Origin of the sequence: Streptomyces chrestomyceticus JCM 4735, assembly GCF_003865135.1 — a bacterium.
GTDB lineage: Bacteria > Actinomycetota > Actinomycetes > Streptomycetales > Streptomycetaceae > Streptomyces > Streptomyces chrestomyceticus.
The window spans coordinates 3,780,910-3,837,821 of record NZ_BHZC01000001.1 but is presented as its reverse complement, the minus strand read 5'-3'; the positions used below and the strand labels follow the sequence as shown (position 1 = coordinate 3,837,821).

The window sequence follows — 56,912 nt, the reverse complement described above, 5'->3', positions numbered from 1 at the left end:
GGCCGAACAGACCCGCCGGTGCTGGCGCAGCGGCTTCGTACGGCTGGCCTCGCCCCTGGCGGAGGAGCCCGTACCGCTCGGCGTGGGCTGGCTCTTCCAGGACGTCACGGACGCCAAGCGCACGGAACAGGAGAGCGCCCTGCTGCGCTTCCGCGCCCAGCAGTTGCACCGGGCGGGCCGGGCCGCGGGGGAGTGCGAGGACCCGACGGAGGCGGCGGCGGTCCACCTGGACTTCGCCCTCGCGGGGTTCGCCGATCACGGGCTGGTCGATGTGGTGCGGGGCGGGAGCGGCGAGGACGGCGGCGCCGGTGAGGGGGACGGCGGCGTGGCGGGCGGCGGCGGTGCGGCGGGCGGCGGCCTCCCTCCGGAGAGCGCGCCCGTCCTGGTACGGGCCATCGCCTCACCCGCCGGCGCGCCCGGCCCCTCCGAGGCGGTCCCGCCGACCGGGATTCCGGTGGCCTACGGGGCGGGCCACCCGGCCGCGCAGGCGCTGGAACGGTGCGGCTCGGTACGGGCCGGAGCGGGCCCGGCCGTCGCGGAAGGCTGGGCCGCGGCCCGCAAGTGGCCGGACGGCACCGTGCACGGGCTGTGCGTGGTGCTGCGCAGCCGGGGGCGGACGCTGGGCGTGGTGACGTTCCTGCGCGGGCCCTCGCGGCGCCCCTTCGACCGCGCGGACGCGGCGTACGCGGAGGACGTGGCCTCCAGGATCGCCGCGGCGCTGGATCTGGCGGGAGAGGTGGCGGGAGGGGCGGAGGGGGCCTGAGGGGGCCGAGGAGGCTTAGAGGGTGGGTCGGGCCGGTGGAGCCGGTGGTGACCGTCGTCCCCGCACCCCGGCCGTACCCCGGCCGTACGCGCCCCCGTAACGCGGCTCCGTACCCCGTTCCCGTACGCCGTCCCCTACGCCGCCCCCGTGCCCCGTCCGCTACTGCCGGTAGTAGATCCGGTCCGCGTACTCCCGCATCACCCGGCCGTTCCAGTCGTGGCCGCCGTCCACGTTCCCGGAGCGCAGCAGCGGCGGGTCGATGCCGCGGTCGGCCAGGACGCCGGCGGCCGTCGCGACGACGGCCTGCATGACCGCGCTGGTGACGACCGTCGAGGCCGGGGCGAACGGCGCCTCGATGCCCGGCAGCGTCAACTCCGCGTCGCCCACCGGGATCTTGCTGTCCAGGACGATGTCGCAGTGGTCCCGCAGGTACGTGCCGGAGACGTGCCGCGACCTGGTCTCCTCCGCGTACGCCACCGACGTCAGCCCGATGACCTTGAGGCCCAGCGCCCGCGCGTTCATGGCCATCTCGACCGGCAGCGAGTTGCGGCCGGAGAGCGAGATGACGATCAGCACGTCACCGGCCTCCAGCGGGCTGGTGTCCAGGACCGCCCCGGCCAGCCCGTCCACCCGCTCCAGCGCGCTGCCGAGCGTCGCGGGCCGTACGTCGACGCCGACGACGCCCGGGACGGTCAGCAGGTTCATGAGGGCGAGGCCGCCGGCCCGGTAGACCGTGTCCTGCGCGGCGAGGGAGGAGTGCCCGGCGCCGAAGGCGAAGATCCGGCCGCCGGCCTCGACGGTGTCGGCGATGAGCGTCCCGGCGGCGCCGATCCGCTCGTCCTCCTCGTCGCGCACCCGGCGCAGCAGGTCGATCGCGGCGTCGAAGTACTGCCCGGCCAACCGGTTGCTCTCGCCCATCGCCGCGGGGCCCCTCTCGTCGGTACTCATCGGTCTTGTACGTTGGTCCTCGTACGTTTGTCCTACGTTCTGACGCATCCGGCAGTACGAGCCGGCCGGGGTGCCGCGTGCCGACCCTGGCGGGACGGCCGTGGCGCGGATCACGTTGCGGTCTGGACCAGTGCCCTGTCAATACGGTGTGCGCCACCGCTCGCGACCGGACGGACACCTTCCGGCCGCCGGGACGTCGCCCGGTTGCCGTCTCGCCGCAGGGCGGGCGCCGCCGTACCGGGGTCCCGGGAGGGTCCGGCCGGAGCGGACGCGGATCCGTTGTCAGTGGGATGCGTCAGAATTGAGTTCAGGGCCACCGCACGACACATCAAGGGGCACGCATGTCCGGACTGATCGACACCACGGAGATGTATCTCCGCACCATCCTTGAGCTGGAAGAGGAAGGTGTGGTCCCGATGCGCGCCCGGATCGCGGAGCGGCTCGAACAGAGCGGCCCGACGGTCAGCCAGACCGTGGCGCGCATGGAGCGGGACGGCCTGCTCACGGTCGCGGGCGACCGCCACCTGGAGCTGACCGAGGAGGGCCGCCGGCTGGCGACCCGCGTCATGCGCAAGCACCGGCTCGCCGAGTGTCTGCTCGTCGACGTCATCGGGCTGGAGTGGGAGCAGGTGCACGCCGAGGCGTGCCGCTGGGAGCACGTGATGAGCGAGGCGGTCGAGCGCCGCGTCGTGGAACTGCTCCGGCATCCGACGGAGTCGCCGTACGGCAACCCGATCCCGGGTCTGGAGGAGCTGGGCGAGAAGGCCGAGGCCGACCCGTTCCTGGACGCCGGCATGGTGAGCCTGATGGACCTGGAGGCCGGCGCGGACGGCAAGACGGTCGTGGTGCGCCGGATCGGCGAGCCCATCCAGGCCGACGCCCAGCTCATGTACACGCTGCGGCGGGCCGGTGTGCAGCCGGGCGCGGTGGTCAGCGTGACCGAGTCCGCCACGGGCGTCCTGGTCGGCAGCAGCGGCGAGGCGGCAGAGCTGGAATCCGAGATCGCCGCGCACGTCTTCGTCGCCAAGCGCTGATCTCCGCCCGCCCCGCTCCGCCCGCCTGACCTGGCCCGATGGCCGCTCCGGAGTACTGCTCAACCGCTGTACGACCGGACGGAGTTGGCGGAACGCGAGCGGAGCGGCCGGTGGCGTGTCACGCTGGCGCTGAGCGTGTGCGCGAAGGCTTGCCGAGGGCCGCGTGGCGATGCCGTACGGCCCCGGCAGGCGTGCGCGCACGCCACGACAGGGGGCTCATGACGTGTGGCGCCGGTGACCCGGGGCGAGGCGGCTGGACGACGCGCAGGGCGTGACCGCACCTGCCGCCGCGAACCCGGGTCGGGGAGGGGGCTCGGGTGAGGAGCAGTCCGCCGCGACCCCCGGACCGGCCTCGGGCGACGCGCCCGGCCGCGAAGAGCTCGGTCTCGGAGCGTTCGGCCCCGGAGCGCCCGGTCTTGGCGTACCCGGTCTGGGAGCGCTCGATCTGGGAGTGCTCGGTCTCGGCGTATCCGATCTCGAAGCGTCCGGTCTCGGAGTGCCTGGCCGCGGAGCGTTCGATCTCGGAGCGCTCGGCCCCGGAGTGCCCGATCTGGGGGTGCTCGATCTCGGAGCGTCCGGGCGAGGGGTGTACGGCTGCGGGGTGTGCGGCCCGGGGGTGCCCGGCTTCGGGGTGCTCGATCGCCGAGCGCGTGAAAAGGCCGATGTGTGCGGCGACTTCGGGAAGTTGCGCGGGTGAGGGCGGCGCTTCCGAGCGCTTCGGATCGGCCGGGGGTGTGCGGTCCGATCGGCCCGCCCGGCAGCGGCCGACCCGGCAGCGGCCGGCCTGGCGGTGGTCCGCCCGGCAGCGGCAGGTTCGGCGGCGGCCTGTTCGGCAGGGATCTGTCCGGCAGCGGTCCGCCCGACAGGGGTTCGCCCAGCAGTCGGACACCTGGCAGTGCGTCACCACGCGGCGGCCCGTTCGCCAACGCGTCATCTCTTGGCGCTCCGCCCGGCAATGCGTCACCTCGGGGCGCTCCGCCCGGCAGTGGGTCACCTGGCAGTGGTCCGCCCGTCGGCGCCGTGGCGGCCGTGGTCCCGTCAACGACCAGGGCCCCGGCGCTGCGAGCAGCCGGGGCCCCGCCTCCCCACGTCCCCCCGCCAAGACCCGGAGCCCCGAGCTCCCAGGGTCTTCCCCCGTGGGCCCCCTTCCCGGTGGGGCCCGCCTCCCGCTACGTGTCTCCCCTCGGCGAGGACCGGCAATCCTTGGGTGTGGTCACCCGAACGAGGGTTATTGGGCGCAGAAACAGCCTATTCGAATAGGGGTTCGATAGTGTGGAGCTGCTCAAGGACCGGATGGGGGTGCCAGGGCCCATGGTGCGGCGCATCGACGTGACGGGGGCCGGCGGTGTCCGGCTCGCCGCCTGGGAGTTCACCGACCCGCCGAAGACCGGCCGGGGCGGGGAGGAAGGGGAGCACGGTCCTGGTGTGCTGCTCCTGCACGGCCTGATGGGGCGCGCGTCGCACTGGGCCGAGACCGCCCGCTGGCTCGGTTCCCGCTGCCGCGCCGTCGGCCTGGACCAGCGCGGTCACGGCCGCAGCGAGAAGCCCCAGGACGGCCCGTACGACCGCGAGACGTACATCGCCGACGGCATCGCCGCCGTCGAGCAGCTCGGCCTGGCGCCCGCCGTCCTGATCGGCCACTCCATGGGCGCCCTGACGGCCTGGCAGATGGCCGCCCGCCGGCCCGACCTGGTGAGCGCGCTGGTCGTCTGCGACATGCGGGCCTCCGCCCTGGGCGCGGCCTCGCAGCAGGAGTGGGCGGACTGGTTCCGCTCCTGGCCGGTACCGTTCGCCACCCTCGCGGACGTACGCAAGTGGTTCGGCGAGGACGACCCGACCCTGGAACGGCCCAAGCCCGCCCGCGGCGACTTCTTCGCCGAGATCATGGCCGAACGCGCGGACGGCTGGCGCCCGGTCTTCTCCCGCCACCAGATGCTCACCGCCCGCGAGACCTGGGTCCATGACGCCCATTGGGAGGACCTCGCCCTGGTGCGGTGCCCCACGCTCGTGGTCCGCGGCCTGGACGGCGAACTGGGCCGCGCCGAGGCCCAGGAGATGGTCCGCGTCCTCCCGCACGGGGTGTACGCCGAGATCCCGGACGCCGGGCACTGGCTCCCCTGGGAAGCCCCCGAGGAGTGGCGAGGCGTCCTGGGCCCCTTCCTGGAGTCCGTCCTCCCGTCCTGACCACCACTGCCGCTGCTACTGCCACTGCCACCCGCCACTTGCTTCCGTCACCGCAACCCGCAACCCGCAACCGCCGCCCGCACCCGTGCCCTTACCCACCCCCGTTCCCGTACCCCCTCTCGTACTCGATCCGGCTTCCGCGCTCGGTCCCGCTCCCCTTCCGCACCCACTTCCGCCTCCGCCGTCACACCGGCCCCATATTTCGTGCCGGGCCCGCCGGGGCCTCGGTAGTGTCGATGACCATGCGCCTTCTTGTGCTTGGTGGAACGTCCTTCGTGGGCCGCGCGATTGTCGAGGACGCCCTGCGTACCGGTGCCGAGGTGACCCTGTTCGGCCGGGGCCGCACCAACCCGGACCTGTTCCCCGGCCTGGCTCGGCTCGTCGGCGACCGCGACACCGGCGACTACACCGCGTTGGGCGACAGGAGTTGGGACGCGGTCGTGGACGTCAGCGGCTACGTCCCGCGGCACGTGGGGCAGGCGATGGACGCCCTGGGCGACTGCGTCGGCCGGTACCTGTTCATCTCCAGCCACGCCGTCTACGAACGCACGGGCGTGGCCCCGGGCAGCGACGAGGACACCCCGCGCCGCCCGCCCGTCCGCGACACCGAGGAGCTGAGCGAAGCCACGTACGGCCCGCTCAAAGTGGCCTGCGAGGACGATGTGACCGCCCGGTACGGGCCGCGGGCGACGATCGTGCGGCCGGGAAAGGTGGCCGGTCCGCACGACTCGATGGACACGTTCACGTACTGGGTACGCCGCGCCGCGCGCGGCGGCCGGGTGGCGCTGCCGGGCGACCCCGCGCAGCCGGTGCAGGTCGTCGACTCGCGCGACCTGGCCCGTCTGGTGGTGCAGTTGCTCACCGACGACCGCCCCGGCGTCTTCCACGCGGTGGGCCCGGCCGAGCCGACGACACTCGGCGGGCTGATCGAGACCTGCGCGCGAGTGGCGGGTACCAAGATCGAACTCGTGTCGGTGTCTCCCGAAGGCGCGCCCCCGATGTTCCCCCTGGTCCGCGCGAATTGGGCCACCCAGCAGCGCAGCGCGGCGCGTGCCCGGCAGGCGGGCATGCCCGCGACGCCACTGGAGGTGACGGCGGCCGACGTTCTGGCCTGGGACCGCGCCCGTGGCGAGCCCCCGCTCCGCCTCGGCTACACCCCCGAAGAAGAACAAGCCGCGCTGGCCGCCCTGCCCTCGACTCCGCCCGCTCCGCCCACGACCTGAACGAGGTCCGGGCAGGGTGGCACCCGCGCCGGTACGGGTACCGGTACCGGGCCCTGAGCGCGATCCCGTCCCGCGCCCAGGCCCGATCCAGTCTCGTCCCGGTGCCGGTGCCGGTGCCGGTGCCGGTGTCCGTGCCCGAAGAGCCAACAGTCGACAGCGAACAGTCAACAGCGAACAGTCAACAGCTACAGGCCCGTACGGCCACCGACGCGTGCGCCGGTTGGCCGGCAGCTCTCCGCACGGTCCGCCCCTCAGGCGGCGCCTCGCACCCGCATGGTGGACTTCGCCTCTTCGTAAACCCGGCGGGCGTACCCCTCGCACCCCAGGCAGTTGCTGCTCACACCCAGTACGACGGCGCCCTCCGGCACCACCACCGCGATCTTGTGGACCCGGATGTCATGGAGGCCATCCGGGCTCAACCGGTAGTGCATCTCTTCGGCCGGCTGCCCGGCGGCCGTCGTCGCCTCCATACGCCCACCGTGCATGTACTCGCCGTAGTTGCCCAGGTCCGCCCCCTCGTGGAGGCGCAGCGATCCGAGGGGGTCACCGCTTCCCATGTCGATGGCGTCGACCCGCAGCGTCACTTTGCGCTTTTCCTCCTTCAGTGTGAGATCGCAAAGGGCGTCGAAGCCCAGCGGCTCCCGGCTCGGACCAGGCGGCGTCGCTTTCCAGAAACCGCGCACTTCGAACGTCACCGGCATCTCGCACACCGATCCGGAACCGCCCAGCGTGGCCACGGGCTCGGGCTCCTCCCGCGCGGAGCCCACGGCCGCCCCCGCCAGCAGGACCACGACGAACCCCGAGCACGCAGCCCGGCGTATGCGGCATCGCAGCAGGGCCCTTTCCCTCCCGCTCCGCCGCCCCCCGGCCGCCTTCCACGACGCATCGAACGCTCGATACAGCGGGAGACACGTGACGAGGACGTACAGGGTGAAGAGGGTGATGGGGAGCAGCCCGACCGGGCGGAGCAGGCTTGCCGGGTCGGCGGTTGCCCGCTGCCAGTTGCCGATCCAGTTCGCGGTGGCGTCGGCGAGCATCACGCCGCAGGCCACCCAGGGGCCTGCGCGGTGTAGGCGTATCACCAGGAGGACGGTCAGGGGGTCGAGGACCACCAGGCTGATGAAGAACACCTGGAGTGGCACTTGGGGGAAGGCCGCGTAGGCGTGGATGCCGCCGCGTGCCAGGTCGATGAGGTGGGCGCAGGTCCCTTGGGTGAAGGCGAACGCGTAGGTGGCGGCGACCCACCGTGCCCATACCGGCAGTGCGCTCCAGCGTTGCCCGAGTCGGGGGCGGGTCATCGTGCGAGGTCCAGTTCGCGTTGGACGTGGGTGGTCAGGGAGGTGTCGGTCAGCAGGGAGCCGTAGCCGGTGGCTGACCACAGGCTGTGCTCGGGCGGTACGTCGAAGTACGGGACGGGGCGGCCGGCTCGCTCGTCGGTGAGCGTGTCCGGTTCCCGGCGAGCCCGGAGGGCCCGTACGCAGGTCGCGCAGGCGCCTACCTGGAAGCGCTCGCCGTCGTCGGACGGGCGCCAGGGTATGCGCCGGATCGCCGGGCCGTGCAGCGGGTGGAAGAAGCACAGGGGGAGTGGTGCCTTCGACCCGTCGAGGGCTGCGCAGCCCTCATGGACGAGGGCGAACACGCCTGCCAGGTCGGGGACTCCGCGCGCCTGCCGCAAAAGGGCCTCGGCCGTGGCGCAGGATTCGCGGGCCCGTTCCGTGGCCGCCGGAGCAGCCCCGTTGCGTTGCGTGTACCCGGCCAGGCGGGCGACTTCCTCAGCGGCACGCTCCCGTATCCCGGCCTCGTCGGCGCGGCGCGCGGCGGCGAAGACCGCTCGCGGTATCGCCAACGGCTGGGCGAGGTCCCGTAGTCGGGAGCGGCGCCGGAGCAGGAGACCGACCGCCGCGATGAGCAGGAGCGGCCCGGCGGCGAGGAAGAGGAAGCGGAGCGGGGAAGGAGCTGTGGTGGTGGAAGGGGAGGACAGGGCGGTGTGGAGGGCCGCTGTCGTGATCGCGGTCGTGCTTCCGGTCAGCCACATGCTTCCCCACCCCCGTTCACCGGCCGCGCCGGTGGATGCGTCGGCGTGCGTGCCGGCGATCGTGTCGTCGTGGCGATCATTTCGTCGCCGCGTTCCACGACGGTACCGGCCCGGCAATTGCCGTGGGGAAGCCTGTGGATAACTCCGGACGGGCGGGCTGCGTCGGCGCCGACAGCGCCGCCGCCGACGCAGCCCCGAGCCTCACCCCTTGCTGACCGCGCCCAGGATCTCCGGCAGGCGGCGCGCCACCAGCGGTGCCGCCACCCGCATCCCCAGGAGCGCGATGCCGACCCCGTACGCCGCTCCCACCGGCAGCAGCAGCCACAGCAGGCTGTGCAGGTCCGCCACGTGCAGCCAGATCAGCAGCCCGATCACCGGAGCGGCCAGTACGGCGCTCACCAGCATGCCGCCGAACAGGCTGAACCAGGCGATGGCGCCCTGGCCGGGAGCGACGTTCTTGTTGCTCTCGGCGGGGATCGAGTACGGGAACAGTGCCGAGGCCATCGCACCCGTCGCCACCAGGGCCCCGAGCAGCGCCAGCGCCAGCCCGTAGACGTCGAAGAACGCGGACCACGGCCCCAGGAAGGCCGCCGAGCCGATCACGACCAGCGTCACGAACGGCACACCTACCAGGGCCAGGCCCAGCCCGCGCGCCCGCAGTTCCAGGAAGGCGTCGCGGGGCGTGGAGATCGTCGAGGCGACCATCCAGAACGCCGAGGTGTCCTGCCCGAACTGGTTGTACATCTGCATGCCCAGCAGGGCCGGCGCCGAGAGCGCCGTGTAGATGCTGCCGCCGCCCTGGATGGCGGAGATGAACGGGACGAGCAGGCCCACGGCGAACGCCATGGCCCACGACATCTTGGACTTCGGGTCGCGCCACGCGTAGCGCAGCATCCGCAGGATGACGGTGCCCGAACGGCTCTCCGGGAGCAGCCGCTGCAGGCCGCCGCCCGAGGAGCGCTGCTTGCGCGCGGTGTCCTTCTCGACGGCCTGGAGGGTCGAGGAGTCGGGCGAGGTCATCAGGGTGGTCAGGGTGCGCTGCCACCACCACAGCAGCAGGCCGAGCGCCAGCGCGGCCAGCGCCAGGCCCAGGACGGCACGCCCGTACGCGCCTTCGCTCGCCGCGCGGACCGCGTCGACGGCCGAGGCGGGCGGCACCCAGCGCAGGATGTCGGAGACGGGTTCCAGGGCGGACAGCCCGGCGCCCGAGCCGAACAGTTTCTGCGCGCCGACGTTCACGCCCTGCGCGCCGATGGCGACGAACAGGCCGCTCAGTACGGCGAGGTCGCGCCCCCGGCGGCTGGTCAGCAGCCGTACGTTGGCGGTGGCCACGGCGCGCGCCAGCGCCACGCACACCAGGACGACCAGGACGACGGCGAGGACGCCGACGACCGCGGCGCCCGCGGTCTGCGCCAGCATGATCGCCGAGCCGACGGCCAGCGCCAGGGTGAAGACCGGGCCGATGCCGACCAGCGACGTGATCAGCAGCGAGACGATGAGCGGCCGGGGCCGTAGCGGCAGCATGACCAGCCGGGTCGGGTCGAGGGTCTCGTCGCCCGAGGGGAAGAACAGTGGCATCGCCGCCCAGCCCAGCGTGAGCACCGCGGCCAGCAGGACGCCGAGCGCGCCCGCGTGGTCGACGCCGCGCAGGGCGATCAGGCCGAGCAGTACGCCGGCCGCGCACAGCAGGGACAAGACCAGCGACGCCACATAGGCGACGGTCCGGCCGGACGACTGGCGCAGGCCGTTGCGCAGCAGGGACAGCTTGAGGCGGACGAAGACCGGCGTGAGCGACGCGGCCGGGGCCGCGTGCGGAGCGCCGGGCGGCGTCCCGGTGGGTGCCGTGGAGGTGGAGGGGACGCTCATCGGGCGGCCCCGCCGCCCAGCCAGTCCAGGTCCTGCCCGGCCGTGCGGCCGTTGGCGCCGACCAGTTCGAGGAAGGCGTCCTGGAGGGACGGCGCGTCGCCCCGCACCTCGGCGGTGGGGCCGTCGGCCCGGATACGCCCGCCGGCCATCACCGCCACCCAGTCGCACAGCGACTCGACCAGCTCCATCACATGGCTGGAGAAGACGACGGTGGCCCCGGAGGAGGTGTAGCGCTCCAGTACGCCGCGGATGGTCTGCGCGGACACCGGGTCGACGCCCTCGAACGGCTCGTCCAGGAAGAGCACCTCCGGGTTGTGCAGCAGCGCGGCCGCCAGCCCGATCTTCTTGCGCATACCGGTCGAGTAGTCGACGACGAGCTTGTTCTGCGCGCCGGCCAGGTCCAGTACCTGAAGCAACTGGTCGGCGCGCTTGTCGACCTCCGCACCGGGCAGCCCCCGCAGCCGCCCGATGTAGGCCAGGAGTTCGCGGCCGGACAGCCGCTCGAACAGGCGCAGCCCTTCGGGCAGTACGCCGATCCGGGACTTCACCGCGACCGGGTCGTGCCACACGTCGTGGCCGCCGATCTCCACCTGCCCGGCGTCCGGGCGCAGCAGGCCGGTCACCATCGAGAGGGTGGTGGTCTTGCCCGCGCCGTTCGGTCCGACCAGGCCGATGAACCGGCCCGCCGGCAGGGTGAGGTCGATCCCCGCCACGGCGATCTGTTCGCCGTACTTCTTCCACAGCCCCTGGATGCGCACGGCGGGCGGAACCGTGCCGTCCGCCCGGTCGGGCGGGCCGTCCGGTGGAGTGAGCGTTTCTGCCGTCTGGTCGCTGTTCTCCGGTTCGTTGGCCACCGGCCTGCCCTTCGACGTCCCCGCGGGGGCTGGTCGTGCCCCCGTCCGTTCATCACACGATACGTGCGGGTGTGCGACGGAACCGGTGCGTCTGCGTGCGAGGCGGCGGGAGGGGCGCGCGGTGCTGCGAAGGGGCGTGCGCGGTGGGGCGGGCGCCCGGCGCACACGCGCGGTGCACGGGGGCGGGACGGCGGCGCGGCGGGTACGGCAGGCGCGCCCCGTACGGCCCCGCCGCCCCGTCCTCACCGTCCGCGCGCCGCCGCGGCCTCCCGCCCGCAGGCGTACGCCAAAGGGCTGATCAGTTCGTCCGCGTCCGGCAGCCACCGGTTGGCGGCGGTGGGCTCACGCACCCACTGCACCGCCCCGTGCGCCCCCACCCGCGTCGGCGGCGCGGCGACGTAGTCGCCCTCGCCGCGCGCGACCAGGTCCAGCGAAGCGGGCGGCCAGCCCAGGTGCCGCACCAGGTCGGGCACCTTGATCGCGGCGCCGGGGAGGACGAAGAAGAGCATCCGGCGGCCCGGGGTGCGGGTCACCGGGCCGAGCGGCAGGTCCATCCGCTCCATCCGGGCCAGGGCCAGGCAGCCGGCCGTCTCGGGTACGTCCAGCGCCTCGAACGTACGGCCCGTCGGCAGCAGGATCGAGGCGCGCGGATTCCTGCTCCACAGGCGGCGGGCGGCCGTCGCGCTGCCCGTGGCGTGCCCGGCCCAGCCCGGGACGGCGGGGTGCGCGCCGGGCGCGGCGCAGTCGGCCGCGCCGCACGAGCAGCGCGGCACTTCGCCCTCGTCCTCCAGCCATGCGCCGGGCAAGACGTCCCAATGCCGCTCTTCCGCGTAACGCACCGCAGTTTCGATCAACAGCTCGCCACGCTGCTCGGGGACCTGAGAGGCTCCTGTGACTCCGATGGTGTCTTCCACGTGGTGGACAACTTTCCCCGTCACCAAGGGTTACGGCCGACACGTGCACCACCCCGGCGCATCGTTCCCGCACGTGGGGCGCATGGATGCATGGCCGGGGGCGCGTGCGGGGCAGCGCCGGGAGAACGGGTAGCCACCTGCGTGACGGGCGGAGAGGCCGCCCGGCGGCAAGGCCGCGGCACAGCCGGCACGGACCCCGGAGCGAACGCCGGGACCGTACGGCGCGGCGGCGCCGCGAGCAGGACGCGGGTACCGCCACGGCGTACCCCGGTTCGGCCGATTCCCCGGCACACCGTCCCACCGAAGTCCGAAGTCCGCAGAGTGAAGCCCGAAGTCCGAGAGCCGGAGTTCGAGATGCGGACTTCGAACAGAGCGAAGTCCGCAGAGTGAAGTTCGAAAGCCGGAACCCGAACACCGAACGCCGGGCACCGGAGTTCGAACACCGAAGACCGGAGCAGCAGGAGCCGAGACCGTGACGCAGTACCCGGGAGCGGAGCGAGAGGACAAGCCGGACACCGCAATCCGGCGGAGCGATCCGCCGGCCGGCCGGTCCGATCGCCGCCACCCGGAAATGTCAAGGCTTCGACGGACATGACGCACATCCGAGATATCCCGTATATCCGGCATATGTGTGGGGAATTGGTCCACGGGTACGGCGTTCGCTGGTGAACGCGCAGCAGTAATCAGGGGGTGCAGTATGGCCGCCAGGCCACTCGTCGCGCGGCAGCCGAACGAACGGCTGCAGGCGCTCATCCAGGAAGCCGCCTGCTCCAACGCCGGACTCGCCCGCCGCGTCAACATGTGCGGCGCCGAGCACGGCCTGGACCTGCGCTACGACAAGACCTCCGTCGCCCGCTGGCTGCGCGGCCAGCAGCCGCGCGGCCGGGCCCCCGCCATCATCGCGGAGGCGCTGGGCCGCAAACTCGGGCGGACGGTCACCATCGACGAGATCGGGATGGCCGACGGCAAGAACCTCGCGTCCGGTGTGGGCCTGCAGTTCTCGCCCACCGTCCTCGGCGCCATCGAGCAGGTCTGCGAGCTGTGGCGCAGCGACGTCGGCCGGCGCGACTTCCTCAGCGGCTCCACCGTGGCCGCCTCGGCGCTGGTCGAACCGAGCCGGGACTGGCTCATCACCAGCGCCGACCCGCAGGTCGCGCGCAACGCCGGGGCGCGGGTGGGCATCTCGGACGTCGAAGCCGTACGGGCCATGACCACGGCCCTGGGCGAGCTGGACCACCGCTACGGCAGTGGCCACGTCCGGCCGGTCGTCGTCCACTACCTCAACAGCGTCGTCTCCGGGCTGCTGGCCGGCTCGTACCGGGAATCGGTCGGCCGCGAACTGTTCGCGTCGGTCGCCCGGCTGACGGAGCTGGGCGGCTACATGGCCGTCGACACCGGCCAGCCAGGACTGGCGCAGCGCTACTACATCCAGGCACTGCGCCTTGCACAGGCGGCCGGTGACCGCGGCTATGGCGGGTACGTGCTCGCCGCCAGCATGAGCCACCTCGCCGCCTCGCTCGGCAACCCACGGGAGATCGCGCAGCTCGCGAAGGCCGCGCAGGAAGGAGCGCGGGGACACGTCACGCCGCGCGCGGAGGCGATGTTCTTCGCGGCGGAGGCGCGCGGGCACGCGCTGATGGGGGACGCGCGGGCCTTCCAGGTCGTGGCGGGCCGGGCGGTGGGCGCCATGGAACGCGCCGCAGGTTCTTCCGGCACCGGCGACGACCCGGTGTGGATCTCGCACTTCGACGAGGCGTACCTGGCCGACGAACTCGCGCACTGTCATCGCGACTTGGGGCAGGCGAGCGCGGCGCGCCAGCGCGCTCAGGAAGCGGTGGACGGGCACCCCGAAGGGCGGGCGCGGCGCCGCGCCATCGGGCTGGTGCTGCTGGCCAGCGCGCAGGTGCAGCAGCGCGAGATCGAGCAGGCGTGCCACACGGGCACCCAGGCCGTCGAGTTGCTGAGCGGGCTGCGGTCGAACCGCGGCGCGGAGTATCTGGAGGACTTCCAGCTACGGCTGGAGCCGTACCGGGACGAGCCGGTGGTGCGGGAGTTCGGTGCCCGGCTGGAATTGCGGGCAGCCGCGTAGCGGATTCGCGGCCCGCGGCAGCCGGGGGAGGGCTGGTCGGCGCCCGGGCCGCCTCGTCCTTCGCCGCCGGGCGGACCGCGCAGGGTCCGCCCGGCGGGCCCTCCCGTGCCGCCACAGGGGCCTCAGGAGGGCCTGGAAGGCCCTTGTGGGGCGTTACGGGTGGGTGGTGACCAGGGGACATGGTCGAACGTGACGGCGACCCGGTAGCGTGAGCCGACGCTTCCGTAAGTCAGCAGATCGTAGGAGTCCCGGTGACGCAGAGCGGACAGGGCAACGACCCGCACTATCCTGCGGGCGAGCCCGCGCGAGAGGGCGTTGTGCTGCCCGCTCACGGCGATCCGTGGGTCCCTGGCCAGCAGGCCGCACCGCCCGCGGGCCAGCCTTGGGGGCAGCCCTGGGGGCCCGGGCAGCAGCAGGTGCCGGGTGGGCAGCCGGTTCAGGGGCAGCCGGTTCAGGGGCCGCCAGTTCAAGGGCAGGCGGTCCAGGGCCAGCCGGTGCAGGGTCAGCCGGGGCAGGGGCAGTCGTACGGCGGTCAGCAGATGCCCGGTCAGCCGCACGGCCAGCAGCAGCCGCAGTACGGGCAGCAGCAGGGAACGCCGTACGGTCAGCAGCCGCCGCACGCCCAGCAGCAGCCGTACGGCCAGGAGCCCTTCGCCCAGTACCCGCCTGCCCAGCCGATGCCTCCGGCGCCCCAGGCTCCTCCAGTTCCTCCGGCGGGGCCGCCCGCGCAGCCGCCGCAGCAGCCGCCGTTCCAGCAGCAGCCCCCGGCCGCCGCGCCCATGCCTCCGCAGGGCCAGCCCCCGCAGAACCTCGGGCAGCAGCCGGTCCAGGGCCGTGCCCCGGACATGGAAGCGACCGCGCTGATATCCCCGATATCCGCGATGTCCCCGTTCGACCCGCAGTCCGGTGGCCAGCCCGGCCAGCCGAGCCAGCCCGGTCAGCCGAACCGGCCGGGTCAGCCCGGCCAGCCCGGTCAGTCCGGCCAGCTCGTCCCCGCGACGCCGCAGGCCGGTGCGCCGATGCCGCCCGCCGCCGGTGACCCGGAGTCGACCGCGCTGCTGCGCCCCATCGGCGCACAGCAGGCACAGCAGGCACAGCAGACGCAGCAGGCCCCGACGGGCGGTGGCACGCAGGGCGGGCAACCCGGCCCGATGCCCGGTGCCGCGCCGATGCCGCCTGCGGCCGGTGGTCCCGCGGGCGGGCGCCCCGAGACGCCCGGTGAGTCCACCCGTACGCTGCGCGCGATCAAGCCGAACGGCCCGCGGCCCGACGCGGCCCCGTCCGCCCAGTCCGTCCAGTCCGCCCAGTCCGCTCCGCCCGGCGCCGACCCCGAGGCCACCCAGTTCATCCCGCCGATCGGCGCCGGCACCCCGCCGCCCGGCGCGCCCTTCGGCGCACACCCCGGAGCGCCGGGAAACCCGAGCGCCCCCGGCGACCGCGCGACCCCGGCCGAGTTCGAGGGCCTCTTCCGTTCCGGCCCGGGCGCCGCCGCCCCGGCCGGAACGCCGGGCGGTGTCCCGGACGCCACCGCGCAGTTGCCCCGCTTCGACGAGCCGGACCAGCAGCCCCCGTACGGTCAGCAGTCCTTCGGCGGCCGCCCGCCGTTCGACCAGTACGCGCCGCAGGGGGACCACGGCCCGGACGGCGGCGGACGGCGTCGGCGCTTCGCGCCCGCCGCGGTCATCGGTGTCGCCGTGGTGGCCCTGGCGGGTGCCGGGCTCGGCGTCGGCTGGGCGCTCAGCGGGGGCGGTGAGGACGGTTCCGCCAAGAAGAAGCAGGAGTCCGGCGGTGCGTCCGGCGCCACGAAGGACGAGGGGGGCGGCAAGGACGCCAAGCAGCCGTCGCCGTCCGCCGATCCGGTGGCGGCGCAGGCGAAGGGCCTCGACGCGCTCCTGAAGGACAGCAACAACAGCCGTGACGCCGTGATCGGCGCGGTCAAGAGCATCAAGTCGTGCGACAACCTCGACGCGGCGGCCAAGGATCTCCGGGATGCCGCCCAGCAGCGCAACGACCTGGTGAGCCGGCTGGCCAAGCTTCCCGTCGACAAGCTGCCCGGCAGCGGCGAGCTGACCGCCGCGCTCAACGAGGCGTGGAAGTCCTCCGCCTCGGCCGACAACCACTACGCGGCCTGGGCCGGGCAGGTGAAGGGCAAGAAGGGCTGCCCCAAGGGCAAGGCCCGGGGCGGCAAGGAGCCCGCCAAGGGCAACGCGGACAGCGGCCGGGCCACGAAGGCCAAGCAGCAGGCGGCGAAGCTGTGGAACCCGATCGCGCAGAAGTACGGCCTGACGGAGCGCCGCCCGGAACAGCTCTGACGGGCGGGGCCCCGGCCTGTCAGCGGCCGGCACGAGGCCGGCCGCCCCTCACAACTTCCCCGACCTCCTCTCCAGAAACAGCAGCCACGCCAGATACACGCCCCCGCCCACCCCCGTGATCACGCCCACCGGCAGGATGCCCGTACCGGACACGCGCTGCGCCGCCCAGTCGGCGAGGGTGACCAGGACGGCGCCCATCCAGGCGGCGGGCAGCACGTTCGGGCCCGGTGAGCGGGTGAGGCGGCGGGCCAACTGGGGAGCGGCGAGGGCGACGAACGGGATCGGTCCGGCGGCGGCGACGGCGAGTGCCGTCAGACCGGTGCCGGTGGCCAGGAGGGCCAGGCGGCTGCGTTCGGGGGCGACGCCGAGTGCGGCCGCGGTGTCGTCGCCCATCTCCAGCAGGGAGAGCCGCCGGGCCAGCGCCAGGACGGCGGGTGCCAGGGCGGCGACCCCGAGTGCGGCCACGGTCACGTCGGGCCAGCCGCGGCCGTTGAGGCTGCCGATCATCCAGGTGGCGGCTTCGGCGGCCTTGCCGATGTCGGCCCGTACGTACAGGTAGCTGGTGAGCGACCCGAGGACCGCCGAGCCGCCGATGCCGACGAGCACCAGGCGGTAGCCGTGCACGCCGCGCTTCCAGGCCAGCAGGTAGACGGCGGCGGCGGTGGCCAGTCCACCGAGTACGGCGCCGAGGGCGATTTGCGCGGTCCCGGCCTCCAGCAGGATGACGGAGACGAGGGCGCCGGCCGACGCGCCGCTGCCGAAGCCGATGACGTCGGGGCTGCCGAGCGGGTTGCGGGCCAGCGACTGGAAGACCGCGCCGCTCATGCCCATGGCGAAGCCGGCCAGCAGCCCGTCCAGCACTCGGGGCAGCCGCAGGTCGACCACGACGAAGTCCGCGCCGGGCGGCCCGTCCCCGAAGAGGGTGGCGACGACCTCGGCGGGGCTGAGGCGGTAGCTGCCCATGCCCAGCGACAGGACGGCCACCAGCATGCCGGTCAGCGCCAGTGCCGCGCAGACCAGCAGGGCACGGCGGCCCAGCCTCAGGGACAGCCCGCCGCGCGTGCGCAGGACGGCGGGGCGGGGCGCCGTGCGGCGCGCGCTGGACGTGCGTACGGCGGTCACAACTGGGCCACCTTCCGGCGGCGGACGAGGTGGATGAAGAGCAGGCCGCCGAAGAACGCGGTGACGACTCCGACCTCGATCTCGGTCGGCGGCACCAGCACCCGGCCGATGATGTCCGACCCCAGGAGCAGGACCGGCGCGAAGACGGCGCAGTACGGGAACAGCCACCGGTTGTCGGGGCCGCAGAAGGCCCGTACGGCGTGCGGGATCATCAGGCCGATGAAGCCGATCGGCCCGCACACGGCGGTCGCGGCGCCGGACAGCAGGGTGATGGCCACGATGGACAGCACCCGGGTGCGGCCCAGCCGGGCGCCGAGGGAGCGGGCGGTGTCCTCGCCCAGGGCGACCGCGTTCAGCGGGCGGGCCACCGCCAGCGCGAGGACGGCACCGGCCAGCAGGAACGGCAGCGCGGTCGGCAGCAGGTCGCCGCGGCGGCCGGTGAGGGTGCCGATGGACCAGTGCCGCATGGTCTCCAGGGCGCTCAGGTCCGTCAGTTGGAGGCCGTTGACGTAGCCGAAGAGGGCGGCGTTGACGGCGGTGCCCGCCAGGGCCAGCCGTACGGGGGTGGCCGCCCGGCTGCCGCCGAGCGCGTTGACCAGGACGGCCGCCACTCCGGCGCCGGCCAGCGCGAACCACAGGTAGCCGGTGAAGGAGGTGACGCCCAGCACGCTGATCGCGGTGACCACGGCGGCCGAGGCACCCGCGTTGACGCCGAGGAGGCCGGGGTCGGCCAGCGGGTTGCGGGTGAGGGACTGCATCACGGCGCCGGCCAGGCCGAGGGCGGCGCCCGCCGCGACACCGAGTGCGGTACGGGGCAGCCGCAGTTCCCGCACGATCCGGTCGTCGGCGGTGCCGGTCGACTCGAACAGGGCGTGCCACACCTGGTCGAGGGGGATGGCCTTGGCGCCCACGGCGATGCTCACGAGGACGACGACGGCCAGCAGCGCCAGGCCCAGCAGCAGCCCGCCGGCCCGCAGTACGGGGCGTCCGGTGGGCGGGGCGGGCTTGGCTTCCGGGGCGGGTGCGCCGGTGCGCCCGGCGGTCGCCGCCGTCGTCATGCCGCGCTGCCTTCCCGATCAACGCCCCGATCAGCGTCCCGATCAACGCCCTGATCAGCGTCCCGATCGGCGCCCCTGACCGCCGCCCGATGACGTACACACTCCTCGTACGAAGGCAGCAGCCCCCGCCCCTCGGCCTCCTCCAGAGTGGGCGCGGCCGCGTCCTTGGCGGACAGCAGCGGAGTGACCCCTGCGGGCCATTCGATGCCCAGTGCAGGGTCCAGCGGATGGACGCCGTGTTCGCGCCGCGGCTGGTAGCCGGTGGAGCAGAGGTAGACCACGGTGGCGTCGTCGGACAGGGCCATGAAGGCGTGGCCGAGCCCTTCGGAGAGGTAGACCGCGCTCAGCCCGTCCTCGTCCAGCGGTACGGCCTCCCACGCGCGGTAGGTGGGGGAGCCGGTCCGCAGGTCCACCACCACGTCCAGGACGGCGCCGCGTACGCAGGTGACGTACTTGGCCTGGCCGGGCGGCACCTCGCTGAAGTGCACCCCGCGCAGCACGCCGCGCCGGGAGACGGAGCAGTTGGCCTGCGCCAGTACCGGGGCGCGCCCGGTGGCGCCGGTGAACTCCGGCTGGGTGAACCATTCGTGGAAGGATCCCCGGTCGTCCCGGTGGACGAGGGGTTCGCGGGCCCAGGCTCCTTCTATGCTCAGCGGGCGCATGAGACGGCTCCTTCCAGGGCGGCGGTCACCCGGGTGAACTCGGCGGCGAGCGCTTCGCGCCAGTGCCGGGGTGCGGGCAGCCCGGCGGCGGCCCAGCGGTCGTGGCCCAGCACGCTCCAGGCGGGTCGGCGGGCGGGCCGGTTCAGGGTGGTGCTGTCGGTGGGCCGGACGTGGTCCGGGTCGGCGCCGGCCAGCCGGAAGACTTCGCGGGCCAGTCCGTACCAGGTGGTCGTGCCGCCGGTGGTGGCGTGGAAGACGCCGGGGCGGATGGGCCCGCGCCCCAGGGCGAGGAGCCGTCCGGCGACGTCGCGGGCCGGGGTGGGCTGGCCGGTCTGATCGTCGACGACGTCCACGGTGGCGCCGCGTACGGCGCGTTCGGCCATGGTGCGGACGAAGTTGCGGCCGTGGGCGCCGTACAGCCAGGCGGTGCGGACGACGGTGCCGGTGTGCGGCAGTTCGGCCAGGACGGCCTGTTCGCCCGCGAGCTTGCTGCGGCCGTAGGCGGTACGGGGGCCGGTCGGCGCGCCTTCGGTGTACGGGGTGGTGGCGTCGCCGGAGAAGACGTAGTCGGTGGAGACGTGCAGCAGCCGGGTGCCGGTGGCGGCGCAGGCGCGGGCCAGGCCGCGCACGGCGTCCGCGTTGATGCGGTGTGCCTGCTCCTCGTGGGTCTCGGCGCCGTCCACGTCCGTGTAAGCGGCGCAGTTGACGACCACGGCCGGGCGGACGCGGCGCAGGGCGGACTCCACGGCGCGGGTGTCGGTGAGGTCCAGGGTCCGGCGGTCCAGGGGGAGCGCGCATGCGCCGTCGGCGGCCAGCATGCGGGACACCTCGCGGCCGAGCATGCCGCTCGCGCCGGTGATCAGCCAGCGGTTCACCGGGCGGCACCTCCCGCGGCGGCGGTGGCGGTGCCCTCGGCCGGCGGCGCCCACCGTTCGGGATGTTCGCGGTACCAGGCGACGGTCTCGGCGAGCCCGTCCTCGAAGGCGTGCTGCGGTACGTAGCCGAGTTCGGTACGGATCTTCGTCCAGTCCACGGAGTAGCGCCGGTCGTGGCCCTTGCGGTCGGTGACGTGGTCGACCCGGTCCCAGTCGGCGCCGCAGGCGGCGAGGAGGCGTTCGGTGAGGTCCTTGTTGCTGAGTTCGGTGCCGCCGCCGATGTTGTAGACCTCGCCGGGCCGGCCGCCTTCCAGGACGAGCCGCAGGGCCCGGCAGTGGTCGTCGACATGCAGCCAGTCGCGGACGTTGAGCCCGTCGCCGTACAGCGGGACGCGCCCGCCCGCCAGCAGGCGGCTGACGAACAGCGGGATGACCTTCTCGGGGTGCTGGTAGGGGCCGTAGTTGTTGGAGCAGCGGGTCACCGAGATGTCGAGGCCGTGCGTGCGGTGGTGGGCGAGGGCGAGCAGGTCGGAGCCGGCCTTGCTGGCGGAGTACGGGGAGTTGGGTGCCAGGGGCTCGTCCTCGGTCCAGGAGCCTTCCGCGATCGAGCCGTACACCTCGTCGGTGGAGACGTGCACGAAGCGGGCGATGCGGTGGCGTACCGCGGATTCCAGGAGGACCTGGGTACCGAGGACGTTGGTGGAGGCGAAGTCGGTGCCGCCCGCGATGGAGCGGTCCACGTGCGACTCGGCGGCGAAGTGCACCACCGCGTCGTGGTCGGCCAGCAGGTCGTCCACCAGCGGCCGGTCGCGGATGTCGCCGTGCACGAAGGTGTAGCGCGGGTCGTCCGCCACGGGCCGGAGGTTGGCGCGGTCCCCCGCGTAGGTCAGGGCGTCCAGCACGGTGACGACATGCGGTCCGGTGCCGCCGCCGGGGCCTTCGGGGGTGAGCAGGGTGCGGACGAAGTGGGAGCCGATGAAGCCGGCTCCGCCGGTGACGAGGATTCTCAAGGCGTCAGTCCAAGACAGGGAAACGGGGACGGGGGCATGCGGGGGCTCGGGGCTCAGGGCGCTATCTGCACCTGGCTGTGGTCGCCGAGCACCAGACGGTGCGCGCGGGGCGCGCGGGCGGCGCCGCTCATCCGGACCATGCGGCCGATCAGCGAGCCCTCGATCCGGCCGGCGTTCTCGATGCGGGAGTCGCCCAGGACGATGGAGAACTCCACCTCGCTGCCGCTGATCAGGCACCCGTCGGCGACGGAGGTGGAGGGGCCGATGTAGGAGTCGCGCACGACGCTGCCCGCGCCGATGACGGCCGGTCCCACGATCCGGGACCGTACGACGCTGGCCCCGGCCTCGATACGGACCCGGCCGACCAGTTCGCTGGCGTCGTCCACGTCGCCGAGGACGGCGGGCGGCAGGCCCTCCAGCACGGTGCGGTTGACCTCCAGCATGTCGGTGGCGTTGCCGGTGTCCTTCCAGTAGCCGGAGATGACCGTGGACTGGACGGTGCGGCCGGCGTCGACCAGCCACTGGAGGGCGTCGGTGATCTCCAGTTCGCCGCGAGCCGAGGGCTCGATGGCCCGTACGGCGTCGTGCACGCCCGGCGTGAAGAGGTAGACGCCGACCAGCGCCAGGTCGCTGCGCGGGTCGCTGGGCTTCTCCTCCAGGCGTACGACGTGCCCTTCGGGGCTGAGTTCGGCGACGCCGAAGGCGCTGGGGTCGGGGACCTTGGTGAGCAGGATGCGGGCCTCGGGGCGGGTCTCCCGGAACTCGTCGACGAGTTCGGCGATGCCGCCGACCACGAAGTTGTCGCCGAGGTACATCACGAAGTCGTCGTCGCCGAGCCAGTCGCGGGCGATCAGGACGGCGTGCGCCAGGCCGAGGGGCTGTTCCTGGGGGAGGTAGGTGACGCGGGCGCCGAAGCGGGAGCCGTCGCCCACGGCCGTACGGATCTCCTCGGCGGTGTCCCCGACGATGATGCCGATGTCGGTGACGCCCGCCGCGACCAGGGATTCGATGCCGTAGAAGAGCACCGGCTTGTTGGCGACGGGGACGAGCTGCTTGGCGGCGGTGTGGGTGATGGGCCGCAGTCTGCTGCCGGTGCCTCCGGAGAGGACAAGTGCCTTCATGAGCGGGTCATCCTTGGGTGAGGGGGGCGGGTTCGGCGGCGGTGGAGTGGTGGCGCCACAGTCGGGCGTACGCGCCGTCGGCGTCGAGGAGCTCCTGGTGGGAGCCCTGCTCGGCGATCCGTCCGGCGTCCAGGACGACGATCCGGTCGGCGCGCGCGGCGGTGGCCAGGCGGTGCGCGACCAGGACGGTGGTGCGGCCGTCGGCCAGCCGGTCCCCGGCGTCCAGCACCGTGCGTTCGGTGGCCGGGTCGAGGGCGGCGGTGGCCTCGTCGAGCAGCAGCAGGCCGGGGTCGACGAGGTGGGCGCGGGCCAGGGCGACGAGCTGGCGCTGGCCCGCGGACAGGCGCTGTCCGCGTTCGCCGACGGACTGGCGGAAGCCGTACGGCTGGGCGGCGACCGCGGGCAGCGCGCCCACGGCGCGTACGGCCGCCTCGACCTCCTGGTCGGTGGCGTCGGGCCGTCCGTAGCGGACGTTGTCGGCGATGTCGCCGGTGAACAGGTGCGCTTCCTGGGGGACGACGCCGAGCAGCCGCCGGTAGGCGGGCGGGTCGTAGGCGCGGATGTCCGTGCCGTCCACCAGCACCTGTCCCTCGGTGGCGTCGTGGAAGCGGGCGAGCAGTTTGACGACGGTGGACTTTCCGGCGCCGGTCGCGCCGACGAGCGCGACCGTCTCGCCGGGCTCGATGCGCAGGCTGACGCGGTCCAGCGACGGCCGCTCGGCGCCCGGGTAGCGGAGGGTGACCTCGCGCAGTTCGATCGGGCCGCGCAGCCGGTCCGGTACGGGCGCGGGGTCGGCGGCGGACCGTACGGACGGCTCGACGCGCAGCAACCGCAGCGTGCGGCGCAGGCCGACGGACGCCTGCTGGTAGCTGTCGAAGGCGAGCGAGAGCTGCTGGATCGGCGAGAAGAACATGCCGAGGAAGAGGGTGAAGGCGACCAGCACACCGGGGCCGATGCCGCCGTCCGCGACCCGGTGGGCGCCGAAGAGCAGGACGGTGGCCTTGGCGAGTTCGGCGGTGAGGTTGACGCACGGGAAGTACACGGCGGCGTAGCGCTGGGCGCGCAGCCGGGCGGCGCGGTAGCTCTCGGAGAGCTTGCCGAACGCCTCGGCGGTCCTGCCCTCGCGGCTCTGGGACTGGGCGACGCGCAGGCCGGAGACGTTCTCCTGGAGGCTGGAGTTGACCTCGCCGACACGCTTGCGCGCATCGGTGTACGCGGCGGAGGACAGCCGCCAGAAGACGGCGGTGGCGACGGCGATCAGGGGGACGAGGGCGAGCGCGGTCAGGGCCAGCGGGATGTCGACGGCGAGCATCGCCACCACCGCGCCGCACAGGGTGGCCAGCGCGGCCACCGAGGTCAGCAGGTGGGTCTGGAGGAAGGCGGAGAGCGCGTCGATGTCGTTGACCATCGCGGTCATGATCTGGCCGCCGCGTTCGCGTTCGTAGAAGTCCAGGCCGAGCCGCTGGAGGTGGGCGAAGGTTTTCACCCGGAGCCCGTACAGCACCCGCTCCCCGGCCCGCCGGGTGATGCGTGCCTGAAGGGTGAGCACGCCCCAGCCGAGGGCGACGACGAGCAGGGCGGTCAGGACGGTGGTGGTGAGCGCGCCGCCGTCGCCCGCGCCGACCCCGGCGTCCAGGCCGTGCCGGACGAGGAGGGGCAGGGCGAGGGAGGCGAGGGAGTCGGCGACGACGAGGAGCAGGCCGAGCAGCAGGGCGGCGCGTACGGGGGCGAGCAGCCGCCGGAAGCGGGCGTCGGGGTCGGGGGCGCGCAGCCGGGTCTCGTCCAGGCGCGGGTCTTCGGCCTCGTCCTCCGCCGCCTTCGGCGTCTCGTCGGCGGGGGGCTCGGGCCAGAGGTCCGGGGTGACGCCCCGGTCGCCGGTGTGCGGGTCGGCGGTGACGCGTACGTCGAGGGAGTCGCCGGGACCGGCCAGGAGTTCGCGGAACAGCGGGCAGCGCTCGGCCAGCTCCTCCTGGGTGCCGGTGTCCACCACGCGGCCGTCGTCCAGGACGGCGATGCGGTCGGCGAGCTGGAGGGTGGAGCGGCGGTGGGCGATCAGCAGGGTCGTCCGGTCGCCGGTGACGGCGCGCAGCGTGCGGTGGATGGCGGCCTCGGTACCGGCGTCCACGGCGGAGGTCGCGTCGTCCAGGACGAGCACGCGCGGGTCGGCCAGCAGGGCGCGGGCCAGCACCACGCGCTGCCGCTGCCCGCCGGAGAGGGTCAGCCCGCGTTCGCCGACCTCGGTGGCGTAGCCGTCGGGCAGCGCGGTGATGAACTCGTGTGCCTCGGCGGCCTCGGCGGCGGCCCTGACCTGCTCGTCGGTGGCGTCCGGGCGCCCGTAGGCGATGTTGTCGCGGACCGAGCAGGAGAACAGGAACGGTTCTTCGAAGACCACGCCGATGGTGGCTCGGAGGTCCGCGAGCGACAGTTCGCGGATGTCGGGGGCCGCGCCGGGCGGGCCGACGTGCACGGAGCCGGCCTGCGGGTCGTAGAAGCGGGGGAGCAGCAGGGAGACGGTGGATTTTCCGGAGCCCGACGGGCCGACGAGGGCGAGGGTCTCGCCGGGCCGTACGGTCAGCGACGCGCCGTCGAGGACGGGGTCGCTGGGGGCGTACCCGAAGCGGACGTCGCGCAGTTCCAGGCCGACGGGGCCGGCGGGCAGGGCGACGGGGTTTTCCGGTTCGGTGATGTCGGGCCGGGCGTCGATGAGTTCGTTGACGCGTTCGGCGGCAGCGCGCGCTTGCTGGGCGGTGACCAGAAAGCTGGCGAACAGCCTGGCGGGTCCGGCCAGCAGCGCCATGTAGGCGGCGAAGGCGAGGAAGGTGCCCAGTCCGATGGTGCCGCGCAGCGCCAGCCAGCCGCCGAGGGCGAGTACGCCGACCTGGCCGAGCGCGGGCAGTGCCGCGAGGGTGGCGGTGGCGCCGGCCTGGATGCGCGCCACGCGCATACGCCGTCCGAACAGGCCGCGGGCAGCGCGCGCCAGCCGGTCGGTCTCGCGGTCCTCCTGGCCGAAGCCCTTGACCACCCGTACGCCGGTCACGGCCTCCTCGACCTGCTCGGCGACCTGGGCGGCACCGGCCTGGGCCGCGCGGGTGGCGGGGACGAGCCGGGCGCGGCTGCGGGCGGCGGCCCACGCGGTGAGGGGCACCACGGTCAGCGCGACCAGGGCGAGCGGGGCGCACAGCCAGAGCATCGCGCCGATGGCGACGATGAAGAGGGCCGAGGTGCCGAGCGGGATCGGCAGCATCCCGAGCATGATCTGCACCTGGGTCAGGTCGCTGTTGGCCCGGGAGACCACCTGGCCGGTGCGGAGCGCGTCCTGTTTGACGCCGTCCAGGCGTTGCAGCGAGTCGAACACCTGGGTGCGCAGCCGGTGCTGGACGCCGAGGGCGAGCTTTCCGGCGGCGTAGCGGCGGGTGAACTCGGCGCCGAACTGGACGAGCGCGAGACCTGCCATGGCGGCGGCGAGCCAGCCGATGCGGCCGGTGCGGCCTGCGACGGCGTCGTCGACGCCGAGCCGGGCCAGCAGCGGTCCGACCGCTTCAAGTCCCGTGCCGAACACGGAACTCACGGCGACCGCGAGGAGGAGTCGGGGGTGGTGCCGGCACGCGGCACCGAGCCTGCGTAGCCAGCCGGGGGACGTTGTTGACCTGCTGAGCACGTGGTTAGCTTAGGCTTGCCTAAGTGCCTGGTCGCCACTCGGGGTGTGTGACCTGACGCACATGTACTCCCCATGCACTCGTGCCCCACCCGTTTCAGCCGTCCCGCCGCACCACCCGTGAACCGAAAGGTTCTTGACGGGCCGTCGGAAAAGAAAGCAGGTAGTCGATGCGTGTCCTGTTCGCCGGGCCCCCCTTCTTCGGGCTGCTCTACCCGATGGTCCCGCTGGCCCAGGCGTTCCGCGCCGCAGGTCATGACGTCCTCGTCGCCACCTGCGGACGGGCCGTCGGCCACACCGTCTCCGCCGGGCTGCCGGCCGTCGACTGCGCACCCGGCATCGACCCCGACGCCCTTTACGCGGCCATGGAGAAGGGCCGCCAGGGCAAGCCCCCGGCCCCGGGCGAGCAGCGCACCGCCCCCAAGGGCAAGGGCTTCTCCTTCTTCAGCGAAGAGATGGCGGATACCATGGTCGACGTCGCCCGCCACTGGCGGCCCGACCTCGTCGTGCACACCCCCAACGGTGTCGTCGGCCAGCTCGTGGCCGCCGCCCTCGGCATTCCCTCGGTCGTGCACGCGGTCGGTTTCGGCCACACCGGACGGCACGTCGCGATGATGAACGACGCCCTCGCCGACGGGTACGCCCGGCACGGCCTCGACGGGCCCGGACCGGTCGCCGCCTGGCTCGACGTCACCCCGCCCGCCATGAGCGTCACCGCCGAACCGCACCGCCGCTACCTGCGCTACGTCCCGTACAACGGCGGCGGCGCGCTCCCCCACTGGCTCTTCGAGGACCGCAAGCGGCCCCGGATCGCGGTCACCCTCGGCACGGTCCGCCCGGTCGTGGACGGTGTCTCGCCCGTCGAGTGGGTCGTGGACGCCGCCCGCGTCACCGACGCCGACTTCGTCCTGGCCCTCGGCGGCGCCGACCTGTCCGCGCTCGGCACACTCCCCGACAACGTCCGCCCCGTCGAGTGGACGCCACTGGGCGCGCTGCTCGCGGGCAGTGACGCCACCATCCACCACGGCGGCGCGGGCACCACCCTGACCGCCCTGGACGCCGGTCTGCCGCAGCTCGTCCTCGGCGAGGGTGCCGACCGTCCCGCCAACGCGGCGGCGGTCCGGCGGCGCGGCTGCGGTCTGGTGCCGGAGGACCCGGCCGCACTCGCGGGGCCCGGCCGTCCCGGGCGCGAACTGGTCCGCCGGCTCCTTGAGGACGAAGCGCTGGCCACCGCCGCCCGCGAGACGGCCGAGGAGATGGCTGTCATGCCCAGCCCCGCCGACACCGTGCCCCGGCTCGTCGAACTGGCCCTCTCCCAAGGAGCGAACAGATGACCCACGCGGACGGCACCACAGCGGCCGGCGCCCGTACCGCCCTGGCAGCCCCCGCCGGGCCGCCCCGCATCCCCCGGCCCCACCCGGCCGAGACCACGGACAGCCCGCGGGTGCGGCGCCTGGCCGCCGAGCTGGCCGCGGCCGGGAAGGCGGAGGCGCGTGCCGCGGTGCTGGACGGGTTCTGGGACGAGGTGACGGCCTGCGGCACCCCGCTGGTCGAACCGCTCGACGCCGACCCCGACCACCGCGCCGTCACCTTCCTGTGGCGCGGCGACCCCGCGACCCGCCAGGTGCTGCTGATGGTCAACCGGCTGATGGACCGCTCCGACCTGCCCGCCGGCCTGATGCGCCACCTGCCCGGTACGGACGTGTGGCACCTGACCTACCGCCTGCGCGGCGACCACCGCGGCTCGTACCGCATCGCCCCCGACACCGAGGGCCGGGCGCCGGACGACCTCGGCGCGCTGGCCGCCACGGGCGTCGGCGACCCGCTCAACCCCCAGACGATCCCCACCCGCTGGCACGGCCCGCCCGGCTCCGTCTTCGAACTCCCGCACGCCCCACCTCGCCCGTGGACCCACCCTGCGGGTGCCCCGCGCGGCACGGTACGGCGCCATCAGGTGACCAGCGCCGCACTCGGCGCGGAACGCGAGGTGTGGGTGTACGAGCCACCGCTGCCCGTCACGGGGCACACCGACACCCTCGTCCTGCTCGACGGCGACATGTGGTTCGGTCAGTTGCACCTGGAGGACGTGCTCGACGGCCTCGTCACCGACGGCTTGATCCCGCCGCTGACCGTGCTCGCCCCGCACGCCGTCGACAACGCCACCCGCGCCCGGGAACTCGGCGGCCACCCGGAGTACGTCACCTTCCTCGCCGAAGAGCTGCTGCCCTGGGCCGCCGGCCGGCTGCCGGTCGGCACGGACCCGGCGCGTACGGTCGTCGCCGGGCAGAGCCTGGGCGGACTCACCGCCCTGTACGCGGGCCACACCGCGCCGGATCGTTTCGGCAACGTCCTGGCCCAGTCCCCCTCCATGTGGTGGCGGCCCCCGGGCGAACCGGCCGAGGAGACCCCGTGGATCACCCGCCGCTACGCCGGCGGCGCACCACGCGGTCTGCGGCTGCACCTGGAGGTCGGGCTGCACGAGTGGGGCATGCTCGAACAGACCCGTGACCTGCGCCGCACGCTCCGCGCCGACGGCCACACCGTCACCGGCGCCGACTTCAACGGCGGCCACGACTACGCCTGTTGGACGGTCGGCCTGGCCGAAGGGCTGATCACCCTGCTCGGCCCCGGCACACCACCCGGCCACCGGGACACCGCCGTGCCCCCGGCCACCGCGACCCGCTGACCCCCCGAACTTTTCCGCACACCCGAGGAGCACCTCCGATGCGTTACCGCCGACCCGCCGCCCTGCTCACCGTCGCCCTGGCCGGCGCCCTGACCCTCGCCGGCTGCGGCGACGGCGACTCCGGCGGCAAGGACGGCGCCGACGCCACGGCGGGCGGCTCCGGCACCCGTACCGTCACCGACGCCAACGGCAAGAAGGTGGAGGTACCCGCCGCCCCGAAGAAGGTGGTCACGCTCAGCGAGCCCACCCTCGACGCCGCCCTCGCCCTCGGCGCCCACCCGATCGGCGCCACCAGCGGCCGCGGCCAGTCCGGCGTGGCGGGCTACCTGGCGCCGAAGGCCGAGGACGCCCAGATCGTCGCCAACACCGCCGAGCCCGACCTCGACAAGATCGCCGCCCTCCGTCCCGACCTGATCCTGCTCGACGAGACGGTGGGCGCCAAGCGCGACCAGGACAAGCTCGGCCGGATCGCGCCCACCGTGCTCACCGCCAAGCTCAACGCCCCCTGGCGGGACGCCTTCACCGCGACCGCCGACGCCCTCGGCAAGAAGGCCGGCGGCCAGAAGTGGCTGGACGCCTTCGACGCGCGCCTGAAGACCGTGAAGGCCGGACTCGGGGCCAACGCCGGGGCCGTCACCAGCGTCGTCCGCTGGCAGAACGGCGCGCCCTCGGTCGTCGGCAAGGGCAAGGGCCACGTCGGCGACACCCTCACCGCGCTCGGCCTGAAGCGGCCCCAGGACCAGCAGGGCGAGAGCTCCGGCCACAGCGAGCCGGTGAGCCTGGAGCGCCTGGAGACCATCGACGGCGACTGGCTGTTCCTCGGCGCGCTCGGCGACCGGGCCGCGGGGAGAAGGGGCTGAAGGAGGCCACGGCCGTACCGAACTTCGGCAAGCTCAAGGCCGTCGAGAAGCACCACGTCGTGGTGATCGACGGTTCGGCGTGGAACAGCTCGGGTGGTCCGCTCGCCGCCGAGGCGGTTCTTACGGACGTCGAGAAGGCCCTCGCCAAGAAGAGCTGAGCGGGTGGCCGTACGGGCGGGGCCCTCAGCCGTCCGCCCGCGGCTTCTCCAGCGTCCCTGCGACGTTCACGAACCCCTCCTTCGCCGCCACCAGTTGCCCGTCCCGTACGGCCTGATAGGTCACCAGCGCGTTCACGGTGCGCGGGAAGTCCTGTACCGCGAGCATGTCCTCGGAGCGCCAGCGCAGCTTGGGCGTCAGCCCGCCCGTGTCCACGGCCTGTGCGCCGCGGTCCAGGGACTGCTGGACGGTGTGGGCCGTGATGTCCTCGACGCCCTCCTTGCCCAGCCGCTCGACGACCGCGCGCAGCACGGTGTAGGCGATCCACGTCGTCTGGACGCCCGGGTCGGCCGGGTCGATGCGGTTGTCGCCGAAGGCGTGGTCGTTGATGACCTTGCGCATCGGGTTCCAGCGCGGGTCGCTCGCGACGGGGTACCAGCCCGTCAGGTACGCGCCCTCCAGCGGCCCGGCCCGGCCGCCCGTACGGTCCACCAGCGCCTGGCCGACACTGCCCAGCACCGAGGCGATCCGGACCTTCGACCCGTCGGGCTGGAGCCGGCGGAAGGAGTCGAAGAACGTGTCGGTGCGCTCGCCGAGGGTGGCCGTCACACAGCCGCCGGCGCCCTTGGCGGCGCCCGCCGCGCCCGTACCGGCGGCGCCCACGCCGTCCAGGGCGCGCCGTGCCGCGTCGGCGTAGTCGGTGCCGTCCTCGGGCGCGCGGACGTCCTTCGCGGCGGCGCGGCTGCCGTCGGCCAGGCCCGCGCTGAGCAGGGCCGGCATCTGGTCGCCCTGGATGGTGTCCGGGCGCACCAGCGACACCCGTTCGCAGACGCTCGCCAACTGGCGTCCGTTGCCCGCCAGCAAGGCCGCCTGGCCGCCGTTGACCGGATACGACAGCGGGCTGGCGAACTCCTCGTCGGAGACGCCGTAACCGCCGAGGTACGGGATGCCGTTGCGCTCCAGGGGCGAGATGAACGAGCGGCCGAACTGGCTGTACGAGCCGACGACCGCGATCGCCTTGGCGTCGACCGCGCGCTGCGCGCAGTGCGCGGCGGCCACCGAGTCGTTGTGCTCGTTGCAGGTGACGACCTTCAGCGGGTGGCCGTCGAGGCCGCCCCGGGAGTTGACCCAGCGGGCGTACGCCTCGGCCATCGCGGGCATGCCCGGCATGTTGGTCGCCTTGGTGTCCACCGGTGCCCACGTCATGACCGTGAGCGGCTCCTTCTCCCCGGAGCCTCCGGGAGCGCCGGGGAGGGAGCCGCAGGCCGAGAGCAGTGACGCCAGGACCGCCGTGCAGGCCGTCGCGGCGGTGGCTGCCGCGAGGGCGCGGGGGAAGGGGCGGGGGGAGGAGGGGCGTCGCCGTCCGGTCATGTGCACGGAGCATTCCGCTTCGCCCGGAACGGGTGAGTGACGCCGGAGTAACGAGTGGTGACAGCGGGGTGAACTCCGGGGGGCCGCCAGTGATCATCGGCGGAGAACGTACGATCGAATACTGTGCAAGGTTCGGAGAAGTCTTCCCGTCGCGGCCGCCGCTCGACCACCATGGGCGCCATGCCGCTGACCGACATGCCGTGGTGGCGCTGGCGCAGCAATGTGCGCTCCGCGCTGCACATGCTTTCCGACCCCGTCTTCCAGCGGGAGACCTGGCTGGCCGGCCTCCCGGGGTACGGGGACGTCACCGACGCCGTCTACCGGCTCGTCGAGGACACCTGGCTGGACAACTGGTCCGCCGAGAAGTACGTCGGCACGATCTTCCGCGACTCCCAGGAGGCGTCCCTGGTCGACGTCGCCGTCCTGCGGGTGCTGCGCATCATGCACCAGGTCGGCCCGGACGCCCCGGTGACCGCCTACCTGGAGCACCACGGCTGGCCGGAGGCGGTACGGGCCGCGCGCGACGCGCACGTACGGATGGCGACGGCGGACGGCGAGGACCCGGACGCGCCGCCGCACTCGCTGGAGGTCCTGGCGATCATGACGCGGGGGCAGGGCGCCCCGGCCTGAGGGCCCGGGTCCCCGGCCCGGCGTCCCGGCCGCGGGACGGACCATGGCCGGGAATGTGCGACCCTATGAGGTCATGAGCGACTCGCAGCCCAGTACCCCCGACCAGTACGTCCTCACCCTCTCCTGCCCGGACAAGCAGGGCATCGTGCACGCGGTGTCCAGCTACCTCTTCATGACCGGTTGCAACATCGAGGACAGCCAGCAGTTCGGGGACCACGACACCGGGCTCTTCTTCATGCGGGTCCACTTCGGCGCGGACGCCACGGTCAGCCTGGAGAAGCTGCGTGCCAGCTTCGCCGCGGTCGGCGACTCCTTCCAGATGGACTGGCAGATCCACCGCGCCGACGAGAAGATGCGCATCGTCCTGATGGTGTCCAAGTTCGGGCACTGCCTCAACGACCTGCTCTTCCGCTCCCGCATCGGCGCCCTGCCGGTCGAGATCGCGGCCGTGGTCTCCAACCACACCGACTTCGCCGAGCTGGTGGGCTCGTACGGCATCCCCTTCCACCACATCCCGGTGACCAAGGACACCAAGGCCGCCGCCGAGGCGCAGCTTCTGGAGCTGGTGCGCGAGGAGAACGTCGAGCTGGTCGTGCTGGCCCGCTACATGCAGGTGCTCTCCGACGACCTGTGCAAGGCGCTCTCCGGGCGGATCATCAACATCCACCACTCCTTCCTGCCGAGCTTCAAGGGCGCCAAGCCCTACCACCAGGCGCACGCGCGCGGCGTGAAGCTCATCGGCGCCACCGCGCACTACGTGACGGCGGACCTCGACGAGGGCCCGATCATCGAGCAGGAGGTCGAGCGCGTCGGCCACGGCGTCACGCCGGACCAGCTCGTGGCGGTCGGCCGGGACGTGGAGTGCCAGGCCCTGGCGCGCGCCGTGAAGTGGCACAGCGAGCGCCGCGTCCTGCTCAACGGCACGCGCACCGTCGTCTTCGCGTAACGAGCAGTCGCTGCCCGTGCCCCCGGCGGGGCACGGGCACGCTCACAGCCGCGAGAGCGACGCCGTGGCGAACAGCACGTCGCGGATCGCCTCCGGCTCGCCGTGCTGCCCGGCGGCCGTCTCCTCCGGAGGCACGTGCCCGGCCGCCAGTTGGCAGAACTCCATGCTGTCCAGCGCGATGTGCGCGACCGTACGGTCCGGCGTGCCGAGGGCGCCCGGCGAGTCCAGGGCTATGTACCAGTGCCCGCCGCCGCTGCCCTCGACCTCCAGGTGCAGCGTACGGCCGGGCGCGCCCGCCTCGACCAGGCACTGCGGCGGCGGTGCCAGCCCGGCCCGGCGCCGGGAGGCCAGCGCGCGGGGCAGCAGCCGCGCCGCCAGGTCGACCATGAGGTGCAGATGCCCGGCGGCCGGGGCCTCGTACGGATAGTCGACCGCCTCGGCGATGTCGCCCGCGTGCACCCAGCACTCGAAGGCGCGGTCCAGGAAGGCGTCGCGCAGCGGCAGCCGGACGTCGCCGCCGTACGGCACGGCCAGTTCGGTGACGCCGTGGCCGGCGAAGGACACCGTCCGGATCAGGGCGTGGCTCTGGTCGCGCCACGGTGCGCGGGTGGCGTGCGGGGCGCGGCCGTCCGCGAGCGCCTGCCAGCAGGCTTCCGTACGGTCGCCGGGCCCGGCCGTCCCGTGCGGGGCGGCGGCGCCCAGCGGGTCGGCGAGGCCGAGCGCGGTGGCGACCAGACCGTCCACGGCCAGCAGATGCCCGATGACCCCGGCCACGGTGGTGCGCCGCTCGGCGGGCCGCTCGTCCTCGAACCAGCGCAGCCGTACCGGAGTCTGCCACTCCGCCTGGCCCATGTCGCTGAGCAGCGCGTCCAGCTTGGCCGTCTCGGCGTCGTAGGGGGCCGCCCACTCCGGAACGGGGATACGGGCCGGACGCCGGCCCAGGCAGCCCTCCAGCACCCGCGAGCGCAGCAGCGGGTCCAGGTCCAGCGGGTCGGCCGGATGCAGCAGGCCGACCGCGTCCCGCAGGCGCAGTGCCTCGTCCGCGCAGGGCGCGCAGTCCGTGAGGTGGTCCTCCACGGCGGCCGTCTCCTCGGGGGAGCAGGCGGCCAGGGCCCACGCGCCGAGCAGGGACTTCAGGACCCGGTGCGGGGGTGGTGCGGGTGCGGATGGGGGAGCGGGTGCGGACGTGGGGGCGGCCGGTGGTTCCGGTTCCGGTAGGCCCGGCGCGTACGGTTCCGCCGACGGCGGGAGCGCGTCGGGCAGTGTCCCGTTGTCCTCGGCCGCGGTGCGTGGGGACGGTATACGGGGCCGGCCGCCGGAGCGGGACGCGTCACCGGTGCCGGGGCCTTGCGGGGCGCCCGGATCGTACGGATCGTGCGGGGCGTGCGGGCCGTCCGGGCCGTGCGAGTCCTCCGGGCCGTGCCGGTCGTCCGGGTCGTGCCGGTCCCACTCCTCCGGGCCGTTCACAGTTGCCGTCCGGGTCCGGGGCCGCCCGGTGGGGACTCCGCCGGCCGGGCGGGCGGCAGGGCCTGGTGGTTGTGCGCGGTGGACAGCAGTTGCAGGCCCAGCCGCAGCCGTCGCCGGGCCTCGTCCTCGGTGACGCCGAGGTCGGCGGCGGTCTGGCGGTAGTCGCGGCGCTGGAAGTAGGCCAGTTCCAGGGCGGCGCGCAGCGGGGCGGGCATGGACGTGACGATGTAGTCGGCGCGGGCGGCGGTGGAGGCGGCGCGGATCTGGCGCTCCAGTTCGGCGGGCTCGGGGGCGTCCTGGCCGCGGTCCCGGGCCGAGGCGGCCTCGGTCTGCCGCAGGCGGTGCACGGACTGGCGGTGGGCGAGCTGGGCCACCCAGGAGCGCAGCGAGCCCTGTTTGGGGTCGTAGGAGTCGGGGTTCTCCCAGATGTAGCCGAAGACTTCGCGGGTGATGCGGTCGGCGGCGGTCTCGTTGCCGAGGACCCGGCGGGCAAGGCTGTGCACAAGCGAAGCGAACCGGTCGTAGAGCTCACCGAGCGCGGCCGCCTCGCCGCGCGCCAGCCGCTGCTGCATCCGCCTGTCCCAGCGCGGTGGTGCGTCATGTCCCATCCGGCCCCCCTCCCTCGCCGCCGCCGTACCCCGCACTCCACCGTGCCATCGAATGTAGTGGGCCGGTCCGACATTGATGCCCCTTTGCGGCAAACCCGCCCTGCCGGTGGCCCACGGATGGTATGGAGACGGTCACTTTTGGTGGTAATGCCCGCTCACGGTGGATCGAAGCGCAACCGTTCGCGTCCGTATCTGCCGATGTGTTATCCGTGTGTGACCGGTTCCCGGGGGAAAGTTCCCCGCTCACTGGGCATAGCCTTGGAGAGGAACGGCCCGTTGCACACAGAATTCTGAAGAGTTTCAGGGGAGAACGGCCGGGCAGTCGAGGCGGGAAGGGCGCATTCCGGTGGATACCGGGGAGTGTCCCGTCCGCAAGCGAGCGAAAGGCTTCGAGCGCGTGTCGTTGAAGGTGGCAGAAGGCGAGCAGGGCCGCTGGGCCGTATTGCAGGTCTCCGGTGAGATGGACCTGGTCACGTCGCCGACGGTGCGCCAGCACGTGCACGACGCGGTCGCGGAGGGCCGCCGCAGTGTGGTGCTCGACCTCTCCGAGGTCCAGTTCTGCGACTCCAGCGGCGTCGGCGTGCTGATCGCCGCCCGCCGGCTGATGCGGTCCTGTCAGGGGCGGCTGCGGCTGATCCTGCCCGCGCAGGGCGCGGTGGACGGCTCGCACGTCAACCGGGTGCTCGCGGCGCTCGGCGTGCGCCGTCTCTTCGAGGTCTACCCGGACCTGAGCACGGCCGTCGACGAAGCGGCCGCCCCGCTGTCCGCGTAGCTCCGCCCGGGCGGATTCCGCGGGCGATGAGTCCCGGCAACCTGTGACCGCGCAGAGTTACGCATGAATCACCTGAAGTGATGGAATGCCGGACCGGTATCCGCCTTTCCCCTCCTGATCAATTCGACTCGCCATAAACCTGGCGAAATCCTCACCCCGCGCCCCGGGGGAATTCCGCCCGTACGAGAAATCCCCCGTCCGCCGTGTGCCCGGCCTCCAGCAGTCCGCCCAGGCTCTGGGCGCGCTCGCGCAGGCCGACCAGGCCGTGGCCGCCGCCCGGCAGCGCCGGGGCCGGCGCGGAGGCGTCCGGCGGCCCGTTGCGCACCTCCACCCGCAGCCCGCGCGGGGCCGCCGGCTGCGCCCCCTCGGCGCCCCGCTCCGCCTCCACCGCCGCGACCCGCACCCGTACCCGCGCGCCCGGCGCGTGCTTGCGTACGTTGGTCAGCGCTTCCTGGACGGTCCGGAAGGCGGCCCGTTCCACGGCCTTGGCCCCGGCCGCCCCGTCCGGCACCTCGTGCTCGTACACGACGTCCAGGGCGCTCATCTCGATCAGCCGCGGCAGTTCGGCCAGGTCCGGCTGCGGTGCCAGGTCCCGCGTGTCCGCGCTGCCGCCGCCGGCCGCCCGCAGGATGCCGACCATGTGCCGCAGCTCCTCCAGCGTCCGTACGGACAGCTCGCGGATCGTACGGGCCGACTCCCGCGCGGCGTCCTCCCCGGTGCTCACCTGCACCGCCCCGGCCTGCAGGCTGATCAGGCTGACCTGGTGCGCGACCACGTCGTGCATCTCGCGGGCCAGCCGCGCCCGCTCGGTGGCCAGCACCCGGTCCGCGATCAGCCGGTCCTCGCGGCGCAGGCTGCGGGTCAGGTCGTCGACCCGGGCGGCCAGTTCGCGGCGGGTGCGCACCAGCAGGCCCAGCGCGATGGGCGCGGCCGAGGTCACCGTCGCGTCGATCAGCACCTGCGCGTTCTCGCGGTACGCGCCCGGGTCCAGGTCGGAGAGCGGGTACGGGAGGAAGTGCGCGGCGACCAGCAGGACGGCGCAGCCGCCGAGCCGGACGCGGCCGGGGCGGAGCGCGGCGAGGGTGTAGAGGGCGACCATCGGCGCGAACCAGATGTAGCCGATGTACAGGCCGGGGAGGGTGACGAGGAAGACGGCGAGCGGCAGCCGGCGCCGCAGCAGCAGCGCGGCGGCGGCGACCAGCGAGACGCCCAACTCCAGGCCCAGGTCCAGACCGTTGACCAGGAAGGCGTCCACCATGGACAGCAGCACCGGCACGGCCAGGGGTACGGCCAGGCGCGCGGCCCGGCGTATGCCGTCGGGGAGGCCGCCGCGCGCGGTCACCGGGGGCCGCCCGCGACGAGGCCCGCGCGGTCGGCGAGGATCGCCGCCTGGACGCGGTTGAGCCCGCCCAGCTTGCCCAGCAGCGCCCGTACGTGGTCCTTGACGGTGCTCGGCGCCAGGCCCATCCGCTCCGCGATCTGCGCGTTGCCCAGGCCCTCGCCGAGCAGGGCCAGCACCTCGGACTCCCGGGGCGTCAGCGCCTGTACGGCGCGGACCGCGGCGGCCTGGTCCTCGGCGGTGAGGAAGCCGCCGATCACGGCGCGGGTGACGCCCGGGTCGAGCACGCTGCCGCCCTCGGCCAGGGTCCGTACGGCCCGCACGAGTTGTTCCGGGTCGGAGTCCTTGAGCAGGAAGCCGGCCGCGCCTTCGCGCAGCGCCGCGGTCAGGTACTCCTGCGCGTCGAAGGTCGTCAGCATGGCCACGGCGGGCGGTCCGGGCGCGGCGCGCAGGCCGCGCAGGACGGTCAGCCCGTCCACGTCCGGCATCCGGATGTCGAGCAGGACGACGTCCGCCGCGCTGTCCAGCACGGTGTCCACGGCCTCGGCGCCGCCGCAGTCCGCGACCGTCTCGATGTCCGGGGCGGTGCCCAGGATCATCCGCAGCCCGGATCTGACCAGCCGCTCGTCGTCCACCACCGCGACACGGATCACCGGCCGCCCCTCTCTGCATCGCGTCCATGGGCCTGCCCGCCGCACGCCGTGGCCACCCCCGCCGGACGGCGGGGGTCGGTGCACGACCTGCGGAGGATGCCGTGAGGTGGCGCCCGCGGGCAGAGTGCCTTTCATGCTGCACCACCGAGGAGGCCACGAGCCGCCGAGGCGGTGCAGCTCACAGTGACGGCCGCCGCGACCCCCACACGTGGCGGCCGTCGCCGTTGAGCTCCCGGAGGCCCCGTTCCGTACCCGCGGCCGGCCCGGCGCCGCTCACTTCCGTACCCGTGACCGGCCCGGCACCGCTCACCTCCGTCCCCGCGACCGACCCCGCGCCGCTCACCTCCGGACAACTTCCGCCCCGCCCGTTGCCTCCCGCCACGGCCGCCTCTAGGTTGGCCGCGATCCGCCGTACGCCCGCCTGTTGGGCGCCGCGCGGGCCACCACCCCCTCGGAGCACGGCCCCCCGGGGCACGGCTCGGCATCGCTTCGGAGGCTTCCTCGTGCACAGACCCCGGCGTACCCCCACACCGCCCGGCACCTCCATACGCACGCGCATACGGACCCGGGCGGCCACCCGCCGCCGTACGGGCGTCCGCGTGGCCGCCGCCGCGGCCGGCCTCGCGCTCGTCGGCGGCATGGCGGCCACCGCCCCCACCGCCTCGGCTTCCCCCGCCACCGCCTCGGCGCCCCCGCCCGCGGCCGCCCGCACCCAGCAGGTCGAGTACTTCACCCCGGACGGGCACCCCCGCCACACCACCGTCCCGGTCGCCACGCCCAAGAGCCTGGTGAGCGCCCACCGCGCGCGCTCCGCCGCCGAACTGGCCGCCGACGGCGACGTGACCTCGGTCATCCGCAACGGCCCCACCGACAAGAAGGTCGACGTCGTCATCATCGGCGACGGCTACACGCTCGCCCAGCAGAAGGACTTCCACGCCGACGCGAAGGCCAAGTGGGCGCAGATCGCCGCCGTCGAGCCGTACGCCTCGAACCGCTCGCTGTTCAACGTCTGGACCGTGGACGCCGTCTCCAACCAGTCCGGCGTCTCCGGCGACCCGTCCAAGGGAGTGGTCAAGGACACCGCGCTGGACACCCGCTTCTGGTGCGACGACATCGAGCGCCTGCTGTGCGTGGACACGGGCAAGGTCGAGTCGTACGCCTCCAAGGCCCCGGACGCCGACCTCGTGCTCGTCCTCGGGAACTCCGCCAAGTACGGCGGCGCGGGCTACAACGGCATCACCTCGTCCGTCGGGTACGACGGCATCGCCACCGCCTCCTCCGACCACCGCGACTCCGCGCAGGTGGCGGTCCACGAGACGGGCCACTCCCTCGGGAAGCTGGCCGACGAGTACGTGTACGACACCAATGGCACGTACAGCGGCCCGGAGCCGGCCGCGCCCAACGTCACCAAGATGAGCGTCGCGGAGATGAAGGCCAAGAAGGCCAAGTGGTACCGCTACCTCGGCCAGAATTCGCCGGACGGCGGCCAGGTCGGCGCCTTCGAGGGCGGCGGCTACTACCCGCGCGGCCTCAACCGGCCCACCGAGAACTCGATCATGCGGACCCTGGGCCGGGAGTTCAACCTGCCCGGCCGTCAGGCGATGATCGACGGCTTCCACCGCCATACGGGCCGCTGACCCGGGACTCGTACGCACCGTAGGCACTGAACGAGCGGCCGGTCGCCAGGACCACCACCGAGGTCGTGGCGGCCAGTTCGTACGCCGTGATCACCAGCGACGCCGCGCTCTCGCCCGTGACGAACGGGCCGCCGAAGAACCCGGTGACGGTCAGCAGGACCACCGTCCGCACGGTCAGGTACAGCTCGACCGCGGCGAACACCAGGAGCGCGCCGCGCACGTCCCGGTTGCTGCGGACGGCCAGCACACCGAGCACCAGCAGGACGGCGACCGACGAGAGCGTGGTGAACTCGCCGGACTGGGCGAGCTGGACGACGCCGCCGGTCGCGGAGCCGTCCACCGCCCGGCGCAGATAGGTGCCCAGGCCGATGTGCTCCTCGGCCGTGCCCCACGCCGTCCAGACGAGCCGGGTCGCGCCCATGACGAGGAAGAGCACCCCGCAGATACGGGAGAGCCGGCGCCGCCACCAGGAGTCGGTGTCCGCGCACGACCGTTTTGTCACTCCTGTCCGGATGTCGCCCGCCCCGCCGTCCGCGGCGGCCCCGGCCGCTCCCGCGCGTTCGGTGGCCCGGAGCAGCGACACGATCACGATCAGGGCGACGGGCAGCCCCAGGGCCCGCGTCGCCAGCACCCAGCCGCCGAGCGGCTCCACGGCGTACAACTGCCGGTACCCGGCGTGGCACAGGCCGACGATCTCGCGCGCGGACTGGGCGAGGATCACCCAGCCCAGCAGCAGCGCACCCGTACGCGCCACCCGCCGCAGGGCCAGCGCGCCCGCCGCGACCGCCAGCAGCGCGACGACCAGGGCCCATTCGCCGGGCCCGAGCGTCCACATGAAGAAGGAGGCGCGCGGGTTGAAGAGCCCCTCGAAGAAGTCCCACACACTGCCGTCGCCCTGGACGATGCCGTACACCGTCCACGCGGTCAGCGCGCCGCCGTAGACCGCGAGGGCGGCCCCCGCCGTGCGGTACGCGCGCTCGTGCCCGGCCGCCGCCCGCCCGGGGTCGGCACCGGGCCGGACGTCCACCGCACCGCCGTCCTGCATCACCATGTCCGACCCCCGATCCGCCGCGCCGTGCTCAGAGCCCGGGTGCTGCCGACTGCCTGCTTGTCGCTGGCCTGTTGCCACTGCCGTGTGCTGCTGCCGCCTCACTGTGTCAAGGACGGCGGCAGAGGCGGCGGAGGTTCCCCCGCGTGTGTCGTGCGGCACTGCTGTACGCGGGGTCACCGCGCCCCGCCGCACACCGTCCGGCCAGGCTTCCCACTCCCTGCCCGCGGGCGCGCGCCGCAATCGTGCACAACCGACCCGTGCGCCTCTCGTCCACCCCGTGTCCCCGCGACATCCACCGCCGGCGCCCGGCCGTTGGGGCAAGATGACCCCATGGGGAGCTTGCGGGGCGAGGGCCGGCTCATCGCCGGCCGCTACCGCCTGGGCGAACGGCTCGGCCGCGGCGGCATGGGAACGGTCTGGCGCGCCACCGACGAGATGCTGCGCCGCCAGGTCGCGGTCAAGGAACTGCACCTGGACGACGGCCCGGCCGGCGCGGAGCGGGCGCGCGCCATGCGCGAGGCCCGGTCCGTCGCGCGGATCAAGCACCCGAACGTGATCGTCGTGCACGACGTCGTCGAACAGGACGCGCGCCCGTGGATCGTCATGGAGCTGGTCGACGGCGCCTCCCTCGACGACCGGCTGACCGGCGGTGGCCCGCTGGCGCCCCGCGAGGTGGCGCGGATCGGACTGGCCCTGCTCGGCGCGCTGCGCGTGGCGCACGCGCGCGGCGTCCTGCACCGCGACATCAAGCCCGCCAACGTCCTGCTGGAGGAGGGCACCGGACGGGTCGTGCTCACCGACTTCGGCGTCGCCCAGCTCCCCGGCAGCCCGACGCTGACCGAGGCCGGCGGTTTCGTCGGCTCGCCCGAGTACACCGCGCCCGAACGGATGGCCGGCCGGCACGCCGGGCCGGCGGCGGACCTGTGGTCGGTCGGCGCGCTGCTGTGCGCGGCGCTCAGCGGGCAGTCGCCGTTCCACCGCGACTCGCTGGGCGGCGTGCTGAGCGCGGTCCAGCACGAGGAGCTCGAACTGCCCGAACCGGCCCGCCCCCTCCTGGCCGTGGTCCGCGGCCTGCTGGAACGCGATCCGGAGCGGCGGCTGGACATCCCGGGCACCGAACGGCTGTTGCGCGGCTACCTCCAGTCGGGCCGCGCCCCGGAGACACCCCCGCCCGCGGCCCCCGAGCGCCCGGCACCCGCGCCGGAGCCGGGCCGTACGCACGGTGTCCCGATACCGGATGCCCTGGCGGACCGCGCGCTGGCCGCCGCGGCCCGCCCGCACACCGGGCGCGCGCGCACAGTGATCCTGGCGGGCCTGGCGGTGTGTGTGCTGGCGGGGGCGGGGGTGGGCCTCGCAGCGCTGTTCCTTCGGGACGGGTCCGGGGACGCGGACGGCAAGGGCGGCGGCCACCGGGCCACGCAGTCACCGTCGCTTCCACCGTCGCAGGAACGTTCGGGCACCCCCGGTACGGCCGCCCCCGCCCCACCGGGTTACGTCATGGTGCGCGACCCGCTCGGCTTCGCCCTCGCCGTCCCCGAAGGCTTCACCCGCTCGTACGAGAAACCCCGCGTCTTCTACTCCTCCGAGGGCAAGCGCTACCGCCTCGGCATCCGCCTCCGGGAACCGGCCCCCACCGACCCGCTCGACACCCTGCGCCGCGCGCACGCGAAAGCCCCGGACGAGTACCCCGGCTACCGCGACGGCTCGGTCACGCGCGCCACACACCGCGGCCTCCCCGCCGCCCGCTGGGAGTTCACCTGGGACGGCGGCCCGGAGGACGGCGGCCCCCGGCACACGTTCGACCTCCTCTGGGAGGAGGGCGGACGGACGTACGACGTGTGGGTTTCGGCCCCGCTCGCCGAACGCGACCGGGCGAAACGCCACTTCACGGTCGCCCTGCGCACGTTCCACGCGGTGGGGACCGGCTTCCCGGCAGGGTGACGGGAAGCACGATGTGGGGAGCATCTTCGCCACACCACCCACGCACCGCTCAGGCGTCGCCCGCGCGCCCCCGGGGGAACCGCCCGCGCACCACCCCCACCCACAACCCCCCAGCACAGCGCCCTTGTAGCCAGTGAACGCTGGCGCGATTGTGCCCACCGCGTGAAAACTCGTTACCGGTGGGTACCCAAAGCGTCCGGCGCGTCATACGCTCGCCCGCATGACGGACTCGCAGGACACCGGAACCCGCACCTCCGCACCCGCCGGCGCCGCGCCCGCCGCCGACCGGGACGCCCCCGCCGGCGGCAACCCCGTCGCCCGCGCCGCCGCCGGCACCCGTACCGCCGCCGACGTGGTCACCCCGCACCTGGTCACCCGCCTCACCCGCGGCGTGACCGGCAGCGGCCGGACCGCCAGTCACACGCCGTACACCGGTGAGAAGCTGGCGGACCTGCCCGAGTCCACGCCCGAGGACGTCGCCTCCGCCTTCGAGCGGGCCCGCGCCGCCCAGCGCGCCTGGGCCGAGGTCCCCGTACGGCAGCGCGCCGCCGTCCTGCTGCGCTTCCACGACCTCGTACTGCGCCGCCAGGCCGAGGTGCTGGACCTGATCCAGTTGGAGACCGGCAAGGCCCGGCTGCACGCCCACGAGGAGATCCAGGCCGTCGCCGTCGCGGCCCGGCACTACGGGCGCAAGGCACCCGCGTACCTGCGCCCCCGGAGCCACACCGGCGTCGTACCGACCCTCACCAAGGTCACCGAACTGCGGCAGCCGCGCGGCGTCGTGGGGCAGATCGCGCCCTGGAACTACCCCTTCGAGCTGTCCGTCGGTGACGCGCTGCCCGCCTTCGCCGCCGGCAACGCCGTCGTCATGAAGCCCGACACGGAGACCGCGCTGACCGCCCTGTGGGCCCGTGAGCAGCTCATCGAGGCCGGGCTGCCCCCGGAGGTCTGGCAGGTCGTGCTCGGCGACGGGCCGGTCGTCGGCCCCGAGGTCGTCAAGCACGCCGACTACGTCTCCTTCACCGGCTCCACCCGCACCGGCCGCGAGGTCGCCCAGGGCGCCGCCGCCCGCCTGGTCGGCGTCTCCCTCGAACTCGGCGGCAAGAACGCCATGCTGGTGCTGGACGACGCCGACGTGGACAAGGCCGCCGCGGGCGCCGTACGCGGCTGCTTCTCCTCGGCGGGCCAGCTCTGCGTCTCCATAGAGCGGCTGTACGTCCACGCGTCCATAGCCGACACCTTCGTGGAGCGCTTCGCCGCGCGCACGAAGGCGATGCGCCTGGGCAACGCCCTCGCCTACGGCGCCGACATGGGCTCATTGGCCGGCGAACGCCAGTTGGAGACCGTCACCCGGCACGTGGACGAGGCCGTCGCCAAGGGCGCCACCCTGGTCGCCGGCGGCCGCGCCCGCCCGGACATCGGCCCGCTGTTCTACGAGCCCACCATCCTCGACGGCGTCGAGTCCCCGATGGCCGTGTGCGAGGAGGAGACCTTCGGGCCGGTCGTCTCGGTCTACCGGTTCCACGACGTGGACGAGGCGGTGGCCCGCGCCAACGCCACGCCGTACGGCCTGAACTCCAGCGTCTGGACCAGGGACGGCCGCCGCGGCCGGGCCGTCGCCGCCCGGCTGCGTACCGGCACCGTCAACGTCAACGAGGCGTACGCCGCGGGCTACGGCAGCGTCCAGTCCCCGATGGGCGGCATGGGCGACTCCGGCCTCGGCCGCCGCCACGGCTCCGAGGGCATCCTGAAGTACACCGAGGCGCAGACCGTCGCCCACCAGCGCCTGATGCCGCTCGCCCCGTCGTTCGGCATGGACGACGAGAAGTACGCGGCGTTCATGAACCGCAGCCTGCGCGCGATGAAGGCGCTCCGCCTCCGCTGAGAACACCCCGCCGATCACGCCTCCGCCGAGCCACGGGCCGACGGCCCGCCGAGAACAGGGAGTGCCAGTGCCCCAGCACCACCATGCCCCAGACCGGCCCGGACCGGCCGAGGACGGGCACGACCACGACGCGGACGGCTACGACTACGACGTCCTCGTCATCGGCTCGGGCTTCGGCGGCTCCGTCTCCGCGCTCCGCCTGACCGAGAAGGGCTACCGCGTCGGCGTCCTGGAGGCCGGGCGCCGCTTCACCCGCGCCACGCTGCCCAAGAACTCCTGGGACCTGAAGAACTACCTGTGGGCGCCCGCCCTCGGCTGCTACGGCATCCAGCGCGTGCACCTGCTCGGCAACGTCATGGTCCTGGCGGGCGCCGGGGTCGGCGGCGGCTCGCTGAACTACGCCAACACCCTCTACGTACCGCCGAAACAGTTCTTCGACGACCAGCAGTGGGGGCACATCACCGACTGGCAGGACGAGCTGAAGCCGTACTACGACCAGGCCCAGCGGATGCTCGGCGTCCGCCTCAACCCGACCATGACCCCCTCGGACGTCCACCTCAAGGCCACCGCCGAGAAGATGGGCGTCGGCGACTCCTTCCACATGGCGCCGGTCGGCGTCTTCTTCGGCGACGGCAAGGACAGCGACGGCACGGCGAAGACCACCCCCGGTACCGAGGTCCCCGACCCGTACTTCGGCGGCGCGGGCCCGGCCCGCACCGCGTGCACCGAATGCGGCGAGTGCATGACCGGCTGCCGGCACGGCGCCAAGAACACCCTCAACGAGAACTACCTCCACCTCGCCGAGAAGGCCGGCGCCGTCATCCACCCCATGACGTCCGTGGTCACCGTCACCGAGGACTCGCGCGGCGGCTACGCCGTCGGCACGCTGCCCACCGACGACAAGCGCAAGGGCAGGGGCCGCACGTTCACCGCCCGCCGGGTGGTCGTCGCGGCGGGCACGTACGGTACGCAGACGCTCCTGCACCGGATGAAGGACAGCGGCCTGCTGCCCCGGATCTCCGGCCGGCTCGGCGAGCTGACCCGCACCAACTCCGAGGCCCTGGTCGGCGCGCAGACCGACGACCGCCGCTACCGCAAGGCGCACGGCGCGCCGAAGGCCGACTTCACCCGAGGCGTCGCGATCACCTCGTCCATCCACCCGAACGACAGCACCCACATCGAGCCGGTCCGTTACGGCAAGGGCTCCAACGCGATGGGCAGCCTGTCCGTCCTCCAGGTGCCGATCGCCACCCGCACGCCCCGCGTCCTGGCCTGGGCGGCCAACTGCGCACGCCATCCGCTCCTGCTGCTGCGCTCGCTGTCCAACCGCCGCTGGTCCGAGCGGACCATCATCGGCCTGGTCATGCAGTCCCTGGACAACTCGCTGACCACGTACCGCAAGCCGGGCGGCCTCGGCAAAGGGCTGCTCACCGCCCGCCAGGGCCACGGCGCGCCCAACCCGCAGCAGATCCCCGAGGCCACCGAGGCGGCCACCCTGCTCGCCCAGGAGATCAACGGCTTCGCGGGCAGCAACGTCGGCGAGCTGATGGGCACCCCGCTGACCGCGCACTTCCTGGGCGGCTGCCCGATCGGCGAGGACGCGGACCACGGCGTGATCGACCCGTACCACCGGCTGTACGGGTACCCCGGCATCTCGGTGGTCGACGGCTCGGCGGTCTCCGCCAACCTCGGCGTCAACCCGTCGCTGACCATCACCGCCCAGGCCGAACGCGCCATGTCCTTCTGGCCGAACAAGGGCGAGACGGACCCCCGCCCCGCGCCGGGCCGCGCCTACCAGCGGCTGTCCGCGGTGGCGCCGCACCGCCCGGCCGTGCCGGAGAAGGCGTTCGCCGCGCTGCGGCTGCCGCTGCTGCCCGTCCCGGAGGTCCCGCCGAAGCCGCAGGTCACGGCCCCGGCGGAGAGCTGACCCGCGCCTGACACGGGCCCCGGCTCAGGCCGCGTCGGCGCCCCGGCGGCGGCGTACGGTGAACACCGCACCCGCACCGAGGGCGACCGCCGCCGCTCCCGACAGCGCGAGGACCGGGAGCCCGGAGGACGCGCCGGTCTCGGCCAGCTTGCCGGTGACCGGCAGTTCGGCCTGCTGCTTCGAGCCGCCCTGCGGCGCCGGGTGGTTGGGGCGCGTGCCGGGCCGCCCCTTGGAGTCCGGTACGTGGCCCGGCTTGGTGGTGCCGGCGGGCAGAATGTCGAACGGGTAGTCCGCGGCGTCCGAGGAGCCGCACTTCAGGTCCGCGTTCAGGTACCAGCCGACGCTGACCGCGCCGCCGTAGCTGGCGGGCGTCTTGGCATCCGCCTTCAGCCGCAGCTTGGCCTCCGCGTACTCCCCGGGCTTCAGGCCGTCGGCGCCGGCGACCGAGGCGAAGTAGCCGTCGCCCTCCTCGGAGCCCGCGACCGGCTTCCACCGGCCCGTCGCCGCGTCGAACCATTCGAGCGTCAGGTGCCCGGACACGTCGTCGGAGGTCTTGTTGTCCAGGGCGAAGACCTGCGCGGACGCCTCCACGGACAGGACGTGCCCGGTGGAGATGTTGGTGGCGCGGTAGGTGAAGTCCACCCACCCGGCCCCCGCGACGATCTTGCTGGGCAGGCCGCGGAGCTCGGCCTTGACCGACCGCTCGCTCGACCAGTCCTTGCACTCCGGGGTCGCGGACGGGGAGGTGGCCGACGGGTCCGGCTCCGCGTGCTTGCCGGCGACCGTCACCTTGGGCGGAGCCGGCGCGGCGGTCTTCGCGCCGTCCCCGCTCTGCGGCGGCTTGCCGCTCTCACCGGGGGCGGGGGAGCCGGAGGTCCCGGACGCGCTGGGCGTCGGCGTCGCGGTCGGTGTGCTGGTGGCGGTGGTGGACGCGGTGGCCGTCGGGGCCTGCTCGGGCGTCTCGGTGGCGTACGCGGCGGGAGCCGCCAGCAGGGCGGCGGGGGCTATGGCGGCCGTCGCGGCGACGGCGGCCAGGGCGCGGCGGAGCTGCATCGTGAAGACCTCTCGGAGCCGAAGTGCCGTGAGTACGGCACCGGTTCGGGACGGCCGTCGCGGTGGGGCGCGGGATGGCCGGGCGATTGCAGATACTGACCGGCCATGAGCGGAAAAGGTTGCACGGCTTTAGGGGAGCGTCGCAGCGCGACGCCGGTGCCCCGCGCAGCGCCCGTGCCACCCCAGGGCGCCCGTACCCCTCCAGCCCCATAGCGAAGGGCCCCGGGACGCCGCCCGCGAGGGGGGTGCGGACGGCAGCGGGGCCCTTGGCTTTCGGCGCCGGCGTCAGGGCAGCGACGGCGCCGAGGGGGCGGCGCCGGGGGGGATGGCGCCGCTGGCTCTCAAGTTGTCCGGGGTGGGCACCCCCGCGCTCGCGGCCTGGGCCGCCTGCCGACGCCGGTGGCTCCGGCGTCCGTACGCCGTGCGGCGGTCCGGACCGCCGACGGTTGCCGTCTCCCGCTCGGGGCACGGCGTGCCGCTTTCGCGGCCAAGTTCCGGGCACGGTGTGCCGCTCTCCTGCATCGTGCTGGACGCGCCTCACCCGGCGCAACCGTTTCGACCGGATGCGGTCGGTCCCGGGCGTCCCCAGGACCGACCGCCCCATCGGATGTGACCGGGCTGCTGTCCCCTGCTGACCGGCCACAGCACCGCAGCGAGGTCCCACGACGCGGACCGCTCCAAGTCGGTCGGCGTCTCATCGCTCCGGCGGATCCGCCCACGGGCGGCGTCTACGCGTAGTCCTGCAGACCGCACCTGGCTGGCGTGGCATCCGGAACAACGAAGTTCGGCGGGGGCCGGTCACGGCGCCGTACGGGTGAGTCGTCGCCCGCGGTTCAGATCCGGCCCCGGCACAGCTCCAGCAGCGTCATCGCGAGGGCGGTGCCGGGCCGGCCGAGCTGCCCCCGGTAGTGCTCCAGCACCTCCATCTCGCGCGACAGGTTCACCCGGCGCCCGCCGGAGCCGATGCGCTCGCGCTGGATCACGGCCGAGACGGCCATGCGTTCCTGCACCAGGCCGATGATCCGGCCGTCGAGATCGTCGATCCGCGCGCGGGCGTCCGTGATCACCCCGGCCGCCGCCTCGGTGCGGGCGCCGGTGTCGGGCTTCACCGCGGCCCTGCGCGTGGCCGTGGCCGTTCCCGCGGTCTGGGCCTCGGGAAGCGCCGTCGGGTCCGTGACCGCCTGGATCGCCTGGGTACCGCTCATGTCCGTCACTCCTACGGATCATGACCCCGCAGCCGCCGTCCGCACCGTCTGCGGCCCGCCGCCACCCGCAGAAAAACCGAGCGCCCCGGGCCTGTACCGGCCCGGGGCGCCTGGGAAGTCGCTCGTCAGTTGATCAAGCAGCACGACCATGGCAGCCGGACGGGCCGGTGCCATAGGTAAAGACGAAGGTGAGCTGCTTGTACATGGCGCTCAGTATGAGCCCGTTAGAATCGAAAGTCCAACCCCTGCACCACCACCGCCGGAAGGCCGCCGAAGTGCCATCAGCGTCACCTGCTGCCGCCCCCGACGTCGTCCTGGTAGTCGACTTCGGCGCGCAGTACGCCCAGCTCATCGCCCGCCGCGTACGCGAGGCCCGGGTCTACAGCGAGATCGTCCCGTCCACCATGCCGGTGGCCGAGATGCTCGCCAAGAACCCCAAGGCGATCATCCTCTCCGGCGGCCCGTCGTCGGTCTACGCCGAGGACGCGCCCAGCCTGGACCGTTCCCTGTTCGAGGCCGGGGTCCCGGTCTTCGGCATGTGCTACGGCTTCCAGCTCATGGCCACCACCCTCGGCGGCACGGTCGACAACACCGGCGCCCGCGAGTACGGCCGTACCGACCTGCACGTCTCCAAGAACGCCTCGACCCTCTTCGAGGGCACCCCGGCCGAGCAGCCGGTGTGGATGTCGCACGGCGACGCCTGCTCCGCCGCTCCCGAGGGCTTCACCGTCACGGCCTCCACCGACATGGTCCCGGTCGCCGCCTTCGAGAACGACGAGAAGAAGCTGTACGGCGTGCAGTACCACCCCGAGGTGATGCACTCCACGCACGGCCAGCAGGTCCTGGAGCACTTCCTCTACCGAGGGGCGGGCATCGAGCCGGTGTGGACCACCACCAACGTCGTCGACGAGCAGGTCGCCGCGATCCGTGAGCAGGTCGGCAGCGCGCGGGCGATCTGCGGCCTGTCCGGCGGCGTGGACTCCGCGGTGGCCGCCGCCCTCGTCCAGAAGGCCATCGGCGACCAGCTCACCTGCGTCTACGTCGACCACGGCCTGATGCGCAAGGGCGAGACCGAGCAGGTCGAGAAGGACTTCGTGGCCGCCACCGGCGTCCAGCTCAAGGTCGTCGACGCCTCCGAGCGCTTCCTGCAGGCGCTGGCCGGCGTCTCCGACCCGGAGCAGAAGCGGAAGATCATCGGCCGCGAGTTCATCCGGGTCTTCGAGCAGGCCCAGGCGGAGATCGTCGCCGAGTCCGGCGCGGCCGGCGAGCCCGTGAAGTTCCTGGTCCAGGGCACGCTCTACCCGGACATCGTGGAGTCCGGCGGCGGCACCGGCACCGCGAACATCAAGTCCCACCACAACGTCGGCGGCCTCCCCGAGGACCTGGAGTTCGAGCTCATCGAGCCGCTCCGCCAGCTCTTCAAGGACGAGGTCCGCGCGGTCGGCGCCGAGCTGGGCCTGCCGGACGAGATCGTCCAGCGCCAGCCGTTCCCCGGCCCCGGCCTGGGCATCCGCATCGTCGGCGAGGTCACCAAGGAGCGCCTCGACCTGCTGCGCGAGGCCGACGCCATCGCCCGCGAGGAGCTGACCGCGGCCGGCCTGGACCGCGAGATCTGGCAGTGCCCGGTGGTCCTCCTCGCCGACGTCCGCAGCGTCGGCGTCCAGGGCGACGGCCGCTCCTACGGCCACCCGATCGTGCTGCGCCCGGTCTCCTCCGAGGACGCGATGACCGCGGACTGGACCCGTATGCCGTACGACGTCCTGGCCCGCATCTCCACCCGCATCACCAACGAGGTCTCCGACGTCAACCGCGTCGTCCTCGACGTGACCAGCAAGCCCCCGGGCACCATCGAGTGGGAGTGACCCCCTCGTAGGTCTCCCGCACCAGGTCAACGCCGCAGCCGTCGCTCATCAGTTTGAGCGGCGGCTGCGGCGTTGTCGGTGGGTGCGCAGGTGGTACGCGGGACGCTCTGCGGTATGGAAGCAACCACGGAGTGTGCCGCTGATCCGCGGGGTCCGAGCGGTCACGTCGAGCTGATCGACGGAGGTCTCGTCCCCAGAAGCCCGCAGACCGTCTTCCACTTACGAGCCGTACGCCTCCTGGAGTGGGCCCTGCTGGAGCAGGCGCCGGACGGTCTGGACGTCTTCCGCGAGTTCAGCGTGCTCCTGGACGAGCGCAATCGCCTGGAGCCCGACGTACTGGTGGTGCCTCTCGGGGCGGACACCGGGCCGACGCAGGACTGCCTCCGGTCCGAGGCCGTCCTCCTGGCGGTCGAGGTCGCCTCGGACGACTCCGCCGCACGTGACCGCGACTTCAAGCCCCGCATGTACGCCGCCCACGGCATCCGCCACTTCTGGCGGGTGGAAGAGGGCGGCGAGGGCTTCCCGGTGGTGTACGTCTACGAACTCGACCCCGCCACCCGGGCCTACGTGCCGACAGGAATCCATCACAACCGCCTCAGGTCGGCCGAGCCGTTCGCCCTCGACATCGACCTCACCGCGATCGACCGTTGGTGAACGTTGACGCGTGCCGGGGGGCGGAGGCCGCCTCGATCGCGGAGGCGGTGCGGGACGCCGATGTGGTGATCACGATGGTTCCGGCGTCGCCGCAGGTGGAGGCCGTCGCGTACGGGCCGGACGGCATTCTGGAGCACGCCCGCGCCGCGGCCCAGTTGGTCGCCTCGGCCGTGGCGTGCGGTGACGGGGAGCTGGATCACTCGGCGCTGCTGCGCGGTGTGCAGCGGCTCAGCGGGTACGAGGTGGGGGACGCCGAGCCGGAGTCCGCGTAGGGCTCGTCCGCTCAGGCCGGGTCCGGCGTGCGCGCGCCGTAGCGGAGGCCGTCGACGAGGAGGGTGACCATCTGCTGGGCGGGGGCGCTGTCGTCCTCGGCGGCCGGCAGGGTCAGGTTGGCCACGGCGCGCAGCAGGTCTTCGGGGTCCAGGTCCAGGTCGGAGCGGATGTGCCCGGCGCTCGCCGCGGTGTCGAGGAGAGTGCCGAGGACGGGCACGAAGCGCTGCTGGAAGTAGTCGGGCAGGCTGTCGAAGGCCGGGTCTCCCGAGTGGAGCGCGGAGCTGAGACCGCGCTTCGTGGCGATGAAGCCCGCGAAGCGCTGGAGCCAGCGGGCGAGCGCGTCGACCGGTCCGTACGCGGCCATGAGGGCCGGGGCCGCGTCGGCGCAGGCGTCGACCTCGTGCCGGAAGACCGCCGCGATCAGGTCGGCGCGCTGCGGGAAGTGGCGGTAGAGGGTGCCGGCGCCCACGCCCGCCTTGGCGGTGATCTGGCGTACGGGGGCGTCGACTCCCGAGCTGGCGAAGACCTCGGCGGCGGCGGTGAGCAGGGCGTCCGTACTGCGCTGCGCATCGGCGCGTACGCGCTTGGCGGGGCGCGCGGACGGGGTGTCCGCGCCGGCATGGCCCGTAGCGGCTGTGGGGGCCCCGTCGGCCTTCTGTCGCGCGCCCTCGCTCATGCGCCGCCTCCTCCGCCCCTGGAACGCCGTTCCGCTTACGTCGGCGTCAGCCTAACGCGCGACGTCCGACAGTGGCCACGGGCGGCCCCGCTCACCTCACTGGAGCCAGAACCGCGTCCGCTCCAGCCACACCTCCAGCAGCTCCCGGTCGCCGACGGTCTCCACACCCCCGGCGACGGCGGGCCGTCCGTAGAGGAAGAGCACCAGGTCGGTGACGGTGCCGCGGACGGCGACCGCGGCCTTCTCGTGGGTGGGGCGCCAGACGGGGGCCTCACCGGTGAGGTCGACGAACCACTCCGCCTCGGTGTCCGTGGCGTGGAAGTGCAGCGTACGGCCGGGCCCGAGCAGGACGGGCGCGCCGGGCTGCTCCTCGGCGATCTCCTCGACGGCGTGGAACCCCATCCATTCGTCGAGGGCGTCGCGCGCCACGTCCGCGTCGAGGACGTACTCCCGGCCGGCGGCGAGGGTGGCGTCGGCCCGGTGGAGGGCGGTCTCGTGGGTCATCCGGCGGGCCCAGAAGACGGGTGTCCCGCCGGGTGCCACGGTCCACACCGGCACGTCGGGCCCGGCGGCACGCAGCGTGTCCGACAGCCGGGCGGCGCCCTCGGCGAGCAGGGCGCCCAGCTCGGCCGGGTCCTCGCCGGCGAGCTTCGGTGTCTCGTTGACCAGTTCGTCGGAGACGGGTTCCGTCGACCGGGTGCCGACGATCGTCTCGACCCAGCGGTGGGCGCCGTTGACGTGGCGGATCAACTGGCCGAGGTTCCAGCCGGGGCAGGTCGGCACGGTGGTCGCCGGGTCGGTGTTCTTGACGGTGGACCGCAGGTGGTCGGCCTGGTGGACGATTTCGGCGCAGTAGCGGTCATAACTCAGGGGAGTACCGGTCGTGGCAGCCATGGGGGCACGGTAGTGGCCCGGCCCGCCGCTTCCGTAGCGAATTTCCGTGGCGGCGGGCAAGGCGGTACGGCGGTACGGCCGGGGTCAGCCGATGGGGTTGACGAAGGTGGCGGGGTGGGTGGCGCCGCGCTGGTCGACGAGGGGGCCCCAGGGCCACTTGAGGGTCAGGGAGGTGGTCTCGTCGGGCGGGGTGACGGCGACGGTCCGGGGCAGCCAGGAGTCTTCGGCGTTCTCCTTGGCCATGCCGAGGTTGAGGGTGAAGTCGGTGCTCTCGCCGGGGGCGAGGGTGATGGAGCCGTGCTGGGCGCTGGAGCGGGCCAGGGGCCAGCCGGGGCCGCCGGCGTCGGGCCTGAGGTCGATGCCGGCGAAGCCGCCGATCTTGCAGGTGCGGCTGCCCTTGTTGGTGAGCACGATGCTGGTGGTGGTGCCGCCGTCGGCGTCCGGGTCGGGGACCGCGTCCTCGCCGGTGGCGAAGACGGCCGTCAGGTTGGAGGTGTGGCAGCGCTGAACGCCGGCCGCGGCCTTGCTGCCGCCGTCGGCGTGCGAGCCACCCGCCTGCTTGCCCCCGCCCGCGCCCGTGCCGCCCGACTTGGTACCGGCCTTCGCCTCGGAACCACCCTGCGCGCTGCTGGAAGAGTTCGGGGAGTTCGCACCGTCGGCACCCGTGCCGCTGGGCTCCGCGCCGCCGACGTTCGCGGCGGCCGCCTCCGAGTCCAGGTGGGCCGCGGCCTTGGTGCCGGTGCCCGCGTCCGAGCCGGAGCAGGCGGTCAGCGTCAGACCGGCGACCGCGGTCAGGGCCGCGGCGGCGATGCGCAGGGTACGGCGGCGGACGGTACGGGCAGTGGTGTCGACGGTCATTGCGGCCCCCCGGGGCGGTCGGTCTTCCGTGGTCTCCTCGGTACGTCACCCACTCTGTCCGCGGCCCTTGGCGCGGGACTGCCGCACCGCTAACACCCGGCTAACGCCCCCGCCGCCGGAGCGAGCCGGGACGGAAAAGCGGCGACACCCCCTGTTCACCTCTACTACCGGCAGGTAGCTTCCGCTGCGAGCTGTACGTGCGTCAGGAGGAAGCCGCCATGCCCGAGCCCACGCCGTCCACCCCGAACAACCCGAACACCCCGAGCACCCCCGCCTCCGTACCCACCCCCGTCCCCACCGACCAACTGCACTTCGCCCTGCCGCCGCAGCACGCGACCGTCGAGGAGGAGCGCCGCCACCGCAAGGAACGCCTCGCGGCGGCGCTGCGGCTCTTCGGACGGTTCGGGTTCGAGGAGGGGGTGGCGGGTCACATCACCGCCCGGGACCCGGAGTTCACCGACTGCTTCTGGGTGAATCCGTTCGGGATGTCGTTCAAGCACATCACGGTCGGCGACCTGATCCTCGTCAACCACGAGGGCAAGGTCGTCGAGGGCCGTCACCACGTCAACCAGGGGCCTTCGCGATCCACGCGCAGGTCCACCGGGCCCGGCCGGATGTCGTCGCCGCCGCGCACAGCCACTCGGTGTACGGCCGTGCCCTGTCCACCCTCGGCGAGCTGCTGGACCCGATCACCCAGGACGTGTGCGCGTTCTACGAGGACCACGCCCTGTTCGACGATTACACGGGCGTCGTGGTGGACGAGGAGGAGGGGCGGCGGATCGCGGTCGCGCTCGGGCCGCACAAGGCCGTGATCCTGCGCAATCACGGGCTGTTGACGGTGGGCGACTCGGTGGACGCGGCGGCCTGGTGGTTCATCACGATGGAGCGTTCCTGCCAGGTGCAGCTCACCGCGCGGGCCGCCGGCAAGCCCGTACTGATCGATCACGCGAACGCCGTGCACACGCGGGAGCAACTGGGCAACGACCTGGTGGCGTGGATCAACTACCAGCCGCTGTACCAGCAGATAACCCGGAGCGAACCGGACCTGCTCGGCTGAGCCCGTACGGCCTCCGTAGGGCTCTCTCGCGTCCTCCGTACGGCCTCCCGACAGCCCCACGTCAACCTGCCGGTCCGCCCGTCACCGCTCCACATGCCCCGTCACCGCCCGTAAAGCCGCCCGCCCGGCTTTTCGCCCTCGTCACGTACGGCACAATTTCCTCTCAGTACGGTGGAGTTGGCGACGACTGGTGGCTGGGCGGAGCGGACGTGTCGGTGGAGACGGCGGGCGGGACGACGGGGGCGTCCGGATCGCCCGGAGGGACCGAGGGTTTCCCGGGGCCCGGGGCGGCAGCAGGCGCGCCCGGGGCGGCTGGGACAGATGGTTACGGCGGTGACTGCACCTGCGGGAAGTGCCCGCGCGGCGCTCGCGAGGGGCACCGCAGGGCGGTCGCCGCGTTCGTGGCGCTGCGCGAGGAGTACGCGGCGGGCCGCGGTGTGCCGGCCGCGCTGGCCCACTCGGCGGGCGCGGCGCGCCAGTGGGTGTCGGACGAACTGGCGCTGTCGGCCCGCGCGGTCGCCGAGCGCGCCGCCGCCGAGGGCGCGTCCTGGCTGGACGCGGTGTGGCGGCGCACGCTGCTGGTGCTGTGGGCCGGGATCGGCGTGCTGGTGCTCATGCAGGCCGTCACCGCGATCGGTACGGGCTGGACGACGCCGCGTACGGCGGGGCTGGCCGCTGCGGTGATCCTGGCGCTGGCCTTGACGGGCGCGGGGTGGCGCCACCGGGCGCGCGGCGGCCTGCTGGCGCCCCTGATCGGTGAGGACAACCGGCTCTCGACCTCGCGTACGGTCGCGGCGGGCTGGCTGCTGCTGGTGGCGTACGCCGTCCTCGTGCAGGCCGTTCACCTGACGCTGGTGACGGACGCGGGCGCGCGCGAGACGCTGGTGGACGGCCTCGAACTGCCGCGCGGCGCCGGGCTGCTCACGGTCCTCGCGGTGAACTGCGCGGTGGCGGTGCTGGTGCGCCGGGTCGTCGCCGTACGCCTCCAGGGGCGGCGCTTGCAGAAGGTGCGCGCGGAACGGCCGCGCGCCGCCGACCTGCTCACGGACGACGCGGGGCGCGGCAGCCTCACCGACACCCAGTTCCTGCTGCTGAACGTGGCCGCCCTGTCCTTCGCCGTGGTCCGCCTGGCCCGCGACCCGTCCCGGCTGCCCGACCTGCCGTGGGCGTTCGCCGTCGTCGTGGTGGTGGGCGCGGTGATGTACGTGGCGGGCAAGTACGCGGAGGGCGGCCGTCCGGTCGTGCTGTCGGTCGTCCGGGCCCGGGAGCCGGGTGACCTGGCCGCGCCCATCCGTATCGGCGACGACATCGAGATCCGCGGTACCGGCTTCGTACCGCCGGGCGCGCAGGGCGCTGACCTGCTGGCGCGTACGGTCGTACGGATCGGCGCGGTCCATGTGCACGTACCGCTGGTGCCGGTCGCCGGCGGGTTCGGCAATCCGACGGACGGCGTGCTCACCGTGCCCGTCCCGGCGGACGTCGAACCGGGCCGGGTGGAGGTCAGGGTCGTCACGGCGGCGGGCGCGGAGACGAACGCCTACACGATCGACGTTCAGGACTGAGGCCCGCGCGACCGGTGTGCGCGCGGCCGGTGTACGGGGCCGGCGCGCCGCGTTGAACGCCGGGTGACCCGCCGTCCGTACCCTTGGGGAACACCTGGCCGCGGGCACCCCACCGTCCGCGCCCGGCGGCGACGGAGAGGCGGGACGCCATGTCTCATGCGGATCGTGCGGTCGGCGGCGGCAGCGGCCTGGGCGGGGCCGGGGCGGGCAGGGGAGGCGGTCCGCGTCAGACGATGGCGCGGTACGCGCTGCTGCCGCTGCGGATCTTCCTCGGCGTGACCTTCGTCTACGCGGGCCTGGACAAGCTGACCGACCCGGCCTTCTTCGCCTCCGGCGGCACGGGATCGGTCGGCGAGCTGATGCGGCAGGTGCGGGACACCTCGGCGGTGCCCGCCCTGGTGGACCTGGCCCTGAAGAACCCGGCGGGCTTCGGCTACGCCATCGCCGCCGGGGAGTTGGCCGTCGGCATCGGCACCCTCGTCGGACTGTTCACCCGGGTCGCCGCGCTCGGCGGCGCGCTGATCTCGCTGAGCCTGTGGCTCACCGTGAGCTGGTCGGCCGAGCCGTACTACTACGGCAACGACCTGGCGTACCTGATGGCGTGGCTGCCGCTGGTGCTGGCCGGGGCGCCGATGCTGTCCGTGGACGCGGCCCTGGCGGCGCGGCGCGGCAGGCAGGGGAGGCAGTTGTTCGGGTGAGGCGGCCGCCGTAGCCGGTACACCGTCGGCCGTCGGAAGGACCCCTGAACCCGCTGACCCGGTCGCTACTCCTGCCCGCCTCCCGCCGAGGCCCCCCGATGCCGCCGTACCGCCGCCCAGACGGCCGCCGTGATGCCCGACAGGCACAGGCCCGCCGGTACGGCCAGCACCGGCAGCGCGCCGGGCAGCTCCCAGGCTCCGGCCGCCTCTCCCACGTAGGCGCCGCCCACGCCCAGCGCGGTCAGGCCGGTGAGGAGCCGGGCGGGCTCGAAGCGATGGCGTTTCACGACTGCTCTCCCGTCTGCTGCTCTCCCGCCGGCTGTTCCCTCGCCGGCTGTTCCCCCGTCCGCGGAGCGGCTCGCTCCACCTCCACCTGTCCCGCGCCCACCTTGAGGTCGAGGTCCAGCGTGCCGTGCGGCTTCTCGCCCTTCTTCAGGCCGGTCGCGGGCAGTGTGACGGTCTGGTC

Annotated in this window: 47 protein-coding genes and 2 pseudogenes (2 of these 49 only partly in view); 22 read left to right on the top strand and 27 right to left on the bottom strand. The window is 73.7% G+C overall.

All coding sequences use genetic code 11. The features are described 5' to 3' along the window. Positions 1-763 carry the 3' portion of a PAS domain-containing protein gene (locus EJG53_RS16045; RefSeq protein WP_244955165.1) on the top strand. 821 nt of this gene lie to the left of the window's left edge, so 763 of the gene's 1,584 nt are visible here — the last part of the coding sequence; the start codon falls outside the window, past its left edge; it ends in the stop codon at positions 761-763. A gap of 159 nt (positions 764-922) precedes the next feature. Here the strand turns inward: EJG53_RS16045 and EJG53_RS16040 are convergent, their stop codons facing one another. Next, complete coding sequence (locus EJG53_RS16040) at positions 923-1,681, bottom strand: SIS domain-containing protein (RefSeq protein WP_031001735.1); 759 nt, start codon at positions 1,679-1,681, stop codon at positions 923-925. Positions 1,682-2,052: 371 nt separating this feature from the next. On the opposite strand from EJG53_RS16040, the gene EJG53_RS16035 reads away from it, so the two are divergent. The 3 genes from EJG53_RS16035 (at position 2,053) to EJG53_RS16025 (ending at position 6,152) form a co-directional block, all read left to right on the top strand. Further along, complete coding sequence (locus EJG53_RS16035; protein WP_031001736.1) at positions 2,053-2,745, top strand: metal-dependent transcriptional regulator; 693 nt, start codon at positions 2,053-2,055, stop codon at positions 2,743-2,745. A 1,311-nt stretch (positions 2,746-4,056) separates the two neighbouring features. Next, complete coding sequence (locus EJG53_RS16030; protein ID WP_125049398.1) at positions 4,057-4,929, top strand: alpha/beta fold hydrolase; 873 nt, start codon at positions 4,057-4,059, stop codon at positions 4,927-4,929. Positions 4,930-5,204: 275 nt separating this feature from the next. Continuing rightward, positions 5,205-6,152, top strand: a complete 948-nt coding sequence (locus EJG53_RS16025) for an NAD-dependent epimerase/dehydratase family protein (protein WP_244955164.1) — start codon at positions 5,205-5,207, stop codon at positions 6,150-6,152. A 251-nt stretch (positions 6,153-6,403) separates the two neighbouring features. Here the strand turns inward: EJG53_RS16025 and EJG53_RS41510 are convergent, their stop codons facing one another. From EJG53_RS41510 to EJG53_RS16000, 5 genes are all read right to left on the bottom strand, one after another. Further along, positions 6,404-7,450, bottom strand: a complete 1,047-nt coding sequence (locus EJG53_RS41510; protein WP_174856416.1) for a lipoprotein — start codon at positions 7,448-7,450, stop codon at positions 6,404-6,406. After that, entirely contained in the window at positions 7,447-8,187 is a 741-nt protein-coding gene (locus EJG53_RS16015) for a hypothetical protein (RefSeq protein ID WP_125045414.1), read from the bottom strand. Before EJG53_RS16015 ends, EJG53_RS41510 begins: the two co-directional genes overlap by 4 nt. A gap of 201 nt (positions 8,188-8,388) precedes the next feature. Further along, complete coding sequence (locus EJG53_RS16010) at positions 8,389-10,053, bottom strand: transporter (protein ID WP_125045413.1); 1,665 nt, start codon at positions 10,051-10,053, stop codon at positions 8,389-8,391. Next, a complete protein-coding gene (locus EJG53_RS16005) occupies positions 10,050-10,907 on the bottom strand; it encodes an ABC transporter ATP-binding protein (protein ID WP_125045412.1) in 858 nt (285 codons plus the stop codon). The genes EJG53_RS16010 and EJG53_RS16005 overlap by 4 nt, the downstream gene beginning before the upstream one ends. A gap of 242 nt (positions 10,908-11,149) precedes the next feature. Beyond that, positions 11,150-11,821: a bifunctional DNA primase/polymerase gene (locus EJG53_RS16000; protein WP_125045411.1), complete on the bottom strand. Its 672-nt coding sequence runs from the start codon at positions 11,819-11,821 to the stop codon at positions 11,150-11,152. A gap of 697 nt (positions 11,822-12,518) precedes the next feature. On the opposite strand from EJG53_RS16000, the gene EJG53_RS15995 reads away from it, so the two are divergent. Then, complete coding sequence (locus EJG53_RS15995) at positions 12,519-13,910, top strand: transcriptional regulator (RefSeq protein WP_125045410.1); 1,392 nt, start codon at positions 12,519-12,521, stop codon at positions 13,908-13,910. A gap of 122 nt (positions 13,911-14,032) precedes the next feature. On the opposite strand, the gene EJG53_RS42475 is transcribed toward EJG53_RS15995, so the two are convergent. Beyond that, entirely contained in the window at positions 14,033-15,052 is a 1,020-nt protein-coding gene (locus EJG53_RS42475) for a hypothetical protein (RefSeq protein WP_244955163.1), read from the bottom strand. A gap of 9 nt (positions 15,053-15,061) precedes the next feature. On the opposite strand from EJG53_RS42475, the gene EJG53_RS42470 reads away from it, so the two are divergent. Continuing rightward, positions 15,062-16,222 (top strand): hypothetical protein, encoded by a 1,161-nt coding sequence (locus EJG53_RS42470; RefSeq protein ID WP_244955162.1) that lies wholly within the window; start codon positions 15,062-15,064, stop codon positions 16,220-16,222. Between the two features lie 48 nt (positions 16,223-16,270). Here the strand turns inward: EJG53_RS42470 and EJG53_RS15985 are convergent, their stop codons facing one another. The 7 genes from EJG53_RS15985 to EJG53_RS15955 are packed head-to-tail and all read right to left on the bottom strand — an operon-like array spanning position 16,271 to position 25,638. Continuing rightward, a complete protein-coding gene (locus tag EJG53_RS15985; protein ID WP_125045409.1) occupies positions 16,271-17,344 on the bottom strand; it encodes a FecCD family ABC transporter permease in 1,074 nt (357 codons plus the stop codon). After that, the gene (locus EJG53_RS15980) at positions 17,341-18,402 is read right to left on the bottom strand and encodes a FecCD family ABC transporter permease (protein WP_125045408.1); all 1,062 of its coding nucleotides are present in this window, start codon (positions 18,400-18,402) and stop codon (positions 17,341-17,343) included. The genes EJG53_RS15985 and EJG53_RS15980 overlap by 4 nt, the downstream gene beginning before the upstream one ends. After that, the gene (locus tag EJG53_RS15975) at positions 18,399-19,064 is read right to left on the bottom strand and encodes a dTDP-4-dehydrorhamnose 3,5-epimerase family protein (protein ID WP_244955161.1); all 666 of its coding nucleotides are present in this window, start codon (positions 19,062-19,064) and stop codon (positions 18,399-18,401) included. The genes EJG53_RS15980 and EJG53_RS15975 overlap by 4 nt, the downstream gene beginning before the upstream one ends. Then, the gene (gene rfbD, locus EJG53_RS15970; protein WP_125045407.1) at positions 19,052-19,939 is read right to left on the bottom strand and encodes a dTDP-4-dehydrorhamnose reductase; all 888 of its coding nucleotides are present in this window, start codon (positions 19,937-19,939) and stop codon (positions 19,052-19,054) included. Before rfbD ends, EJG53_RS15975 begins: the two co-directional genes overlap by 13 nt. Then, on the bottom strand, positions 19,936-20,949 hold the full coding sequence (gene rfbB / locus EJG53_RS15965) for a dTDP-glucose 4,6-dehydratase (protein WP_125045406.1): 1,014 nt from the start codon (positions 20,947-20,949) through the stop codon (positions 19,936-19,938). The genes rfbD and rfbB overlap by 4 nt, the downstream gene beginning before the upstream one ends. Positions 20,950-21,002: 53 nt before the next feature. Beyond that, complete coding sequence (locus EJG53_RS15960; RefSeq protein WP_125045405.1) at positions 21,003-22,070, bottom strand: glucose-1-phosphate thymidylyltransferase; 1,068 nt, start codon at positions 22,068-22,070, stop codon at positions 21,003-21,005. A gap of 7 nt (positions 22,071-22,077) precedes the next feature. Next, a complete protein-coding gene (locus tag EJG53_RS15955) occupies positions 22,078-25,638 on the bottom strand; it encodes an ABC transporter ATP-binding protein (RefSeq protein WP_244955160.1) in 3,561 nt (1,186 codons plus the stop codon). 257 nt (positions 25,639-25,895) lie between these two features. On the opposite strand from EJG53_RS15955, the gene EJG53_RS15950 reads away from it, so the two are divergent. From EJG53_RS15950 to EJG53_RS15940, 3 genes are read left to right on the top strand one after another with little or no spacing between them, the layout of a single operon-like run. After that, positions 25,896-27,059 carry a nucleotide disphospho-sugar-binding domain-containing protein gene (locus EJG53_RS15950; RefSeq protein WP_125045403.1) on the top strand — a complete coding sequence of 388 codons (1,164 nt, stop codon included), beginning with the start codon at positions 25,896-25,898 and terminating at the stop codon, positions 27,057-27,059. Then, positions 27,056-28,411 (top strand): enterochelin esterase, encoded by a 1,356-nt coding sequence (gene fes, locus EJG53_RS15945; RefSeq protein WP_125045402.1) that lies wholly within the window; start codon positions 27,056-27,058, stop codon positions 28,409-28,411. The genes EJG53_RS15950 and fes overlap by 4 nt, the downstream gene beginning before the upstream one ends. Before the next feature lie 38 nt (positions 28,412-28,449). Then, positions 28,450-29,271: an ABC transporter substrate-binding protein gene (locus EJG53_RS15940; protein WP_244955159.1), complete on the top strand. Its 822-nt coding sequence runs from the start codon at positions 28,450-28,452 to the stop codon at positions 29,269-29,271. Between the two features lie 183 nt (positions 29,272-29,454). On the opposite strand, the gene EJG53_RS15935 is transcribed toward EJG53_RS15940, so the two are convergent. Continuing rightward, complete coding sequence (locus tag EJG53_RS15935) at positions 29,455-30,798, bottom strand: ABC transporter substrate-binding protein (protein ID WP_125045401.1); 1,344 nt, start codon at positions 30,796-30,798, stop codon at positions 29,455-29,457. 180 nt (positions 30,799-30,978) lie between these two features. On the opposite strand from EJG53_RS15935, the gene EJG53_RS15930 reads away from it, so the two are divergent. Together EJG53_RS15930 and purU are read left to right on the top strand one after the other, a co-directional pair. Then, complete coding sequence (locus EJG53_RS15930; protein ID WP_413790168.1) at positions 30,979-31,428, top strand: SCO4402 family protein; 450 nt, start codon at positions 30,979-30,981, stop codon at positions 31,426-31,428. Between the two features lie 73 nt (positions 31,429-31,501). After that, positions 31,502-32,374, top strand: a complete 873-nt coding sequence (purU, locus tag EJG53_RS15925; RefSeq protein ID WP_031001762.1) for a formyltetrahydrofolate deformylase — start codon at positions 31,502-31,504, stop codon at positions 32,372-32,374. 42 nt (positions 32,375-32,416) lie between these two features. On the opposite strand, the gene EJG53_RS15920 is transcribed toward purU, so the two are convergent. Continuing rightward, positions 32,417-33,841 (bottom strand): zf-HC2 domain-containing protein, encoded by a 1,425-nt coding sequence (locus EJG53_RS15920; protein ID WP_371858689.1) that lies wholly within the window; start codon positions 33,839-33,841, stop codon positions 32,417-32,419. Next, positions 33,838-34,449, bottom strand: coding sequence for a sigma-70 family RNA polymerase sigma factor (locus tag EJG53_RS15915; protein WP_031001763.1), 612 nt, complete (start codon positions 34,447-34,449; stop codon positions 33,838-33,840). The genes EJG53_RS15920 and EJG53_RS15915 overlap by 4 nt, the downstream gene beginning before the upstream one ends. Positions 34,450-34,846: 397 nt before the next feature. Between EJG53_RS15915 and EJG53_RS15910 the strand changes: the two genes are divergently transcribed. Then, positions 34,847-35,221 carry an STAS domain-containing protein gene (locus tag EJG53_RS15910; protein WP_031001764.1) on the top strand — a complete coding sequence of 125 codons (375 nt, stop codon included), beginning with the start codon at positions 34,847-34,849 and terminating at the stop codon, positions 35,219-35,221. Between the two features lie 151 nt (positions 35,222-35,372). On the opposite strand, the gene EJG53_RS15905 is transcribed toward EJG53_RS15910, so the two are convergent. Both EJG53_RS15905 and EJG53_RS15900 read right to left on the bottom strand, forming a co-directional pair. Continuing rightward, positions 35,373-36,563 carry a sensor histidine kinase gene (locus EJG53_RS15905; protein ID WP_371858688.1) on the bottom strand — a complete coding sequence of 397 codons (1,191 nt, stop codon included), beginning with the start codon at positions 36,561-36,563 and terminating at the stop codon, positions 35,373-35,375. Further along, positions 36,560-37,213, bottom strand: a complete 654-nt coding sequence (locus EJG53_RS15900) for a response regulator (RefSeq protein WP_125045399.1) — start codon at positions 37,211-37,213, stop codon at positions 36,560-36,562. The genes EJG53_RS15905 and EJG53_RS15900 overlap by 4 nt, the downstream gene beginning before the upstream one ends. Before the next feature lie 503 nt (positions 37,214-37,716). Here EJG53_RS15900 and EJG53_RS15895 point away from each other — a divergent pair. Then, positions 37,717-38,850 carry a M64 family metallopeptidase gene (locus EJG53_RS15895; protein ID WP_125045398.1) on the top strand — a complete coding sequence of 378 codons (1,134 nt, stop codon included), beginning with the start codon at positions 37,717-37,719 and terminating at the stop codon, positions 38,848-38,850. On the opposite strand, the gene EJG53_RS15890 is transcribed toward EJG53_RS15895, so the two are convergent. After that, positions 38,792-39,901, bottom strand: coding sequence for a hypothetical protein (locus EJG53_RS15890; protein WP_125045397.1), 1,110 nt, complete (start codon positions 39,899-39,901; stop codon positions 38,792-38,794). The genes EJG53_RS15895 and EJG53_RS15890 overlap by 59 nt on opposite strands. A gap of 330 nt (positions 39,902-40,231) precedes the next feature. On the opposite strand from EJG53_RS15890, the gene EJG53_RS15885 reads away from it, so the two are divergent. The 3 genes from EJG53_RS15885 to EJG53_RS15875 all read left to right on the top strand — a co-directional run bounded on the left by EJG53_RS15885 (position 40,232) and on the right by EJG53_RS15875 (position 45,654). Beyond that, positions 40,232-41,842 (top strand): serine/threonine-protein kinase, encoded by a 1,611-nt coding sequence (locus EJG53_RS15885; protein ID WP_125045396.1) that lies wholly within the window; start codon positions 40,232-40,234, stop codon positions 41,840-41,842. Positions 41,843-42,062: 220 nt separating this feature from the next. Next, complete coding sequence (locus EJG53_RS15880) at positions 42,063-43,727, top strand: succinic semialdehyde dehydrogenase (RefSeq protein ID WP_125045395.1); 1,665 nt, start codon at positions 42,063-42,065, stop codon at positions 43,725-43,727. A gap of 67 nt (positions 43,728-43,794) precedes the next feature. Continuing rightward, positions 43,795-45,654: a GMC family oxidoreductase gene (locus tag EJG53_RS15875; RefSeq protein ID WP_125045394.1), complete on the top strand. Its 1,860-nt coding sequence runs from the start codon at positions 43,795-43,797 to the stop codon at positions 45,652-45,654. Positions 45,655-45,678: 24 nt separating this feature from the next. Here the strand turns inward: EJG53_RS15875 and EJG53_RS15870 are convergent, their stop codons facing one another. Beyond that, a complete protein-coding gene (locus EJG53_RS15870) occupies positions 45,679-46,707 on the bottom strand; it encodes an LPXTG cell wall anchor domain-containing protein (protein WP_167515115.1) in 1,029 nt (342 codons plus the stop codon). Positions 46,708-47,540: 833 nt separating this feature from the next. Next, positions 47,541-47,912, bottom strand: coding sequence for a chorismate mutase (locus tag EJG53_RS15860; protein ID WP_125045391.1), 372 nt, complete (start codon positions 47,910-47,912; stop codon positions 47,541-47,543). Between the two features lie 275 nt (positions 47,913-48,187). On the opposite strand from EJG53_RS15860, the gene guaA reads away from it, so the two are divergent. The 3 genes and pseudogenes from guaA to EJG53_RS15845 form a co-directional block, all read left to right on the top strand. After that, positions 48,188-49,774 (top strand): glutamine-hydrolyzing GMP synthase, encoded by a 1,587-nt coding sequence (gene guaA / locus EJG53_RS15855; RefSeq protein WP_125045390.1) that lies wholly within the window; start codon positions 48,188-48,190, stop codon positions 49,772-49,774. Between the two features lie 114 nt (positions 49,775-49,888). Further along, entirely contained in the window at positions 49,889-50,428 is a 540-nt protein-coding gene (locus EJG53_RS15850; RefSeq protein ID WP_125045389.1) for a Uma2 family endonuclease, read from the top strand. 17 nt (positions 50,429-50,445) lie between these two features. Next, a pseudogene (locus EJG53_RS15845) lies at positions 50,446-50,589 on the top strand (NAD(P)-binding domain-containing protein); the annotation flags it as partial. Between the two features lie 122 nt (positions 50,590-50,711). Here EJG53_RS15845 and EJG53_RS15840 read toward each other — a convergent pair. From EJG53_RS15840 to EJG53_RS15830, 3 genes are all read right to left on the bottom strand, one after another. Continuing rightward, positions 50,712-51,377 (bottom strand): TetR/AcrR family transcriptional regulator, encoded by a 666-nt coding sequence (locus EJG53_RS15840; RefSeq protein ID WP_125045388.1) that lies wholly within the window; start codon positions 51,375-51,377, stop codon positions 50,712-50,714. A 96-nt stretch (positions 51,378-51,473) separates the two neighbouring features. Continuing rightward, a complete protein-coding gene (locus tag EJG53_RS15835) occupies positions 51,474-52,271 on the bottom strand; it encodes a maleylpyruvate isomerase family mycothiol-dependent enzyme (RefSeq protein ID WP_125045387.1) in 798 nt (265 codons plus the stop codon). An 84-nt stretch (positions 52,272-52,355) separates the two neighbouring features. After that, a complete protein-coding gene (locus EJG53_RS15830) occupies positions 52,356-53,129 on the bottom strand; it encodes a DUF4232 domain-containing protein (protein WP_125045386.1) in 774 nt (257 codons plus the stop codon). A gap of 218 nt (positions 53,130-53,347) precedes the next feature. Between EJG53_RS15830 and EJG53_RS15825 the strand changes: the two are divergent. From EJG53_RS15825 to EJG53_RS15815, 3 genes and pseudogenes are all read left to right on the top strand, one after another. Continuing rightward, positions 53,348-54,186: pseudogene (locus EJG53_RS15825) on the top strand (class II aldolase/adducin family protein). 209 nt (positions 54,187-54,395) lie between these two features. After that, positions 54,396-55,748, top strand: a complete 1,353-nt coding sequence (locus EJG53_RS15820) for a hypothetical protein (protein WP_371858687.1) — start codon at positions 54,396-54,398, stop codon at positions 55,746-55,748. A 149-nt stretch (positions 55,749-55,897) separates the two neighbouring features. Further along, positions 55,898-56,446 carry a DoxX family protein gene (locus EJG53_RS15815; RefSeq protein ID WP_371858686.1) on the top strand — a complete coding sequence of 183 codons (549 nt, stop codon included), beginning with the start codon at positions 55,898-55,900 and terminating at the stop codon, positions 56,444-56,446. Between the two features lie 65 nt (positions 56,447-56,511). On the opposite strand, the gene EJG53_RS15810 is transcribed toward EJG53_RS15815, so the two are convergent. Together EJG53_RS15810 and EJG53_RS15805 are read right to left on the bottom strand one after the other, a co-directional pair. After that, positions 56,512-56,733, bottom strand: a complete 222-nt coding sequence (locus EJG53_RS15810) for a hypothetical protein (RefSeq protein ID WP_125045384.1) — start codon at positions 56,731-56,733, stop codon at positions 56,512-56,514. Beyond that, positions 56,730-56,912, bottom strand: partial view of a PspC domain-containing protein gene (locus EJG53_RS15805; protein ID WP_244955158.1) — the end only. 1,296 nt of this gene lie beyond the right edge of the window; only the last 183 of its 1,479 coding nucleotides appear in the window; its start codon lies off the right edge, out of view; it ends in the stop codon at positions 56,730-56,732. The genes EJG53_RS15810 and EJG53_RS15805 overlap by 4 nt, the downstream gene beginning before the upstream one ends.

Excerpts from the sequence above, each read along its gene's own strand:
- EJG53_RS16040 (WP_031001735.1), bottom strand. The coding sequence starts at position 1,681 with ATGGGCGAGAGCAACCGGTTGGCCGGGCAGTACTTCGACGCCGCGATC.
- EJG53_RS16035 (WP_031001736.1), top strand. The coding sequence starts at position 2,053 with ATGTCCGGACTGATCGACACCACGGAGATGTATCTCCGCACCATCCTT.
- EJG53_RS16030 (WP_125049398.1), top strand. The coding sequence starts at position 4,057 with ATGGTGCGGCGCATCGACGTGACGGGGGCCGGCGGTGTCCGGCTCGCC.
- EJG53_RS41510 (WP_174856416.1), bottom strand. The coding sequence starts at position 7,450 with ATGACCCGCCCCCGACTCGGGCAACGCTGGAGCGCACTGCCGGTATGG.
- EJG53_RS16015 (WP_125045414.1), bottom strand. The coding sequence starts at position 8,187 with ATGTGGCTGACCGGAAGCACGACCGCGATCACGACAGCGGCCCTCCAC.
- EJG53_RS16010 (WP_125045413.1), bottom strand. The coding sequence starts at position 10,053 with ATGAGCGTCCCCTCCACCTCCACGGCACCCACCGGGACGCCGCCCGGC.
- EJG53_RS15995 (WP_125045410.1), top strand. The coding sequence starts at position 12,519 with ATGGCCGCCAGGCCACTCGTCGCGCGGCAGCCGAACGAACGGCTGCAG.
- EJG53_RS42470 (WP_244955162.1), top strand. The coding sequence starts at position 15,062 with ATGCCCGGTGCCGCGCCGATGCCGCCTGCGGCCGGTGGTCCCGCGGGC.
- EJG53_RS15980 (WP_125045408.1), bottom strand. The coding sequence starts at position 18,402 with ATGACGACGGCGGCGACCGCCGGGCGCACCGGCGCACCCGCCCCGGAA.
- EJG53_RS15975 (WP_244955161.1), bottom strand. The coding sequence starts at position 19,064 with ATGCGCCCGCTGAGCATAGAAGGAGCCTGGGCCCGCGAACCCCTCGTC.
- EJG53_RS15960 (WP_125045405.1), bottom strand. The coding sequence starts at position 22,070 with ATGAAGGCACTTGTCCTCTCCGGAGGCACCGGCAGCAGACTGCGGCCC.
- EJG53_RS15950 (WP_125045403.1), top strand. The coding sequence starts at position 25,896 with ATGCGTGTCCTGTTCGCCGGGCCCCCCTTCTTCGGGCTGCTCTACCCG.
- fes (WP_125045402.1), top strand. The coding sequence starts at position 27,056 with ATGACCCACGCGGACGGCACCACAGCGGCCGGCGCCCGTACCGCCCTG.
- EJG53_RS15940 (WP_244955159.1), top strand. The coding sequence starts at position 28,450 with ATGCGTTACCGCCGACCCGCCGCCCTGCTCACCGTCGCCCTGGCCGGC.
- EJG53_RS15935 (WP_125045401.1), bottom strand. The coding sequence starts at position 30,798 with ATGACCGGACGGCGACGCCCCTCCTCCCCCCGCCCCTTCCCCCGCGCC.
- EJG53_RS15930 (WP_413790168.1), top strand. The coding sequence starts at position 30,979 with ATGCCGCTGACCGACATGCCGTGGTGGCGCTGGCGCAGCAATGTGCGC.
- purU (WP_031001762.1), top strand. The coding sequence starts at position 31,502 with ATGAGCGACTCGCAGCCCAGTACCCCCGACCAGTACGTCCTCACCCTC.
- EJG53_RS15915 (WP_031001763.1), bottom strand. The coding sequence starts at position 34,449 with ATGGGACATGACGCACCACCGCGCTGGGACAGGCGGATGCAGCAGCGG.
- EJG53_RS15890 (WP_125045397.1), bottom strand. The coding sequence starts at position 39,901 with ATGGTGATGCAGGACGGCGGTGCGGTGGACGTCCGGCCCGGTGCCGAC.
- EJG53_RS15885 (WP_125045396.1), top strand. The coding sequence starts at position 40,232 with ATGGGGAGCTTGCGGGGCGAGGGCCGGCTCATCGCCGGCCGCTACCGC.
- EJG53_RS15880 (WP_125045395.1), top strand. The coding sequence starts at position 42,063 with ATGACGGACTCGCAGGACACCGGAACCCGCACCTCCGCACCCGCCGGC.
- EJG53_RS15870 (WP_167515115.1), bottom strand. The coding sequence starts at position 46,707 with ATGCAGCTCCGCCGCGCCCTGGCCGCCGTCGCCGCGACGGCCGCCATA.
- EJG53_RS15860 (WP_125045391.1), bottom strand. The coding sequence starts at position 47,912 with ATGAGCGGTACCCAGGCGATCCAGGCGGTCACGGACCCGACGGCGCTT.
- EJG53_RS15850 (WP_125045389.1), top strand. The coding sequence starts at position 49,889 with ATGGAAGCAACCACGGAGTGTGCCGCTGATCCGCGGGGTCCGAGCGGT.
- EJG53_RS15840 (WP_125045388.1), bottom strand. The coding sequence starts at position 51,377 with ATGAGCGAGGGCGCGCGACAGAAGGCCGACGGGGCCCCCACAGCCGCT.
- EJG53_RS15835 (WP_125045387.1), bottom strand. The coding sequence starts at position 52,271 with ATGGCTGCCACGACCGGTACTCCCCTGAGTTATGACCGCTACTGCGCC.
- EJG53_RS15830 (WP_125045386.1), bottom strand. The coding sequence starts at position 53,129 with ATGACCGTCGACACCACTGCCCGTACCGTCCGCCGCCGTACCCTGCGC.
- EJG53_RS15815 (WP_371858686.1), top strand. The coding sequence starts at position 55,898 with ATGTCTCATGCGGATCGTGCGGTCGGCGGCGGCAGCGGCCTGGGCGGG.